Source organism: Duganella aquatilis (assembly GCF_009674565.1).
Classification (GTDB): domain Bacteria; phylum Pseudomonadota; class Gammaproteobacteria; order Burkholderiales; family Burkholderiaceae_D; genus Rugamonas; species Rugamonas aquatilis.
Genome location: NZ_WKJL01000001.1, coordinates 1 through 55797, shown reverse-complemented (window position 1 = coordinate 55797; position 55797 = coordinate 1). Strand labels below are relative to the sequence as shown.

55 protein-coding genes, 2 tRNA genes and 1 pseudogene (1 of these 58 only partly in view) are annotated in these 55797 nt (G+C 63.6%); 24 read left to right on the top strand and 34 right to left on the bottom strand.

Going from position 1 to position 55797, the window contains the following annotated elements:
* The 7 genes from GJ698_RS00290 to GJ698_RS00260 all read right to left on the bottom strand — a co-directional run.
* Positions 1-318 carry the 5' portion of a pilus assembly PilX family protein gene (locus GJ698_RS00290; protein ID WP_229259772.1) on the bottom strand. Its footprint begins 279 nt before the window's first position, so 318 of the gene's 597 nt are visible here — the first part of the coding sequence; it begins with the start codon at positions 316-318; the stop codon falls past the left edge of the window.
* Positions 315-1514 carry a PilW family protein gene (locus GJ698_RS00285; protein WP_154355601.1) on the bottom strand — a complete coding sequence of 400 codons (1200 nt, stop codon included), beginning with the start codon at positions 1512-1514 and terminating at the stop codon, positions 315-317. The genes GJ698_RS00290 and GJ698_RS00285 overlap by 4 nt, the downstream gene beginning before the upstream one ends.
* A gap of 1 nt (position 1515) precedes the next feature.
* The gene (locus GJ698_RS00280; RefSeq protein ID WP_154355600.1) at positions 1516-1935 is read right to left on the bottom strand and encodes a type IV pilus modification PilV family protein; all 420 of its coding nucleotides are present in this window, start codon (positions 1933-1935) and stop codon (positions 1516-1518) included.
* Positions 1932-2567: a prepilin-type N-terminal cleavage/methylation domain-containing protein gene (locus GJ698_RS00275; protein WP_154355599.1), complete on the bottom strand. Its 636-nt coding sequence runs from the start codon at positions 2565-2567 to the stop codon at positions 1932-1934. The genes GJ698_RS00280 and GJ698_RS00275 overlap by 4 nt, the downstream gene beginning before the upstream one ends.
* Complete coding sequence (locus GJ698_RS00270) at positions 2552-2980, bottom strand: type IV pilin protein (RefSeq protein ID WP_154355598.1); 429 nt, start codon at positions 2978-2980, stop codon at positions 2552-2554. The genes GJ698_RS00275 and GJ698_RS00270 overlap by 16 nt, the downstream gene beginning before the upstream one ends.
* A gap of 100 nt (positions 2981-3080) precedes the next feature.
* Positions 3081-4073 (bottom strand): sensor histidine kinase, encoded by a 993-nt coding sequence (locus GJ698_RS00265; RefSeq protein WP_154355597.1) that lies wholly within the window; start codon positions 4071-4073, stop codon positions 3081-3083.
* Entirely contained in the window at positions 4070-4738 is a 669-nt protein-coding gene (locus GJ698_RS00260; protein WP_154355596.1) for a response regulator, read from the bottom strand. The genes GJ698_RS00265 and GJ698_RS00260 overlap by 4 nt, the downstream gene beginning before the upstream one ends.
* A 193-nt stretch (positions 4739-4931) precedes the next feature.
* On the opposite strand from GJ698_RS00260, the gene GJ698_RS00255 reads away from it, so the two are divergent.
* Positions 4932-5735 (top strand): Crp/Fnr family transcriptional regulator, encoded by an 804-nt coding sequence (locus tag GJ698_RS00255; RefSeq protein ID WP_154355595.1) that lies wholly within the window; start codon positions 4932-4934, stop codon positions 5733-5735.
* Here the strand turns inward: GJ698_RS00255 and GJ698_RS00250 are convergent.
* The 12 genes from GJ698_RS00250 to GJ698_RS00195 form a co-directional block, all read right to left on the bottom strand.
* On the bottom strand, positions 5632-7194 hold the full coding sequence (locus GJ698_RS00250; protein ID WP_154355594.1) for a CHASE3 domain-containing protein: 1563 nt from the start codon (positions 7192-7194) through the stop codon (positions 5632-5634). The two genes, GJ698_RS00255 and GJ698_RS00250, sit on opposite strands and share 104 nt — an antisense overlap.
* A 110-nt stretch (positions 7195-7304) precedes the next feature.
* Positions 7305-7937: a response regulator gene (locus GJ698_RS00245; RefSeq protein ID WP_154355593.1), complete on the bottom strand. Its 633-nt coding sequence runs from the start codon at positions 7935-7937 to the stop codon at positions 7305-7307.
* Positions 7938-8075: 138 nt separating this feature from the next.
* Complete coding sequence (locus GJ698_RS00240; RefSeq protein WP_154355592.1) at positions 8076-8492, bottom strand: MerR family transcriptional regulator; 417 nt, start codon at positions 8490-8492, stop codon at positions 8076-8078.
* A gap of 17 nt (positions 8493-8509) precedes the next feature.
* Positions 8510-8857, bottom strand: coding sequence for an integration host factor subunit alpha (locus GJ698_RS00235; protein WP_019919772.1), 348 nt, complete (start codon positions 8855-8857; stop codon positions 8510-8512).
* A gap of 141 nt (positions 8858-8998) precedes the next feature.
* On the bottom strand, positions 8999-11425 hold the full coding sequence (gene pheT / locus GJ698_RS00230; RefSeq protein WP_154355591.1) for a phenylalanine--tRNA ligase subunit beta: 2427 nt from the start codon (positions 11423-11425) through the stop codon (positions 8999-9001).
* Positions 11426-11464: 39 nt separating this feature from the next.
* Positions 11465-12484, bottom strand: coding sequence for a phenylalanine--tRNA ligase subunit alpha (gene pheS / locus GJ698_RS00225; protein WP_154355590.1), 1020 nt, complete (start codon positions 12482-12484; stop codon positions 11465-11467).
* An 82-nt stretch (positions 12485-12566) separates the two neighbouring features.
* Positions 12567-12926, bottom strand: a complete 360-nt coding sequence (gene rplT, locus GJ698_RS00220) for a 50S ribosomal protein L20 (RefSeq protein WP_056156032.1) — start codon at positions 12924-12926, stop codon at positions 12567-12569.
* Between the two features lie 25 nt (positions 12927-12951).
* The gene (gene rpmI, locus GJ698_RS00215) at positions 12952-13149 is read right to left on the bottom strand and encodes a 50S ribosomal protein L35 (RefSeq protein WP_110849662.1); all 198 of its coding nucleotides are present in this window, start codon (positions 13147-13149) and stop codon (positions 12952-12954) included.
* Positions 13150-13345: 196 nt separating this feature from the next.
* The gene (gene infC, locus GJ698_RS00210) at positions 13346-13885 is read right to left on the bottom strand and encodes a translation initiation factor IF-3 (protein WP_371865126.1); all 540 of its coding nucleotides are present in this window, start codon (positions 13883-13885) and stop codon (positions 13346-13348) included.
* A gap of 20 nt (positions 13886-13905) precedes the next feature.
* Positions 13906-15813: a threonine--tRNA ligase gene (gene thrS / locus GJ698_RS00205; RefSeq protein ID WP_154355588.1), complete on the bottom strand. Its 1908-nt coding sequence runs from the start codon at positions 15811-15813 to the stop codon at positions 13906-13908.
* Positions 15814-15998: 185 nt separating this feature from the next.
* Positions 15999-16075, bottom strand: a tRNA-Val gene (locus GJ698_RS00200).
* A gap of 36 nt (positions 16076-16111) precedes the next feature.
* Positions 16112-16188: transfer RNA gene (locus GJ698_RS00195), tRNA-Val, on the bottom strand.
* 139 nt (positions 16189-16327) lie between these two features.
* Here GJ698_RS00195 and GJ698_RS00190 point away from each other — a divergent pair.
* Genes GJ698_RS00190 through GJ698_RS00180 form a run of 3 tightly spaced genes read left to right on the top strand, consistent with a single transcriptional unit; the run spans position 16328 to position 19017 of the window.
* Positions 16328-17251, top strand: a complete 924-nt coding sequence (locus GJ698_RS00190) for a cation diffusion facilitator family transporter (protein ID WP_154355587.1) — start codon at positions 16328-16330, stop codon at positions 17249-17251.
* The gene (locus GJ698_RS00185) at positions 17248-18312 is read left to right on the top strand and encodes a serine hydrolase domain-containing protein (protein WP_154355586.1); all 1065 of its coding nucleotides are present in this window, start codon (positions 17248-17250) and stop codon (positions 18310-18312) included. Before GJ698_RS00190 ends, GJ698_RS00185 begins: the two co-directional genes overlap by 4 nt.
* Positions 18313-18372: 60 nt before the next feature.
* Positions 18373-19017, top strand: coding sequence for a CatA-like O-acetyltransferase (locus tag GJ698_RS00180; protein WP_154355585.1), 645 nt, complete (start codon positions 18373-18375; stop codon positions 19015-19017).
* On the opposite strand, the gene GJ698_RS00175 is transcribed toward GJ698_RS00180, so the two are convergent.
* Positions 19012-19875, bottom strand: coding sequence for a LysR family transcriptional regulator (locus GJ698_RS00175; protein WP_154355584.1), 864 nt, complete (start codon positions 19873-19875; stop codon positions 19012-19014). The genes GJ698_RS00180 and GJ698_RS00175 overlap by 6 nt on opposite strands.
* A 91-nt stretch (positions 19876-19966) precedes the next feature.
* Here GJ698_RS00175 and gstA point away from each other — a divergent pair, with 91 nt between their 5' ends.
* Positions 19967-20566, top strand: a complete 600-nt coding sequence (gene gstA, locus GJ698_RS00170; protein WP_154355583.1) for a glutathione transferase GstA — start codon at positions 19967-19969, stop codon at positions 20564-20566.
* A gap of 71 nt (positions 20567-20637) precedes the next feature.
* Here the strand turns inward: gstA and GJ698_RS00165 are convergent, their stop codons facing one another.
* From GJ698_RS00165 to GJ698_RS00155, 3 genes are read right to left on the bottom strand one after another with little or no spacing between them, the layout of a single operon-like run.
* Positions 20638-22887, bottom strand: a complete 2250-nt coding sequence (locus tag GJ698_RS00165) for a RelA/SpoT family protein (protein ID WP_154355582.1) — start codon at positions 22885-22887, stop codon at positions 20638-20640.
* Positions 22888-22894: 7 nt separating this feature from the next.
* Entirely contained in the window at positions 22895-23245 is a 351-nt protein-coding gene (locus GJ698_RS00160) for a RidA family protein (protein WP_154355581.1), read from the bottom strand.
* Positions 23246-23262: 17 nt separating this feature from the next.
* A complete protein-coding gene (locus tag GJ698_RS00155) occupies positions 23263-24141 on the bottom strand; it encodes an alpha/beta fold hydrolase (protein ID WP_154355580.1) in 879 nt (292 codons plus the stop codon).
* Between the two features lie 129 nt (positions 24142-24270).
* Between GJ698_RS00155 and GJ698_RS00150 the strand changes: the two genes are divergently transcribed.
* The 3 genes from GJ698_RS00150 to GJ698_RS00140 all read left to right on the top strand — a co-directional run bounded on the left by GJ698_RS00150 (position 24271) and on the right by GJ698_RS00140 (position 27755).
* On the top strand, positions 24271-25065 hold the full coding sequence (locus GJ698_RS00150; RefSeq protein WP_154355579.1) for a 3-hydroxybutyrate dehydrogenase: 795 nt from the start codon (positions 24271-24273) through the stop codon (positions 25063-25065).
* A 187-nt stretch (positions 25066-25252) separates the two neighbouring features.
* Positions 25253-26554, top strand: coding sequence for a dicarboxylate/amino acid:cation symporter (locus tag GJ698_RS00145; protein WP_371865076.1), 1302 nt, complete (start codon positions 25253-25255; stop codon positions 26552-26554).
* A gap of 166 nt (positions 26555-26720) precedes the next feature.
* Positions 26721-27755, top strand: coding sequence for an HAF repeat-containing protein (locus tag GJ698_RS00140; protein WP_154355578.1), 1035 nt, complete (start codon positions 26721-26723; stop codon positions 27753-27755).
* On the opposite strand, the gene GJ698_RS00135 is transcribed toward GJ698_RS00140, so the two are convergent.
* The 3 genes from GJ698_RS00135 to GJ698_RS00125 form a co-directional block, all read right to left on the bottom strand.
* Positions 27752-30130 carry a DUF3857 domain-containing transglutaminase family protein gene (locus GJ698_RS00135; RefSeq protein WP_154355577.1) on the bottom strand — a complete coding sequence of 793 codons (2379 nt, stop codon included), beginning with the start codon at positions 30128-30130 and terminating at the stop codon, positions 27752-27754. The genes GJ698_RS00140 and GJ698_RS00135 overlap by 4 nt on opposite strands.
* A 114-nt stretch (positions 30131-30244) precedes the next feature.
* Entirely contained in the window at positions 30245-30895 is a 651-nt protein-coding gene (locus tag GJ698_RS00130) for a CoA transferase subunit B (RefSeq protein WP_154355576.1), read from the bottom strand.
* A gap of 18 nt (positions 30896-30913) precedes the next feature.
* The gene (locus tag GJ698_RS00125) at positions 30914-31615 is read right to left on the bottom strand and encodes a CoA transferase subunit A (protein WP_154355575.1); all 702 of its coding nucleotides are present in this window, start codon (positions 31613-31615) and stop codon (positions 30914-30916) included.
* 122 nt (positions 31616-31737) lie between these two features.
* Here GJ698_RS00125 and GJ698_RS00120 point away from each other — a divergent pair, with 122 nt between their 5' ends.
* Entirely contained in the window at positions 31738-32298 is a 561-nt protein-coding gene (locus GJ698_RS00120) for a LuxR C-terminal-related transcriptional regulator (RefSeq protein WP_154355574.1), read from the top strand.
* A gap of 9 nt (positions 32299-32307) precedes the next feature.
* On the opposite strand, the gene GJ698_RS00115 is transcribed toward GJ698_RS00120, so the two are convergent.
* Positions 32308-33084, bottom strand: coding sequence for an SDR family oxidoreductase (locus GJ698_RS00115; RefSeq protein WP_371865075.1), 777 nt, complete (start codon positions 33082-33084; stop codon positions 32308-32310).
* Positions 33085-33253: 169 nt separating this feature from the next.
* Here GJ698_RS00115 and GJ698_RS00110 point away from each other — a divergent pair, with 169 nt between their 5' ends.
* The 5 genes from GJ698_RS00110 (at position 33254) to GJ698_RS00090 (ending at position 40282) form a co-directional block, all read left to right on the top strand.
* Entirely contained in the window at positions 33254-34930 is a 1677-nt protein-coding gene (locus GJ698_RS00110) for an electron transfer flavoprotein-ubiquinone oxidoreductase (RefSeq protein ID WP_208023741.1), read from the top strand.
* A gap of 246 nt (positions 34931-35176) precedes the next feature.
* Positions 35177-36073, top strand: coding sequence for a flagellin N-terminal helical domain-containing protein (locus GJ698_RS00105; RefSeq protein WP_154355573.1), 897 nt, complete (start codon positions 35177-35179; stop codon positions 36071-36073).
* Between the two features lie 105 nt (positions 36074-36178).
* On the top strand, positions 36179-37123 hold the full coding sequence (locus GJ698_RS00100) for a hypothetical protein (protein WP_154355572.1): 945 nt from the start codon (positions 36179-36181) through the stop codon (positions 37121-37123).
* Positions 37124-37215: 92 nt separating this feature from the next.
* Entirely contained in the window at positions 37216-39441 is a 2226-nt protein-coding gene (locus GJ698_RS00095; RefSeq protein WP_154355571.1) for a tetratricopeptide repeat protein, read from the top strand.
* Between the two features lie 34 nt (positions 39442-39475).
* Positions 39476-40282, top strand: a complete 807-nt coding sequence (locus GJ698_RS00090) for a class I SAM-dependent methyltransferase (RefSeq protein ID WP_154355570.1) — start codon at positions 39476-39478, stop codon at positions 40280-40282.
* Here the strand turns inward: GJ698_RS00090 and GJ698_RS00085 are convergent.
* From GJ698_RS00085 to GJ698_RS00055, 7 genes are read right to left on the bottom strand one after another with little or no spacing between them, the layout of a single operon-like run.
* Positions 40279-42366, bottom strand: a complete 2088-nt coding sequence (locus tag GJ698_RS00085) for a flagellar biosynthesis protein FlhA (RefSeq protein WP_371865074.1) — start codon at positions 42364-42366, stop codon at positions 40279-40281. The two genes, GJ698_RS00090 and GJ698_RS00085, sit on opposite strands and share 4 nt — an antisense overlap.
* Positions 42363-43505: an EscU/YscU/HrcU family type III secretion system export apparatus switch protein gene (locus GJ698_RS00080; protein WP_154355568.1), complete on the bottom strand. Its 1143-nt coding sequence runs from the start codon at positions 43503-43505 to the stop codon at positions 42363-42365. The genes GJ698_RS00085 and GJ698_RS00080 overlap by 4 nt, the downstream gene beginning before the upstream one ends.
* Positions 43498-44292: a flagellar biosynthetic protein FliR gene (locus GJ698_RS00075; RefSeq protein WP_154355567.1), complete on the bottom strand. Its 795-nt coding sequence runs from the start codon at positions 44290-44292 to the stop codon at positions 43498-43500. Before GJ698_RS00075 ends, GJ698_RS00080 begins: the two co-directional genes overlap by 8 nt.
* Before the next feature lie 21 nt (positions 44293-44313).
* Positions 44314-44586, bottom strand: coding sequence for a flagellar biosynthesis protein FliQ (fliQ, locus tag GJ698_RS00070; protein WP_154355566.1), 273 nt, complete (start codon positions 44584-44586; stop codon positions 44314-44316).
* Positions 44587-44597: 11 nt separating this feature from the next.
* Positions 44598-45365: a flagellar type III secretion system pore protein FliP gene (gene fliP, locus GJ698_RS00065; protein ID WP_154355565.1), complete on the bottom strand. Its 768-nt coding sequence runs from the start codon at positions 45363-45365 to the stop codon at positions 44598-44600.
* A complete protein-coding gene (locus GJ698_RS00060) occupies positions 45362-45733 on the bottom strand; it encodes a FliM/FliN family flagellar motor switch protein (protein WP_208023740.1) in 372 nt (123 codons plus the stop codon). Before GJ698_RS00060 ends, fliP begins: the two co-directional genes overlap by 4 nt.
* 2 nt (positions 45734-45735) lie before the next feature.
* The gene (locus GJ698_RS00055) at positions 45736-46599 is read right to left on the bottom strand and encodes a FliM/FliN family flagellar motor switch protein (RefSeq protein WP_154355563.1); all 864 of its coding nucleotides are present in this window, start codon (positions 46597-46599) and stop codon (positions 45736-45738) included.
* A gap of 629 nt (positions 46600-47228) precedes the next feature.
* Here GJ698_RS00055 and fliE point away from each other — a divergent pair.
* The 10 genes and pseudogenes from fliE to GJ698_RS00005 form a co-directional block, all read left to right on the top strand.
* Positions 47229-47573, top strand: coding sequence for a flagellar hook-basal body complex protein FliE (gene fliE / locus GJ698_RS00050; protein WP_154355562.1), 345 nt, complete (start codon positions 47229-47231; stop codon positions 47571-47573).
* Positions 47574-47594: 21 nt separating this feature from the next.
* Positions 47595-49358, top strand: coding sequence for a flagellar basal-body MS-ring/collar protein FliF (fliF, locus tag GJ698_RS00045; protein WP_371865073.1), 1764 nt, complete (start codon positions 47595-47597; stop codon positions 49356-49358).
* Positions 49342-50382 (top strand): flagellar motor switch protein FliG, encoded by a 1041-nt coding sequence (locus GJ698_RS00040; RefSeq protein WP_154355561.1) that lies wholly within the window; start codon positions 49342-49344, stop codon positions 50380-50382. Before fliF ends, GJ698_RS00040 begins: the two co-directional genes overlap by 17 nt.
* Entirely contained in the window at positions 50379-51098 is a 720-nt protein-coding gene (gene fliH / locus GJ698_RS00035) for a flagellar assembly protein FliH (protein ID WP_154355560.1), read from the top strand. Before GJ698_RS00040 ends, fliH begins: the two co-directional genes overlap by 4 nt.
* Positions 51095-52408 (top strand): flagellar protein export ATPase FliI, encoded by a 1314-nt coding sequence (fliI, locus tag GJ698_RS00030; protein WP_371865072.1) that lies wholly within the window; start codon positions 51095-51097, stop codon positions 52406-52408. The genes fliH and fliI overlap by 4 nt, the downstream gene beginning before the upstream one ends.
* Entirely contained in the window at positions 52405-52836 is a 432-nt protein-coding gene (fliJ, locus tag GJ698_RS00025; protein WP_154355558.1) for a flagellar export protein FliJ, read from the top strand. Before fliI ends, fliJ begins: the two co-directional genes overlap by 4 nt.
* Positions 52837-52935: 99 nt before the next feature.
* Entirely contained in the window at positions 52936-54357 is a 1422-nt protein-coding gene (gene fliD, locus GJ698_RS00020; RefSeq protein WP_154355557.1) for a flagellar filament capping protein FliD, read from the top strand.
* 35 nt (positions 54358-54392) lie between these two features.
* Entirely contained in the window at positions 54393-54791 is a 399-nt protein-coding gene (gene fliS / locus GJ698_RS00015; RefSeq protein ID WP_154355556.1) for a flagellar export chaperone FliS, read from the top strand.
* The gene (locus GJ698_RS00010; protein WP_154355555.1) at positions 54784-55083 is read left to right on the top strand and encodes a hypothetical protein; all 300 of its coding nucleotides are present in this window, start codon (positions 54784-54786) and stop codon (positions 55081-55083) included. The genes fliS and GJ698_RS00010 overlap by 8 nt, the downstream gene beginning before the upstream one ends.
* Before the next feature lie 13 nt (positions 55084-55096).
* A pseudogene (locus tag GJ698_RS00005) lies at positions 55097-55797 on the top strand (flagellar hook-length control protein FliK); the annotation flags it as partial.

Genomic DNA, 55797 nt, shown 5'->3' with positions numbered 1-55797 from the left:
GACGACCGAGCCGGCCCAGAACGCCGGAGTGCTGACGGTCCAGGTCGAATTCATGGTGGCGACATAGCCGTTGGCCGCGCTATTGGCCACCAGCAGCGGCTTGGTGGCCGGCTGCGACAACCAGTCGAAGGCCGTGTGCACACCGAGGTCGGCCTCCTTGCTGAGCGCGGCGTCATAGGCCAGGTTGGTCACCGTCAGCGTGGTCGAGGTGCTGGCGCGCAGCAGGTAGATGCTGCCGATCAGCATCACGGTCAGCATGATCAGAATCACCGGCAAGGCGATGCCGCGCTGGCGCGGTGGGCATGGTCGCATCATCATGGCCGCCATTGCGCGTTGCGCACCGGGACTACGGTTTCGAACACCCGGTAGGTGTAGCACTGCCAGGCGACCGGATCGCCGGCGACGGCGACGTTGACGCTCACCGGCACCGCCGCCGCGCCGCCCACCGCCGTGTTGAACAGGCTGGGCTGCGCGTCGGTCGCGTGGCAGGCGCCGTCGCTGCCGGGCCGCGCCGCCGTCTTGCTGCGCGCCACCACCGCCAGCCGCAGCGCCACCACGCGCTGGAAGTCGCCCGGCCCGGCCACGACGCCATCGTTGTCGGCGTCGGTCATGGTGTTGCTCCATTGCGTCAGCTGCACGCCGTTGCCGTCCGGCGGCGGCAGCGGGTTATAGATAGGCACGACGCGCGTGTCCAGTCCATACTGGGCCTTGATCGAGACGATGTTGTCGGTCACCGCCACGCCCTGCGGGCCGGCGCCGGCCAGGTCGGTGGCGCGCAGCAGCAAGTTACCGGCCGACACCGACCAGGTATGGAAGGACAGCAGCGCCGGCGCGCCGAGATTGAAGATGCGGCCGCCACCCTTGGCATAGGAGTGCGCCAGCCCGCTGGCCGGACCGAAGCGGAAACCGCTGCCGCTGGCGAGGGCGATCTTGTCGCTGTTCGAGCCCGACTGCATGCCGCTCATCTGCACGATGGAGCAATCCGTATAGCCGGCCGAGGCCGGTTCGGGCACGACCACCAGCACATCGCCGCCGGTAAAGCCGAACGGCGTCTGGGTGCTGGTCGGCAGCACGGTGGCGCCAGCCGCGAGGTCGCCATTGACGCGCAGCGAACCGACCGCGGCGGCGGACTTGCCGGCGTACAGCGAGATCACGTCCGGCCCGCTGCCGCCGGGCTGGATCACCGCGGCCGCCAGCGGCGTGCGGACCACGCCGCCCACCGTGATCTGCGCCAGCGCATAGCCGCCGCTGTCGGAAAAGCTGGTGTTGCAGCCGGCCACCAGCGTATCGTTGATGCCCCAGCCGGCTTCGGCCGCGTCGTTGCTGATCGAGTACAGCGCCAGCATGCCGTTCTGCATCGAGGCCGAACCGCCGACCGCGCCGTCCTTGGTCTGCTCGCCGCTGACCACCAGCCGCGTGGCGAACAGGATCGCCAGCATGCCGATCACGACGCTGACCATCAGCTCGACCAGCGAGAAACCGGCGGACCGGCGCGGAAGCGGCAGGCGTCGCATGTCAGGATCCTATGTAGGCGGTGAGTTGCTGGCGGATTTCCGCCGCGCCCGCCTTGCGGGTCCAGCGGATGCTGATGTCGACCTGGCTGCGGTGCGGCTGCTGCGTCACCGTCACCGACATGATCGCGCCTGGAATCACGGCGGCGGTTTCCCTGGCCCACGGGCCGATGGTGCTGTTGGGCGTGGCGCCTTCGGCCAGCGCGTAGCTGGCCACGTTGGCGGCGTCGGTGCTGATGGCGCCGACCAGTTTTTCGCAGGCCAGCGTGGCTTCGGCGCGCAGGCCGGCGTCCGACAGCGCAGAATAGGCGCGCGCCTGCATGCCGATCGCGCCCAGCAGGCCGATGCCGAGGATGACCACGGCGATCATCACCTCCAGCAACGCGATGCCGCGCTGCGCCACGCTATGCCGGCGCCGCATCATGGCGGACACGCCCGCGAATCGCCGGCATCCCTGGTGGGGTCGCATTGCGTCGGCATGCCGGCCAGCGACACCGTCACCGCGCTGACCGGCACGTCATGCGCGAAGGCGGTTGACGGGTCCAGCCGCAGCTGGGCCACGCGCGGCTGGATGGTCGGATCGACCCAGCCCAGCGCCGTGTAATAAATGGCGTTGGCGCCTTGCGGCGCGATGGTCGGCGTCAGCACGTCGGTGGTCGACAAGGCGCTGGCGGCGCGGAACACCGAGCGATCGCCGGCTGCCCCCTGCGGATCGCCGCCGGCCGCCGCATCGACGGTGGACCAGGAACCATTGAGGTTGTTGCACGGCGAGCCGGGAATCGGGAAGCAGAGATCGACCTGCCAGTCCATCTGGCCGGTCGTCGGGTTGACGGTGAACGTGATGCGGCTGGCGCTGTTGTGGCTGACCGCCAGCCGGCGCGCCAGCGTGAAGCCTTCCTTGTAGAACTCGGCGGCCGAGCGCGCGCGCGTCGCCATCAGCCAGGCGCTCATGTTCGGGATGGCAATCGCCATCAACACGCCCATGACGACGATGGCGACCATCATCTCGATCAGCGTGAAGCCGGTCGAGCGGCCGCGGCTTAGTTGGACGAACATTTCCCGCCCTTGCGGTCGACCCAGCAATCGGTGTTGGTGCCCCAGCCGGTCGGGCTGCCGGTGGTGGCGCGGTGGCCGTTCTGGTCCAGCGTGTAGACGAAGCCGCTCATCTTGCCGATGCCGGTGGCGGTCAGCGTGTAGCTGGACGGGCCGGCGTTGCTCAGCGCATAGGTGAAGTTCGCGGTGGCGGCCGGGAAGCCGGTGGCGTTATTGAAATTGGCGTAGGTGCGGCCGTTCGGCCAGAACTGCTCGGCGGCCGGCTGCGCCGCGCCCAGCGCGGTGAAGGCTTCGGTCAGGCGGCTGCGGGTGACGTAGTCGCCATACATGGGCAGCGCCACGGCGGTCAGAATGCCGATGATGGCAATGGTGACCAGCAATTCAATCAGGGTAAAGCCTGCACGTGCGCGTTTCATGGTATCCCCGTTTGAGAATGTTGCTCTATGGAGAAAGTATAACGTGCCCGCCTGTCGTTTCCCTGAAGAAATGCTGACAAACTCCTGACAAATGCACACATCAGGGAAATTTCACCTGGAACAAGGCGCCGCAGCCGCCCGCCGCCTCGCCGACCGACAGCCGGGCGCCATGCACCACGGCGATGTCGCGCACGATGGCCAGGCCCAGGCCGCTGCCGTGGGTCTTGTCGTCCAGCCGCACGTAGCGGTTGAAGACCTGCTCGCGCTGCGCCGGCGGAATGCCGGGGCCGTTGTCCTCCACCATCAGCAGGCCGGGACGCACGCTGACCGTCACCGCGCCGTGCGGCGGCGTGTAGCGGATGGCGTTGTCGATCAGGTTGTCGATCAGGTCGCGCAGCAGGAAGCGGTCGCCGCTGACAGTGGCCGGCTGCAGGTCGAAGCCGATGTCGATGTGCTTCAGCGTGGCCTGGTCGACGAAGGCCTGCACCGCGTCGGCCACCAGCGCATCCAGCGCCAGCGGTTCCAGCCGGGCTTTCTCGAACTGGTCGGGCTCGGCGCGGGCCAGGGCCAGCAGCTGGTTGGTCTGCCGTATCATGCGCTCGGTGGCGGACAGCATCAGGCCGACCGAGTGCGCGGTGTCCGGCTCCGCGTGGCGCGCGCCCAGCCATTCCAGCTGGGTCTTGAGCCCGGCCAGCGGCGTGCGCAGCTGGTGCGCGACATTGACCAAGAAATCCTGGCGCGCCTGCGCGCCCTCGCCCACCTTGCCCAGCAGGCCGTTGACGGCGGCCACCACCGGCTCCAGTTCATACGGCACATCGCCGGTGGCGACCGGCGCCAGGTCATTGCCCTCGCGCGCGTTGAGCTCGGAGCGCAGCCGGATCAGCGGGCGCAGGCCGTTGCTGACCGAGAACCAGATCAGCGCCACGCAGGCCAGCGCAAACACGCATTCCACCAGCACCAGCGTGCGCAGCACCGCCTCGCGCAGATGCGGGGCGGCCAGCATGTAGGCCAGCGCGCCGGCGGCCAGGTTCATCAGCAGCACCGGCGGAATCAGCCACTTGAGCAGGCGCAGCCGGATGCTGTGGGCGCTCATGCCACCGGTTCCAGCATGTAGCCGAAGCCGCGGATGGTGCGGATCGAGACGCCGGCGTCGGCGATTTTCAGGCGCAGCCGCGAGATATAGACTTCCACCGCGTTCAGGGTCAGGTCGTCGCCCCACGGCAGGATGGCGTCGATGATCTGCTGCTTGGACACCACGCGCGACGCGTGCTGCAGCAGGTATTCCAGCACCGCCCACTCGCGCACCGACAACTCGATCACCTTGTCGCCGACCCGTGCGCGCTTGGCCGCCACGTCCAGCGACAGGTCGCCCAGCGCCAGCGCGGCGGCCTGGGGCGCGTGGCGGCGCGCCAGCGCCTTCACCCGCGCCACCAGTTCGGCGGTGGCGAAGGGCTTGACCAGGTAGTCGTCGGCGCCCTGCTCCAGGCCGCGCACGCGATCCTCGATGGCGTCGCGCGCCGTCAGCAGCAGCACCGGCACGGCGCTGCCGCGCGCGCGCAGGCGGCGCACCACTTCGAAGCCGTCCATGCCGGGCAGGCCGATGTCCAGCACCACCACCTCGGCGACGGCGGCGCGCTGCAGGACTTGATCCGCCTGGGCGCCATTGCCGATGACCTCGACCGCCATGCCATGGCCGCCAAGCACGCGGCTCAGGCCGTCCGCCAACACCGCATCGTCTTCCACTACCAGTACCTGCATATTCGTGCGCCACCTGTTTGGGATGTGTGCCATTATGCCGCTGCCCATCTCAGAAAGACAGTAGCCTCTGTAGGAGCAGGACTACAACCCTGCATGTCCTATGCCTACATTTGTGCGTCCCCTGCTCTTATGTTCGCCAATTAACAATCCTCATAAAGTTACACCAACACGTAACTAGCTTGTGAGGATCACCATGAACAACACCCAAGTCAACGCCACCACCAAGCCGGCCCGCGCCTTGCCGGTCGCCGCCAAAGCGATCAAGGTTGCGTCCCGGCCTGCGGTCACCTACACCGGCGCCCAGCAGAACGAACTGCTGGCAGCGTTGCCGCGCGAGGTGCTGGAATCCCTGTTCGAGCATCTGGAAATGGTGCAGCTGCCGTTCGGCAAGGAAGTCTTCGAATTCGGCAACGCCATGGAATACGTCCACTTCCCGACCACCGCCATCATCTCGCTGCTGTACGTCATGGAAGACGGCGCCACCACCGAGATCGCCGTGATCGGCCATGAAGGCGTGGCCGGCGTGTCGCTGTTCGAAGGCGAGCGCGCCATGTGCAGCGCCGTGGTGCAGGCGGCCGGCTACGGCTACCGCATGAAGACCGAGCACCTGCGCGCCGCCTTCGCCAGGGGTGGCGCCCTGCCGGCCCTGCTGATGCGCTACAACACCGCGCTGTTCGCGCAGATGGCGCAGAACGCCGTCGGCGGCCGCCACAGCTCGATCGAACAAAAGCTGTGCCGCTGGCTGCTGGACCGCCTGGACCGTTCGCCATCGAACTCGCTGAAGGTCACGCAGGAAATGATTTCCATCATGCTCGGCGTGCGCCGCGAAAGCATCACCGCCGCCGCCGGCAAGCTGCAGGACGAAGGCCTGATCACCTACCGCCGCGGCAACATCACCGTGCTTGATCGCTCAGGCTTGGAGGCGTATGCGGGTGAGTGCTATAAGGTGGCGAAGACGGAGTTTGATCGTCTGCGATTGGATGTAGCACGCTGTTAAGCACGTCGGTGATGGCCGGCGGCAGCGTGGGCATCGGCGTCGGCACGTGGACCGGCGGCGCCGATTCAGCTCCCTGCTGACGCAGCGGTATCGACACCTCAATACAGGTGCCCGTTTCATTGCGGCCGCGGCGGATGTTCAGATTCCCGCCCAGCAGCAAGGCGCGTTCGCGCATGCCCAGCAGGCCGTGCGACATCGGCTTGATGATGGTGTCGGAGGCGATGCCGACGCCGTCGTCGATAATCCGCAGCATCAGCCCTTCGCCGCTGCGGTTCAAGGTCACCGTGACACGGCTGGCCTTGGCGTATTTGCGGATGTTGGTCAGCGATTCCTGCACGATGCGGAATAGCGCGATCGACAGGTCGCCTGAATCGCGCGTCAACCCCTCCATGTCGGCCGCCACATTGCAGTCGCAGCGCACCTGCGCCAGACGGCTGAATTCCTCGCAATAGCTTTCGATGGCCGCGCACAGGCCCAGGTTGTCCAGCAGGCTCGGGCGCAGATTCTCGACGATGCGGCGCTTCATCTCCACGGTTTCCACCAGCGTGGCGCGGGCGCGCTTGAGCTGCTCGGCCAATTCCGGGTGCGTGTTGCGCAACTGCTGGGTGACGGCGGAAATGTCCATGCTGATCGAAGTCAGGTTGGCGCCCAGTTCGTCGTGCAGCTCGCGCGACAAGCGGGCCTTCTCCTCCTCGCTGATGCTGATCAGGTGGCGCGACAGCACCGACAACTGCTCGGTGCGCTGCTGCACCGTCGATTCCAGGTTTTCGTTGGCGCTTTGCAGCGCGTGTTCGACCGCCGCGCGGTGCGCAAAGCTGCGCCGCACCAGCTGGTAGAACATCACCAGCACCAGGATCGCCAGCGCATTGATGCTGACGCCCAGCCATACCGCCTTCTGGTATTCCTTGTAGAACATGGCGCTGCGCGTGGTCAGCGTTTCGTTCTGCTCCTGCTCCATGATCACCACCTGCAGGCGGATCTCGTCCATGCTGGCGCGGTCGTCGCTGAGCTTGGCGATATTGACGATTTCCTGCAGGCCGCCGTCGCGGTAGACGTCGATTGCCTGGCTCATGATGCTCAGGCGGCGGCGCACCAGCGTGTGCAGCTGGGTCAGGTTCTTCAGTTGCGAGGGATTATCGGCCAGCAGTTTTTCCAGCTCGCGGAATTCCGCTTCGCTGTCGGCCAGCGCGGTGCGCGTCGGCCCCAGGTAGGAATCGCGGCCGGACAGGAAATAGCTGCGCATGCTGCTCTCGGCATCCAGCACCAGCACGTTCAGGTATTGCAGGCGGTCGGCGACGCGCGCAGTCTGACTCAGCAGGACTTGCGCACCGCGCAGGGCTTGCAAATTATGGAACAGGCTGAAACCGTTGACGATCAGCAGCAATGCGCACGTCACGCACAAGATGGTCTTGTACAGCGGCATGCGGTGATGCGGCGCCGTTTCGACGGTGAAATACATCCGTTTCCTTCACTAAATTGGGGCACGGCGCAGATACGCCATGCTCTCCAATTATAGACTGGAAGAAAAATTGATGTGTCTGTGCGCACTCCAACAGTGCGCACATATTGCTAATCTAAAAGATTATTCTTCATGGCGTAGTAGGTCAGGTCCGAGTTGGACTGCATGCCCATTTTTTCCATGATGCGGGTGCGGTAGGTGCTGACAGTTTTAATGCTCAACGACAGCGCCACGCCGATGTCGGACACGGTGGCGCCGCGCGCCAGGCGCAGGAATACCTGGAACTCACGGTCCGACAGCTCGGTGTGCAGCGCCGTGTTCGGGTCGCGGTCGAAGCTCTGCGCCAGCAGCTCGCCCACCTGCGAACTGACGTAGCGGCGGCCCTGGTAGACGGTGCGCACCGCGGTGATCAGCTCGTCCGCCTCGCACTCCTTGTTCAGGTAGCCGTTGGCGCCCATCTTGAACAGGTTGAGCGCGTACTGCTGCGCCGGATAGCCGGACAGGATCAGCACCGGCAGATCTGGCTGGCCCTGGCGGATGGTGCGCAAGGTGTCGATACCGCTCTGATCAGGCATGGCAATATCGAGCAACAGCACATCGCAAATTTCGCGGCGGGCGATATCCAGCGCTTCGCGGCCGGTACCGGCTTCCGCCACCACGTCGAAATCATCCGACGATGAAAAAATCTGTTTAAAGCCTGCTCTTACAATTTGATGGTCGTCACAAATGGCAACGCGTATCATTGTTTCCTCTCGTCGTGTCCGGTTCTGGTCCGGACTATCCGCCACCGTGCATCAGCGTCAGCTGATATTAGAATAATATTGAAAGTATAGCAGTAATCAACTGCCTGCCGCGCCTTGCGCCTGCGGTGCGCGGGGTCTTCAGCCTTCCTTAAGCAAGCTGAGAACCGCCAGCAACTCGCTGCGGATCAAGTCGCGGTCCAACGGCGGAACAACGGCTGACGGATGCACGCCGTTGACAGCCGCTCCCGCATCATACTCCGTGGCCGCGCTGTCGGAAGCGCGGCTATCGAGTTTATTGCGCGCGCCGCTGATCGTGAAACCCTGTTCATACAACAGCTCGCGGATGCGGCGTATCAGCAGCACCTCGTGGTGCTGGTAATAGCGGCGGTTGCCGCGGCGCTTGACCGGCTTGAGCTGGGTAAATTCCTGCTCCCAGTAGCGCAGCACGTGCGGCTTCACGCCGCACAGCTCGCTGACTTCACCGATGGTGAAGTAGCGCTTGGCCGGGATCGGCGGCAGGACGACCAGTTCGGACTTGGCGAGACGATCGTTCATTGCAACTCAGCTCCCGTTCAGGCGGCGCGCGCCATCGGATTGCTCTCTTCGACCATGCCCTTGAGTTTCTGGCTGGCGTGGAAAGTCACGACGCGGCGCGCCGTGATCGGGATTTCCTCGCCGGTTTTCGGATTGCGGCCAGGCCGCTGCGGCTTGTCGCGCAGCTGGAAGTTGCCGAAACCGGACAGCTTGACCGCTTCACCGCGCTCCAGCGCGTTGCGAATCTCGTCAAAGAAGGTCTCCACCATGTCCTTGGCCTCGCGCTTGTTCAGGCCGACCTGTTCGAACAGCAGTTCGGCCAGTTCCGCCTTGGTCAGCGTGGGCAAATCCTTTTCCGCATCCTGGCGCACCTTGGCAACCTGCATGGCGCGATGTAAATCGGCAGCCAATGCGGATTGGAGTACGGCGGAATCAACGTCGTTGTTATTAATTTTCCAGCCCTGCCTTATATAGAAATGACTGAGTCCGGCACAAGCCGGACTCCCGATTGGTCAAAAATACAACGCTTACGAACGCAGGCGCGCGCCGTGTTTTTGCTTGGCGGCGTCGCCGGCAGCGGCCATGATAGCCTCCACCACGTCGTCTTGCAGCGTGTTTTGAGTATCTTGCAAGCTAAAGCGGAAAGCAAGTGATTTTTCGTCGGCTTCCAAACCTTTGCCACGATATTCATCAAACAAAACAATGGCTTGCAAAATCTTGCCCTGTGGACTCTGTTGCACGGCAGCATTAAATGCATCCAACAAATCCTGCGCCGGCACATCTTGCTTGACTACCACGGCCAGGTCGCGGGTGGCGCCTGGGAACTTGGAAATCTCATCATATTTTGGCACAGGTCGTTGCTGCAAGGCAATCGCCTCAACCTCGAATACCACAGGGGCATGCGGCAGCTCGTATTTTTGCAGCCAGCGCGGGTGCAGCTCGCCGATGAAGCCGATGACTTTGCCATCCAGCAACACATGCGCCGAGCGGCCCGGGTGCAGCGCCGGGTGTTCCGCCTTGACGAAACGCAGCGACAGCGGCGCGAACAGGTGCTCCAGGTCGGCCTTGACGTCGAAGAAGTCGACCGCGCGATTGTCCTGGCCCCACTGCTCGTCCGCCACGCCGCCGTAGGCGATGCCGGCCACGCGTTTCGGCTGGTGGTAGCCGCCCACGGTCAGCGGACCGTCGGCCACGCTGGCGTCGCGCTGGTAGATGGCGCCGATTTCAAACGCGCGCACGCGGTTGGTCTTGCGGTTCAGGTTGTAGCGCACGTTGGCGACCAGGCTGCCGATCAGCGTCGAACGCATCACGCTCAGCTGGCTGGCGATCGGGTTCTGCAGCTTGATCGGATTGCTGTTGCCGCCGAAGTCCTGCTCCCACTGGGCTTCCACGAAGCTCATGTTGACCACTTCCTGGTAACCCAGGTCGGCCAGCTGGTGGCGCACCGCGAACAGCGAGCGGGTGTTTTCCGGCGCGATGATCATGGTGTTGGCAGCCACCGGCGCCACGGTCGGGATGTTCTCGAAGCCGTAGACGCGCGCCACTTCCTCGATCAGGTCTTCCTCGATTTCGATGTCGAAGCGGTACGACGGCGAGGTCACCGAGAACACGCCGTCTTCCAGCGTGAACGGCAGCGCCAGGCGGGTGAAGATGTCGGCGATGACCTGGTCGTCCAGCGCCACGCCGATGACCTTCTGCGCGCGCGCGGTGCGCAGCTTGACCGGCTGGCGCTGCGGCAGGTTGACGATCTGGTCGTCCACCGGGCCCACCTGGGTGGTGGCGGTGCCGCAGATTTCGATCAGCAACGAGGTGATGCGCTCGATGTGCTCGACGGTGGTGGCGTAGTCGACGCCGCGCTCGAAGCGGTGCGCCGCATCGGTCGAGAAGTTGTACTTGCGGGCCCGGCCCTGGATGGCGTTCGGCCACCAGAATGCGGCTTCCAGGTAGATGTTTTCGGTTTCCAGAGAGACCGCGGTGGCGTCGCCGCCCATGATGCCGGCCAGCGATTCGATTTCCTGGTCGTCGGCGATCACGCCCACCCATTCGTCGACCGCCACGGTGCTGCCGTTCAGCAGTTTCAGCGATTCGCCCTTGCGGCCCCAGCGCACGTCGAGGCCGCCGTTTATCTTGTTCAGGTCGAACACGTGGGTCGGACGGCCCAGCTCCAGCATCACGTAATTGGAGATGTCCACCAGCGCCGACACCGAGCGCTGGCCGCTGCGCTCCAGGCGCTGCTTCATCCAGTCCGGGGTGGCCGCCTTGGCGTTCAGGTTGCGGATCACGCGGCCCGAGAAACGGCCGCACAGGTCCGGCGCCGAGATTTTCACCGGCAGCTTTTCGTCGCTGTTGACGGCCACCGCGCGGTAGGCCGGCACGGTCAGCGCCACGCCGGTCAGCGCCGACACTTCGCGCGCCACGCCCAGCACCGACAGGCAGTCCGCCTTGTTCGGGGTCAGCTTGATGGTGAACTTCAGGTCGTTCAGCGCGTAGTAGTCGCGGAAGTTCTGGCCGATCGGCGCGTCGTCCGGCAGTTCCAGCAGGCCGCTGCCCTCTTCCGACAGCTTCAGTTCCTTGGCCGAGCACAGCATGCCTTGCGACTCGACGCCGCGCAGCTGGCCCACCTTGATTTCAAACGGCTTGCCGTCGGCGCCAGGCGGCAGCACGGCGCCGGCCATGGCGCACACGACTTTCAGGCCCGGGCGCACGTTCGGCGCGCCGCAGACGATGTTCAGCAGGGTGCCGGTGCCGACGTCGACCTGGCAGACGTTCAGGCGGTCGGCGTTCGGGTGCTTGGCCATCTCGCGTACGTGGCCGACGACCACGTTGGAGAACGGCGGCGCGACAGGTTCCACTTCTTCCACTTCCAGGCCGGACATCGTCAACAGATGGGCCAGTTCGTCCGAAGTCATCTTCGGATCGACCATGGTACGGAGCCAGTTTTCGGAGAATTGCATATTCGTTGAACTTTCTTGTGATCTGGGTCGAGGGCCGGATTAGTTGAACTGCTTCAGGAAACGCAGGTCGCCTTCGTAGAACAGGCGCAGGTCGTTGATCCCGTAACGCAGCATGGTCAGGCGCTCCAGGCCGGAGCCGAACGCGAAACCGATGTACTTCTCAGGGTCCAGGCCGAAATTGCGCACCACCGACGGGTGCACCTGGCCCGAGCCGGACACTTCCAGCCAGCGGCCCTTCAAGGGACCGGAACCAAACGCGATGTCGATCTCGGCCGACGGTTCGGTAAACGGGAAATACGACGGACGGAAACGCACCTGCAGGTCGTCGGTCTCGAAGAAGGCCTTGACGAAGTTCAGGTACACGCCCTTCAGGTCGGCAAAGCTGATGTTCTCGGCGATCCACAGGCCTTCGACCTGGTGGAACATCGGCGAGTGCGTGGCGTCGCTGTCGACGCGGTAGGTGCGGCCCGGCGCGATCACCTTGATCGGCGGCGTGTGGCTGCGGGCGTAGCGCACCTGCATCGGCGAGGTGTGCGTGCGCAGCAGCAGCGGCTTGCCTTCGCTGTCGTTGCCTTCGATGTAGAAGGTGTCCTGCATCGAGCGCGCAGGATGGTTTTCCGGGCTGTTCAGCGCCGTGAAGTTGGTCCAGTCGTTTTCGATTTCGGGGCCGTCGGCCACATCGAAACCGATCGAGCGGAAGATCTCTTCCACCCGCTCCCAGGTGCGCATCACCGGGTGGATGCCGCCGCCGGCGCGGCCGCGGCCTGGCAGCGAGACGTCGATCGCCTCGGCATTCAAACGGGCTTGCAGCTGGGCTTCGGCCAGCGCATCACGGCGCGCGGTCAGCGCGGCTTCGATCTGCTGCTTGGCTGCGTTGATCAGCGCGCCCTGCGCCTTCTTGGCGTCAGGATCGAGCTTGCCCAGGCCCTTCATCAATTCGGTAATCTGGCCGGTCTTGCCCAGGTATTTGGCTTTGGCGTTTTCCAGTGCGGCGGCATCATCTTTGGCCGCGTCGAAATCCTGCACTGCTGAGGCGACGAGTTGTTCCAGGGAGTCCATGCGTTTTTCTTATCCTTGAATCAAAAAACGGGGCACAGGTATGACCCTTGCCCCGTTCTCTTGCGTAAATCAGCGCTTGAAATTAAGCAGCGATTTTAGCTTTAACGACGTTAACAATCGCAGCGAACGCTGGTTTGTCCATCACTGCCATATCGGCCAGGACTTTACGGTCCAGTTCGATTGCAGCTTTCTTCAGACCGTTCATGAACACGCTGTAGGTAACGCCATGCTCACGGGAAGCAGCGTTGATACGAGCGATCCACAGGCGGCGGAAGACGCGCTTCTTGTTACGACGGTCGCGGTATGCGTACTGGCCAGCGCGCATTACTGCTTGCTTGGCAATACGGTATACCTTGCTACGACGACCGCGGTAGCCTTTGGCAAGATTCAGTACTTTTTTATGACGGGCACGCGCAGTAACCCCACGTTTTACTCGAGGCATATTAGCTCCTTAAATGAGTGTGAGATTAAGCGGATGGCATCATCGCGTAGACGCGCTGGACGTCGGACGCATTGATGTTACGGGTGCCGCGCAGTTGACGCTTGTTCTTCGTCGTCTTCTTGGTCAGGATGTGGCGTTTGAAAGCCATACCCGATTTAACGGTACCACCTGGACGCACGCGAAAACGTTTTTTCGCGGAGCTCTTGGTTTTCATTTTTGGCATAGATATTCTGCCCTCTCGGACAGCTCCTATTAAACAGGATTACAGGTGGCAACACTACGTCGCTCTTAGATGCCTGCTCTCACTTGTTTGTGCAGCGGATGCGAGTCCACTACATTTACTACAGCCGACAATTATAGCCTAGAAAATGAAAAAGGGCACTACCCGTGCCCTTTTTTTCCCTGCCATGACAGCAAGCTTACTTCTTTTTCTTCGGTGCCAGGACCATGATCATCTGGCGGCCTTCCATTTTCGGGAACTGCTCGACCTGGCCATGCGGCTCCAGATCGGCTTTCAGGCGTTCCAGCATACGGAAACCAATATCCTGGTGCGCCATCTCGCGGCCACGGAAGCGCAGGGTGATTTTGGTCTTGTCACCGTCTTCCAGGAACTTGATCAGGTTACGCAGCTTGATATTGTAGTCGCCATCATCGGTGCCCGGACGGAATTTGACTTCCTTCACGGCGATGATTTTCTGCTTCAATTTCGCTTCGTGAGCCTTTTTCTGCTCCGAATACTTGAATTTGCCGTAGTCCATCAAACGGCAGACCGGCGGGACCGCGGTTGGCGCGATCTCGACCAGGTCGACGTTTGCCTCTTCCGCCAGGCGGAAGGCTTCGGCCAAAGTCACGATACCGAGCGGCTCGTTATCGACCCCACTTAAACGCATTTCAGGGGCAGTGATTTCGCCATTGATGCGATGCGACTTGTCAGTAGCTATGGTGATTCCTTTTAAAATCTAATGAATTGCCAGTGCGATCAGGCCTTGGTGGCGACATCATGCTGAAGTCGCTCTATCAGGGCATCGACGGACATGACGCCCAGATCGACATTGCCCCGTGCCCGCACGGCGACGGTGTTGGCATCCCGTTCTTTGTCGCCCACCACGAGGATGTACGGCAGTTTTTGGACGGAATGTTCACGTATTTTATAGTTTATTTTCTCGTTGCGCAAATCGGTCTGTACGCGGAAGCCGCTGCGGCGCAGCTTTTCGGCGACTTGCTGCACGTATTCAGCCTGCGCATCCGAGATATTCAGCACCGAAACTTGCACAGGAGCAAGCCACGCCGGCAGCGCGCCGGCGTAGTTTTCGATCAGGATGCCGATGAAACGCTCCATCGAACCGACGATCGCGCGGTGCAGCATGACCGGCACCTGGCGGCTGTTGTCGGCCGCCACGTACTCGGCGCCCAGGCGCTCCGGCATGAAGAAGTCGACCTGCATGGTGCCGACCTGCCATGGGCGGCCCAGCGAATCCTTCAGGTGGTACTCGATCTTCGGACCGTAGAACGCGCCCTCGCCCGGCAGCTCGGTCCAGGTCACGCCGCAGGCGCGCAGGCCCGAACGCAGCGCTTCTTCGGCTTCGTCCCAGATCTCATCGGAACCGATGCGGTTATCCGGACGCAGCGCCAGCTTGACGTCGATATTGTGGAAGTGGAAATCCGAATACACTTCCATCGCTTGCGTATGGAAAGACACCACCTCCGGCTCGATCTGCTCGTGGGTGCAGAAGATGTGGCCGTCGTCCTGGGTAAAGCCGCGCACGCGCATGATGCCGTGCAGCGCGCCGGACGGCTCGTTGCGGTGGCACTGGCCGAACTCGCCGTAGCGCAGCGGCAGGTCGCGGTACGAACGCATATTGCTGTTGAAGATCTGCACGTGGCCCGGGCAGTTCATCGGCTTCAGCGCGTACGAGCGGTTTTCCGACTCGGTGACGAACATGTTTTCGCGGTAGTTGTCCCAGTGGCCGGTCTTGCCCCACAGGCTGGCGTCCAGAATCTGCGGCGCCTTCACTTCCTGGTAGCCGTTGACCTGATACTTGTTGCGCATGTACTGCTCCACCTGTTGCCAGATGGTCCAGCCTTTCGGATGCCAGAACACCAGGCCCGGCGCCTCATCCTGGAAGTGGAAGAAGTCCAGCTGCTTGCCCAGCTTGCGGTGGTCGCGCTTTTCCGCCTCTTCCAGCTGGAACAGGTACTGCTCCTGATCTTCCTTCTTGGCCCAGGCGGTGCCGTAGACACGCTGCAGCATTTCGTTCTTGCTGTCGCCGCGCCAGTAGGCGCCGGCCAGCTTCATCAGCTTGAAGACTTTCAGCTTGCCGGTCGACGGCACGTGCGGGCCGCGGCACAGGTCGGTGAAGTTGCCTTCGCTGTACAGCGAGACATCCTGGTCGGCAGGAATCGATTCGATGATCTCGGCCTTGTAGGCTTCGCCGATCGACTTGAAGTAGGCCACGGCTTCATCGCGCGGCAGCACCTTGCGGGTGACCGGCTCGTCTTTCTTGGCCAGCTCGGCCATTTTCTTTTCGATCGCGACCAGATCGTCCGGCGTGAACGGACGCTTGTACGAGAAGTCGTAGTAGAAGCCGTTTTCGATGACCGGACCGATGGTGACCTGCGCGTCCGGGAACAGCTCCTTGACGGCGTAGGCCAGCAAGTGGGCGGTCGAGTGACGGATCACATCCAGACCCTCTGGATCCTTATCGGTGACGATGGCCAGATCGACATTTTTATCGATCAGGTACGAGGTATCCACCACTTTGCCGTCGACCTTGCCGGCCAGCGCGGCTTTGCCGAGGCTGGTAGCAATACTGGACGCCACTTGTGCAACGGTGACTGGGCCGTCGAATTCACGGGCAGAACCATCAGGAAGGCGAACTGAAATCATTGTGATCTCCAATGTCGGCGCGCAGGCCGGTGTTAAAAAATACAGACGAAAAAAAAACGCGGGCTAGCCGCGTTTTCTCTTTTTTTTCAAGCAAAAGAATCCCGTTGACTAGCGTCACTCCCAAAGCTTGGTAGTAGTTCGCGGTGTCATAACCGTGATTGCCTTTCTCGCTCTTACATATATTCTGGTGGGCGGTGAGGAATTCGAATCCCCGACCCCTTGGATGTCGACCAAGTATTCTAACCAGCTGAACTAACCGCCCGTTGGCACTGCCATTTTACTGCTTTACTACGAAATCTGGTGGGCGGTGAGGAATTCGAATCCCCGACCCCTTGGATGTCGACCAAGTATTCTAACCAGCTGAACTAACCGCCCGAAGACCAGCATTATAGAGAGCGATCCGAAGAAAAACAAGGGCCATCATAGGAAACATTTCTCTTTTCCCTATGAAGCCCAAAGGCACTGATGTCCGGCTTACATTAAACTGTGGTGATTGATAGCCTACAACAAGCCCATGCAAGCTGACACCACGCCCTCCTCGCCTTCCGCCCACCTGCACGAACACCGTGACGGCGACGCCCACTATCAACACTACACCGTGCAGCGCAGCCAGTCGGTGCTGGCCTGGTCGCTGGTGCTGACGCTGGGCTTCGCGGTGGTCGAGGTGGTGACCGGCTTCATGTCCAACTCGCTGGCCCTGATTTCCGACGCCGGCCACATGGTGACCGACGCCGCCGCGCTGGGCCTGGCGCTGCTGGCGCAGCTGATCGCCAAGCGGCCGCCGTCGGCGCGCCATTCGTTCGGCTTCGGCCGCGCCGAGGCGCTGGCGGCCTTCGTCAACAGCCTGGTGCTGATGGTGCTGGTGCTGTGGATCGGCTATGAAGCCATAAGCCGCTTCTCGCATCCGGAGGAAGTGCATGGCGCCACCGTCTTCATCGTCGCCGGCATCGGCCTGGTGATCAACCTGCTGCTGGCGTGGATGCTGTCGCGCGGCGACAGTAATATGAATACCCGCGCGGCGCTGGTGAACGTGCTGGGCGACCTGCTTGGCTCGGTGGCCGCGCTGGTCTCCGGCGCGGTGATCTATTACACCGGCTGGATGCAGATCGACCCGCTGCTGTCCCTGTTCGTGGCGCTGCTGATCCTGCGCTCCACGGTTGGCGTGCTGCGCGAGTCGTACCACTTCCTGATGGGCGGCGTGCCGGAGCAGATCGACTACGTCAAAGTCGGCGCCGACATGGAACAGCTGGACGGCATCTGCTCGGTGCACGACCTGCACGTGTGGGATATGTCGCCCGGCCAGCCGGCGCTGATCGGCCACGTCGAAATCACCGACCTGGAACGCTGGCCGGAAATCCTGCACGCCATCAAAGCCATGCTGCTGGAAAAGCACGGCATCGATCACATTACCTTGCAGGCGGAAGTGACATCGCAATGAACTATTGGACGCGTCGCGACTTCATCGGCGGCGGCGCTGCCACCTTGCTGAGCGCCAGCGTCTTCGCCAACAACCCGGTAGCCGACGCCTTTGCTGCGGCCCAGCCTTTTTATGGCGTGGTGATGCTAGCCAAGCAGGGCAAGCCGGTGTACGTGCGCACCTTCGGCATGGCGAATATCGAAGAGAACAAGGCGGTGCGCAGCGACACGCCGTTCGCGGTCGGTTCGATCTCCAAGTGGCTGACATCGGCGACCGTGCTGCGGCTGGTCGAAGACGGCAAGCTGGAACTGGATGCCACCATCGGCAAGCTGCTGCCGTGGTATCGCGCCGACGGCGCCGACAAAGTGACGCTGCGCCATCTGCTATCGAATGCCAGCGGCATTCCGAACCAGTTCACGCCGGCACTCAGGGCGGATCCGTCGATTCGCGATCTGCCATTCACGACGCGCCAGGCCATCGAACGCTTCTGCTCGGGCGAGCTGATTTTCACGCCCGGCAGCCGCTTCGACTACGTCAGCACCAACTGGTACATCGTCATCGGCATCATCGAACAGATCACCGGCGTGCCGTACCAGCAGGCGATGCGCGCGATCACGCTCGATCCGCTGAAGCTGCCGGCCACGCGCGCCGACCGCGCTTACATTGAAGCGCCCGCCACCGCCGCGGCCTACGCCACCATCACACCACCGGCGCGCAAGATGGATATCCACCAGCACTACATGGTCGCCTCCGGCGGCTACTACAGCACCGCCGACGATCTGCTGCGCGCCGCAAGCGCCATCTTCAACGAAGGCTTCCTCAAGCGCAGTGCGGTGGAAGCGCTGACGCACATCGAAGTTCCGAGCGAAAACTACACCTTGGGCGGCCGCGTCAAAACGCTCAATGTGAACGGCCAGCCGCACGTCTTCGCCTGGGAAACCGGCCGCACCGCCGGCTTCCGCTCCGTCCTCGGCCACCGCCTCGACGGCGAAGACACGGTGATCATCCTGAACAACACCGACATGTCGCAAAAGACCCTGGACGAATTCGCCTACAGCCTGCTGGGCGCCAACAACGTTTAACAGCGGTGAAAATGGCGGGAGGGCTATAATGCTGGCGCCTCTTTAGCGAATCTACTTTTTATGCAGAATTTTGAAAAACGCCGCGACCGATACAATGCTTTTGCGTCGTTCGAAAACCCGCTCGTCAACCTGAGCTTTCAGCTGGAAGTGCCGGATTTCCGGCCTTTCTGCAAACAGAACGGCCTGCCGACCTTCCATTTCTTCCTGTACCACGTGCTACATGCGATCAAGGGGGTCGAAAACTTCATGTACCGCGTCCATAAAGGCGAAGTGATCCGGATCGAGGATTTCTGGGCCTCGTACACCGTGCTCAATCGGGACAAGAATCTGAACTTTGCGCGCTTCGTGATGACGGAGGATTTGAAGGAATTCGTCGCCCGCAGCGTCGCCGCATCGCAGGAAGCCGAGGCCAGCACCAAGCTGATCAACACCTCCGAAGCGCTCAGCGAATATGACCAGCGCCGCAACGTCCACATCACCTGCATGCCGTGGCTGAATTTGTCGGCGATTGAACATCCGATCTACGAGCACAAGAGCTACGACATCCCGTCGCTGGCCTGGGGCCGCTACAGCGCGCCGCGCGACGATGGCAAGCTCACCATGACGATGGCGGTGCAAGCGCACCATGGCTTTGTCGACGGCTACCACGTGCATCTGCTGGCCGAATCGATCGGCGCACGCATCGCGCAAACAATGGCGTCATAACTCGCGCAGGAAGGCCTGCACCGCCGCCGATTCACGCCCGGCCTGGGAACACACCAGGCCGAACTCGCGATAGGCGCGCGGCTGCAACTGCATCACGCGCAAGCCGCGCTGGTCCGACGGCAGCGCGGATTCCGGCACCACCGACACCCCCAGACCTTCACGCACCAGCACCGCCGCGCTGGCCAGATCGCGCACCGTCACGCGGACATCGGACAACGTCACGCCAGCCTGCATCGCCAGGCTTTGGGCATGGACGTTGCAGCCGCCGGTGGCCAGCACGAACGGTTCGTCAGCCAGTTCGCACAACGCCACGCCCTGCTCGCTCGACCGCCGCCCCAGCGGATGCTGCGCCGGCAGCAAAGCCACCCACGCATCGCGGCCGATGATCACCGCCTGCCGCTGCGGCGCAGGATTCAGCACCACGCCCAGCTCGATCGTATCTTCGGCCAACCAGGCCTCCACTTCCTCATCCGAACCTTCCAGCGCCACCACGTCAATGCCAGGATGACGTCGCTTGAAGGCCGACAACAAGCCCGGCAACACGGTCGCCAGCACGGACGGGAAAGTCGCCAGGCGGATGCGGCCAGCGTTCAAGCCCTGCGCCGCATCGCCCAGCGCGCGGATCGCATCAAACTGCGCCAGCATGGCGCGGGCGTGCTGCATGACCTGTTCGCCCAGCGCGGTGACGGCCACCTCGCGCCGCTCGCGCACAAACAGCTTGGCGCCAAGCGCCGCTTCAATCTGCGCAATCGCCTGGCTGGCGCCGGACTGCGAAATGCCAACCTGCTGCGCCGCACGCGAAATATGACGCATGTCGGCCACCGCAAGCAGCAAGCGCCAATGGGACAAATTCATCATTAGAAAAACTGATAGCGCGTTTCTGGAGCATTAATTTTACAGCGATACAAGGCGACGCATACAGTGGCGACTCATCTTTAAGGAGTCTGCCATGAAGCTGTACTACGCCCCGCATACCTGCTCGCTGTCGCCGCTGATCGTGCTGAACGAACTGGGCTTGCCACATGAACTGATCAAGGTCGACAATCAGACCAAGCGCACCGCCGACGGCCGCGATTTCCGCGCCATCAATCCGAAAGGCTACGTCGCCGCGCTGGAACTGGACAATGGAGAAGTGCTGACTGAGGGCCCGGCCATCATCCAATACCTGGCCGACCTCAAGCCGGAAGCGAAGCTGGCGCCGCCGCCCGGCACCTGGCCGCGCGTGCGGCTGCAGGAAATGCTGAATTTCATCACCAGCGAAATCCACGCCGGCATTGCGCCCCTCTTCAATCCGGAGTTGCCGGATGCAGCGCAGACCATCTTCCGCGAACGCCTGTTCCGCCGCATGGCCGTACTGGAGCAGACCTTAAGCCAAAGCAGCCACCTGACCGGCGACACTTTCACCGTCGCGGACGCCTATCTGTACACGATAGCAGGATGGTTCAAATTCTTCGCCATCGAACTGAGCCAATGGCCGGCCGTTGCAGCCTATGAAAAACGCATCGCGGCCCGCCCCTCGGTGCAGGCCGCGCTACAAGCGCACACCTAAACCGGGAAACCGGGGTCAGTTCTGCCATTGGTACATGAGCTTGTGTGCGATTGGCAGAACTGACCCCGGATTCAGGCGCGGCGGGCTTCCTGGACGCCGCTTACTTCGGTGATGGCGCTCAGGGCTTTCTGCAGTTGCGCCGTGGCGCCGATTTCGGCCGTGAAGGTCATGCGCGCAAAGCCTTTGGCGCTTTGCGTGTTGACGCCGATAACGTTGATCTTCTCGCGCGAGAAGATCTCCGAGATATCGCGCAACAGGCCCTGGCGGTCGTTTGCCAGGATGAAGATGTCGACCGGGTAGACGGTGTCCGAACCGGCACGCCCCCACTCCGTCACAATCACCCGCTCCGGCGCCTTGGCGCGCATCTCGGCGAAGTTCTTGCATGTGGCGCGGTGGATCGATACGCCCTTGCCGCGCGTGACGAAGCCGACGATGCCGTCCGGCGGCGCCGGCTTGCAGCACTTGGCCAGCTGCGTCATCAGGCCGTCCGTGCCGACCACCAGCACGCCCGACTTGGCGCCCTGCTCCACGCTGGACGCCTTGCTCTTGCCGAGGAAGACTTCGTCCACCGGTTCGGCCGGTTCGCCGCTGTCGTGCAGCGCCTGCTCGATGTGGCGCAGGCTGAATTCATCCTTGCCCACCGACAGGAACAGGTCGTCCACCTTGGCGAAGCCCAGCTTGTTGGCCAAGGCTTCCAGATTGACCGCCGTCTTGCCTTCGCGCTGCAGCGTTTTCTCGACCATGGCGCGGCCGTGCGACAGCGTTTCCTGCATGTCGATGGCGTGGAACCAGGCGCGGATCTTGGAACGCGTGCGGGTGGCAACGGTGTACTCGTCGCTGAGCCAGTCGCGCGACGGGCCAGCCGTGCCCGGCGCGCCCTTGGCGGTGATGATTTCGCACGTCTGGCCATTTTTCAGCGGCGTGTTCAGCGGCACCATGACGCCGTCCACGCGCGCGCCGCGGCAGCGGTGGCCCACATCGCTGTGCAGGTGGTACGCAAAGTCCACCGGCGTGGCGCCGACCGGCAATTCGATCACGCGCGCCTGCGGCGTCAGCACGAAGATGCGGTCGTCCAGGGCTGCGGCCTTGAGTTTTTCCACCCATTCGCGCTGCTGTTCTTCCTGGCCGACCACGGCGTCCGCGACGTCGGTTTTCCACGCCAGCAGCTGGCGCAGCCAGGCGATTTTCTCGTCGTACTTCTGGCCCGAGAAATTCGAGCCGCCCGATTCCTTGTAGCGCCAGTGCGCCGCCACGCCGTATTCGGCGAAGCTGTGCATTTCCTGGGTGCGGATCTGCACTTCCAGCGGCCGGCCGTCTTCCGCCGTCACCACCGTGTGCAGCGACTGGTAGCCGTTCGGCTTCGGCCGCGAGATGTAGTCGTCGAATTCTTTCGGGATCGGCGTCCAGATGTTGTGCACCACGCCCAGCACGGTGTAGCAGGTTTTCACATCGGCGACGATCACGCGGAAGGCGCGCACGTCGTACAGGTCGGTGAAGTCCAGCTCCTTGCCCTTCATCTTGCTCCAGATGGAGTAGATGTGCTTGGGTCGCCCGAACACTTCGGCCTGGATGCCGGCCGCCGCCATTTCCGATTGCAGCCGCGCAATCGCGTTGGTGACGAAGCCTTCGCGCATCATGCGCTTTTCTTCCAGCATCTTGGCGATGCGCTTGTAGGTTTCCGGCTCGATGAAGCGGAACGACAGATCCTCCAGTTCCCACTTCAATTGCCAGATCCCGAGACGGTTGGCCAGCGGTGCGTACAGGTCCAGCGTTTCGCGCCCGTAGGCGCAGGTCATGTCGTTGAATAGCTTGATGTCGGCGAAATAGCGCAACGTGGTGACGCACGACGCCAGCCGCACCAGCACCACGCGCATGTCGGACGCCATCGCCAGCAGCATCTTGCGCAGCGTTTCAACCTGCGCCACCGCCTGTTGCGCGGCGTTGCGGCCACGGCCGATGCCGCCGGTGTTCTGGTTTTGCGTCAGTTCGCGCAGGCGGATCAGCTGGCGCACGCCGGACACCAGTTCATTGGTCTCCTGGCCGAAGCGCGGTTCGATGATGGCGGCCTGCTCGGTGTCGAGCAGGGTCAGTTCGAACAGCAGGCCGGCGATGCGGGTTTCGATGTCGGTGCTGAGAAAAGCCAGCGTGCCGGCCACGCCGACCGCGAAGTCGATCGCCGGCTGGCCGCTGCTGCACAGCTTGTCGCCGTAGGCGGCGCCGGCGAATTCCAGCGCCGCCCGCATGCGGACGCTTTCGTCCGGCGTCAGCCCCTGGACCAGCTGCTCCGACGTGGCGCTGTTAAGCGCAGTGGTGGAAACCATGGTGCTCCTAGCGCTGTGCGGCGATGACGATGATTTCGACCAGCACTTTCGGATCGGCCAGCTTGGCTTCGACGGTGGCGCGCGGCGGCGTGTGGCCTTGCGGCACCCAGGCGTCCCACTCCTCGTTCATGCCGGGGAAGTCGGCCATGTCGCGGATGTAGATCTGGCAGCTGAGAATGCAGGTCTTGTCGCTGCCGGATTCGCCCAGCAGGCGGTCGATATGCCCCAGCACTTCGCGGGTCTGGCCCTGGATGTCGGCCGAGGTGTCTTCCGCGATCTGCCCCGCCAGGTAGACGGTGCTGTTGTGGATCGCTACTTCGGACAGGCGTTTGCCTACATGCAGTCGTTTGATTTCCATAATACGTTTAACCTAACTTAGCCTAACAGGAATTTCTTTGCTATTTGAATCTGATCGTCGTGGATGAAGGTCGGCGCGTGGCCGACGTTCGGAATTTCCACCAGTTGCGCTTTCGGACCGCGCTCGGTCATCAGCTTGGCCGTTTCCGGCGACAGCAGGTCGGAATCGGCGCCGCGCACCAGCAGCGTCGGGCAGGTGATGGCGTCATAGGCGGCCCACAGCATGGCCTGGTCGGCTTCGGCCGATTCCGGCGTGGCCGAACGGAACGGCAATGCCAGCCCCATATCGTAATGGCGCACCCACTTGCCATCTTTGTCCTGACGCAAGACATCGGTCGCCAGCTTCAGCCATTCTTCCTCGCTGTGCTCGCCGAAGGACAGCGAGACGTCGCGCACGAACTTGGCGCCGGCCTCAAAGCTGTCAAAGCGCAAGTCCTGGCCGACGTAGTCGCCGATGCGCTGCAGGGCCATCGGCGCAAGCACCGGGCCGATGTCGTTGAGCACCAGCTTGCGGATCGGATTGCCCGGCAGCGAGGCCAGGCCCATGCCGATCAGGCCGCCCATCGAGGTGCCGAACCAGTCGACGCTCTGCCTTTCGCCATCTGGCAGCACGCGCGCCAGCAGGGTTACGATGTCGCTGACATATTGCGGGATGACGTAAAGCTGCGGATTCTTCAGCCAGTCGGAGCGGCCGCGGCCGGCGATATCCGGGCAGATCACGCGATAATCACTGGCCAGCGCGCGCGCCATGTAATCGAAGTCGTCGCCGACGCGGGTCACGCCGTGAACGCACAGCAGCACGTTAGGGTTAGTCTCATCGCCCCACTCTTTATAGGACATGCGATGCAGGCCGGCCAGCGACAGGCATTGAACAGACTTTATTTTTGCTTCGAGCATGCGGATTCCTTCAGGGACCTTTAAATTATTATTTATATGGTGAGAAACACCATTTTACCGCGTTGTGGTTAAAATCTTAGCGAAGTGTAGCGCAGCGCGCCTTCAACCACCAACCCTATCGAGGACAGTATGGCAAACAAGACTTTAAGCGGCAAAACGGCATTGGTTACAGGCTCCACTTCCGGCATCGGCCTGGGCATCGCACGCTCGCTGGCGGCCGAGGGCGCCAATGTGCTGCTCAACGGTTTCGGCGACGCCAAGGAGATCGACCAATTGCAGGCCGATCTGGCCAAGGAATTCGATGTGCAGGTCGCTTATCACAACGCCGACATGACCAAGCCGGCCGAAATCGAGGCCATGATCAAGTTTGCCGGCGATAAGTTCGGCGGCGTCGATGTGCTGGTGAATAACGCCGGCATCCAGTTTGTCGCCAATGTCGAGGATTTCCCGGTCGAGAAATGGGACGCCATCATCGCCATCAACCTGACCTCGGCCTTCCACACCTCGCGCCTGGTGCTGCCGCGCATGCGCGAGCAGAACTGGGGCCGCATCATCAACCTGGCCTCGACCCATGGCCTGGTGGCCTCGGCCGGCAAGTCGGCTTACGTGGCGGCCAAGCACGGCCTGATCGGCCTGACCAAGGCCAATGCGCTGGAGACCGCCGCCACCGGCGTGACCGTCAACGCCATCTGCCCCGGCTTCGTGCTGACGCCGCTGGTGCAGAAACAGGTGGACGACCGCGCGGCCAAGGATGGCATCAGCAACGATGCGGCCAAAAAGGCGCTGCTGGCGGATAAACAGCCGTCGGGCGAGTTCGTCACGCCGGAAGAGCTGGGCGCGCTGGCGGTGTTCCTGTGCTCCGACGCCGCCAAACAGGTGCGTGGCGTGGCATGGAATATGGACGGCGGCTGGGTCGCCCAATAGGAGGTCGCTTAAAAAAGGCCACAGCTTCGTTGCGACGCCTCGCTGCGGCCATTTTGAAGCAACCTCCTAAGTACTATCCCTTACCAAAGACAGATATCACTGGCGCCTATTTGCGGGTTTCCACAATAGTGATATCTGTCGCGCTGGGCCATCATGCACTCCTTACAGAAACACACGAGGAGACCCCGTGAAAAAACCATTCTATAAAGTGCTGTACGTACAGGTACTTTTCGCCATTGCCTGCGGTATCCTGTTAGGCGCCTTCTATCCAGACAGCGGCGTTGCCATGAAGCCTTTCGGCGATGGCTTCATCAAGCTGATCAAAATGATCATTGCCCCGGTGATCTTCTGCACCGTGGTGTCCGGCATCGCCGGCATGCAGGACGTTAAGAAAATCGGCCGCGTCGGCGGCAAAGCCCTGCTGTACTTCGAAGTGATCTCGACCTTCGCGCTGGTGATCGGCCTGTTCGTGGCCAATATCGTCAAGCCAGGCGCCGGCTTCAACGCCACCGCCGCCACGCTGGACGCCAAGTCGATCGAGCAGTACACCTCCAAGGCGCATCCGCTGACCACCACCGACTTCCTGATGAACATCATCCCGAACACGGTGGTTGATGCCTTCGCCAAGGGCGACATCCTGCAAGTGCTGCTGATCGCCATCCTGTTCGGCTTCTCGATCTCGCTGCTGGGCGAGCGCGGCAAACCGCTGGTCAAGCTGATTGACGAAGCCTCGCACGCCATCTTCGGCGTCGTTAACATCATCATGAAAGTCGCTCCAATCGGCGCGTTCGGCGCGATGGCCTTCACCATCGGCAAATACGGCATCAAATCGCTGCTGCCGCTGGCGACCCTGATGGGCTGCTTCTACGCCACCTGCGCGATCTTCGTGATCGTGGTGCTGGGCACCGTGGCGCGCCTGACCGGTTTCTCGATCGGCCGCTTCATCCTGTACATCAAGGAAGAACTGCTGATCGTGCTGGGCACCAGCTCGTCGGAATCGGCGCTGCCTTCGCTGATGGTCAAGCTGGAACGCCTGGGCTGCCCTAAATCGGTGGTGGGCCTGGTGGTTCCAACCGGCTACTCGTTCAACCTGGACGGCACCAACATCTACATGACCATGGCCGCCCTGTTCGTTGCGCAAGCCACCAACACCGAGCTGACCCTGCTGCAGGAACTGACCATCCTGGGCGTGGCGATGCTGACCTCGAAAGGCGCGTCGGGCATCACCGGCGCCGGCTTCATCACGCTGGCGGCAACGCTGCACGTGGTGCCGGATATTCCGGTGGCCGGCATGGCGCTGATCCTGGGCATCGACCGCTTCATGAGCGAATGCCGCGCGCTGACCAACTTCGTCGGCAACGGCGTGGCGGCCCTGGTGGTGTCGAACTGGGAAAAAGAACTGAACCACGACACGCTGAAAGCCGAACTGGCCCATCCAGGTTCGACCGTCAAGGAACCTGAACTGCTGGAGCCGGTCCCAGGCCACTAAGCCCGACTGATTCCGCCCAAAGCGCCGCGCAGCAATGCCCGGCGCTTTTTGTTCGTTTACGAACACTTCCACTGTCCATTTCTGTACACTGGAGCGCAATGCCAGCCGCATCACCGCATGGCACGGGAGTTGCTGAGATTGTTGTAATGACAAACCAGGAGACACCATGCACGAACTGACACTGGGCGCGCGCGGCAAGGAGGCCAGCATCGCCGTCGACATCAACGCCCACGGCCAGATGGCCGGCATCATCGAGGAAGAAGACGGCCGCCAGCGTGCCATCCTGTACGACCGGCGCCCCATCGAACTGGGCACGCTGGGCGGCAGCGACAGCTACACGCGCGGCCTCAATGCCAGCGGCGACGTGGTGGGCACCGCGCAGAACGGCGCCGGCTACTGGCGCGCTTTCGTCGTTCCCCACGGCGAGGCCATGCGCGATATCGGCACGCTGGGCGGCAACAGCAGCTACGGCGCAGCCATCAACAACAAGGGCCAGGTGGCCGGCTTTGCCGACACCAGCGACGGCTATTACCGCGCCTTCGTCAGCGACGCCGACGGCGAACCGATCGACCTCGGCACGCTGGGTGGACGCATCAGCTACGCGGCCGGCATCAACAACCACGGCGCGGTGGTCGGCACCGCCGCCCTGCCCGACGGCTACCGTCATGCCTTCCTCACGCAACCGGGCGGCGCCATGCAGGATCTTGGCACGCTGGGCGGCCGCTCCAGCAGCGCCAGCGCCGTCAACGACAACAATGTGGTGGTCGGCGCATCGGAAACGCCGGGCCGGCGCTGGCATGCGTTCATGTGGGACAAGGGCCGCATGGTCGACCTCGGCGCGCTGATCGGCTACGGCGACAGCTTCGCCACCGCCGTCAACCAGGCCGGCCACGTGGTCGGCAGCATCCGCATCGGCGACGAGCGCCGCTCCTTCGTGTACCGCGACGGCAAGATGACCGTGCATCCGGGCGGCTATGGCCTGTACCTGGTGAACGCCATCAACAACCAGGAACTGGTGATCGGCGCCACCTACGTCGGCAAGAAATTCACCGCCTCGACCATGGTGTCCAGCCAGCCGGCGGTGGTCACGCACGGCGCCCAGGATTTCATGGGCGCCATCGCCGTCGTATTGATCGTGGCGACCGGGCTGATGCTGTACCGCCGCCGCTACCGGGGCATCGCCCTGCGCTCGGCGGTCTAGGCGGCCAGCGACAGCAGCTTGGCCAGCGCGGCGCCGACCGCGCACCAGCCCAGCAAGGGCAGCAGGCGGCGCTGGAAGTAGCGCAGCGCTTTCGGTACGGCATGGCCGCGCGCGCGGTACAGGCGCAGCGCCAGCGGATAAGCCATATGGGTGGCCGGCACCCGCGGCACGGTGCGCAGCAGATAGCCGGTCACCGCTGCCACCAGCACCATGGCGATCTCCGGCAGCACTTTCGGCAGCGCCGGCGCCATCCAGCACAGCGTGGCGAAGCCGCTGATGACCACCAGCGCCAGCAGCAGCCGGCGGTTGACTTCGGCATGCGCCGGCGGCGCGCGCTGCATGCGCTGCGCCAGCATCACCAGCGCCGCCAGCAGCGCCACCACCACGATCGACAGCAACCAGCCGCGATCGCGCACCGGTTTTTCCTCCTCAGCCGCCAGCGAGGCATCCGGTGTGCTGTACAGGTTGTAGCCGATGGCGTCGCGCGCCTGCTTCAGGTTCGCCGCGTAATTGCCCATGTCGCCCGGCTCGATGTGGTCGCGCAGCGCCTTGTAGTGCGCAGTGATGAGCACGCTCTTGCCGTCGGCGCCTTTGGCCACCTTGTAGGAAAACGCGAAGGCCGGATTGTTCACCCTGGTATCGCTGGTCTTGATGTTCCATGACTCCGGCAGGCGCACTTCGGTCACTTCGATAATCTCGCGCGGAAAGTCCAGGCGCAGCGGCGCGTTGCGGCCGACGGCCTCGGGCGCCTTGAGCGGATCTTCGATCTCCGACGCTTCCACGTGCGCCTCGTCGCGGCCGCGCTTGTCGTTGCGGACCCAGAAGCTGGGCACACGGTAAGACTCCATCGTGGTCAGCTCGTTGCGGGCCTCGTTGTCCTCGATTTTCATCGCGCCGTTGCTGTGCGTGCCTTCATAGTTGCGGGCGTAAAAATTCTGGTACTGCGTCTCCAGCTCGGCACGGTTGTAGCGCAGCTGGCGGCGCAGGTTGTCGGCGCGCTCGCCGCGCATCGTGGTGTTGATGGTGTAGTCGACCGGCTTGCCGACGCCGGCCGTGGAATCGAACACGGCGCGGATCGTCTTCAGGCTGCCGGCGCTCGGCTCCATGCGCGTCAGCGCGGTGCTGACCGGGTCCAGCACCAGCGCATAGCCGTAGTCCGCCTGCGCCATGTGCGCCAGGTCGCCCTGCTGCATGCTGCGGGTGGGATCGAGCCAGTAGGTCTTGCCTTCCAGCAGCACGCGCACCAGCACGTGATTGAAGGCCAGCGGCGTTGGCGCCCAGTGTTCGACATCCCTGGTGAATTCAGTGTTGACCAGCGCCGGCGCGGCGTCGATGCCCAGCGCGCGCAGCAAGGTGACGGTCAGCAATGTCTTGTCCTTGCAGTCGCCGAAGCGGCGCAGCCAGACCTGGTCCGGCGCGCTGGGCGCATGCGAGCCGGGGCCGACTTCGATGCCCATGTAGCGGACGTCGCGCTGCACCAGGCGCAGCACGGCGGCCGTGCGGCTCTCGGCGTCGCCGTTGTCGTGCGCGATGCGGTCCAGCTCCGCGCGCAGCGCCGGCCCCAGTTTGGCCGGCGGCTGGTACAGCGGCAGCGACCAGCCGACCACCGAGGCCCAGTCGGCAAACTCGGTCCACTGCACGGCGGCATACGGGTTGAACCACTCCGGCGCGTTCTTGTCGACCTTGACGGCGGCGATCTTGCGCTGGTCCCAGCGGTAATCGCGGTAGCCGTCGGCCTCGCTGACCGCCGGCTGCAGCTTGCTGTTGTGGGTAAGCACGCGCAGCGGCCGGTTGAGCGGCATCAGCAGGCGCACGAAGGAACGGTCCATCGGCACCGCCCATTCGATGTCGACGCGGCTGGAGACCTTGCCCTTGAATACCGGATTGGCGCCGTCCAGGCTGAACGAATAATCGACGATGTCGCCGATGCGGATATCGTCCAGCAGCACGCTGGCGGTCTGGCTGCCGTCGTAGATCAGGTAATCGAGTTCCGTCTCGCGCTGCAGCAGCTTGATGCGGGCGCCGGCCAGCCGCGGAATCAGCTTGCCGTCGCGGATCACGTTAATCGTGTGAATGGTCAGGCGCTGGTAGGTGGGATCGAAATTGATGCTGAGATTGGCGGCCTTCTCCACCCCGCTGCCGTCCAGCGCCTTGGTAGCCAGGTGCATGAAGGTGACCTTGCCGCGCGCATCGACCCGGGTCTGCGTATCGCGCAGCAGATAGGCGACGCTGCCGCGCTGCGGCTGCCATGCCGGATCGGCCGCCGCCTCGGCCGCCACCGGCAGCACCCAGGCCGGCGCCGCGCCGGTTTTATATGCCTGCGCGCCAGCGGCGCACGCCCACATCCATCCCAGCACCAACAGCACACCACGCATGTCTGACCCGTTAAGAAATTAAGTAGCAAATATATCAACAGTGTAGACCGACAGTTTCTGTTAAGCAAACAAAAACGGCACGCCGCAGCGTGCCGTTGTGTTCGCGGCTAAAGTTTACAGCGCCGAGAAGTCCAGCTTGACGCCGGTGGCGGCCTGGATCTGGTCCTTGCTGACGCCGGGCGCCAGTTCGGTCACTTTCAGGCCGCTGTCCGTCACTTCCAGCACACCGAGGTCGGTGATGACCAGGTCCACCACGCCGACGCCGGTCAGCGGCAGGTCGCATTTCGGCAGCAGCTTGTGCGAGGTCGAGCCGTCCTTGGCGGTGGCCACGTGCTCCATCAGCACCACCACCTTCTTGACGCCGGCCACCAGGTCCATCGCGCCGCCCATGCCCTTGACCATTTTGCCCGGAATCATCCAGTTGGCCAGGTCGCCGTGTTCCGACACCTGCATGGCGCCGAGGATGGCCAGGTTGATCTTGCCGCCGCGGATCATGCCGAAGGAATCGGCCGAGCTGAAGTAGGCCGAACCCGGCAGCGCCGTCACGGTCTGCTTGCCGGCGTTGATCAGGTCGGCGTCGATTTCCTCTTCGGTCGGGAACGGGCCGATGCCGAGCAGGCCGTTTTCCGACTGCAGGAACACTTCGATGCCGGTCGGCACATAGTTAGCCACCAGGGTCGGCAAACCGATGCCGAGGTTGACGTAGAAACCGTCCTGCAGTTCCTTGGCCGCGCGCGCGGCCATTTCATCACGAGTCCATGCCATAATAAATCTCCGATTCTTTTAGTTGGCGGCGCGTACGGTGCGCTGCTCGATGCGTTTTTCCGGCGTGGCGTTGACCACGATGCGGTTCACATAGATGCTCGGCAGGTGCACCTGGTCCGGATCGATCTCGCCGGTTTCCACCAGCTGTTCGACCTCGACGATGCAGACCTTGCCGGCCATGGCCGCGTTCGGGTTGAAGTTGCGCGCGGTCTTGCGGAACACCAGGTTGCCGGCCTTGTCGGCCTTCCAGGCCTTGACCAGCGCCACGTCGGCCACCAGGCTGCGTTCCATCACGTACTGTTCGCCGTCGAACTCGCGGATTTCCTTGCCGTCGGCGACGATGGTGCCGACGCCGGTCTTGGTGAAGAAGGCTGGAATGCCGGCGCCGCCGGCGCGCAGCTTCTCGGCCAGCGTGCCCTGCGGCGTGAATTCCAGCTCCAGCTCGCCGGCCAGGTACTGGCGCGCGAACTCCTTGTTTTCACCCACGTAGGAGGCGATCATTTTCTTGATCTGGCGGGTTTCCAGCAACTGGCCGAGGCCGAAGCCGTCGACGCCGGCGTTGTTGGAAATGGCCGTCAGGCCGGTGACGCCGGAATCGCGCAGCGCACCGATCAGCGCCTCCGGGATGCCGCACAGGCCGAAGCCGCCGACCGCAATGGTTTGCCCGTTCTGCACCACGCCTGCCAGGGCGGAAGCGGCGTCCGGATAGATCTTGTTCATATATGTCCCTTATGATTTATGTTGCGTGTGCCTTGCCAACGTTGTTAAATACCTTAGCGATGCGGCGATCCAGCATAGAATACGCACATTAAAAGCACAATACCGTAGAACTACCTGTACCCATGCACGCTCAGCCGATCATTGATTACGAATCGATTTTCCTCCATGCGCCGGTAGGCATGTGCATCTCGGAAAACCGCACCATCCAGACCTGCAACGAGGCGCTGGCCGCCATGTTCGGCTATACGCGCCAGCAGCTCGAAGGCCTGTCCTTTCTGGCGCTGTATCCCACCATGGACGAATTCCTGCGCACCGGCGACCGCATCATCCCCATCATGAACGCCAAGGGCCGCTATTCCGACGAGCGCATCATGCGCCGCGCCGATGGCGAGCTGTTCTGGTGTCACGTCACCGGCCATGCCATGCAGTCCAGCGTACCGCTGGGCCCCGGCATCTGGACCTTCGAGGATGTCAGCGAAAAGCGCCCGGTCACGGCCGAACTGACGCCGCGCGAGCGGGAAATCGCCGCCCTGCTGGTCGAAGGCAAGACCAGCAAGACCATCGCCCGCCAGGTCGACCTCAGCCCGCGCACGGTGGAAATGCACCGCGCCAAGCTGATGCGCAAATTCTCCGCCGCCACGTCCTCCGAGCTGGTGCACAAGCTGATCGGCGTCCAGCTTTAATAACGGCTGTCAGGTTGCCGTCATGCCGTCGTCGGCCGAGATAATGGCGCCGTTGATGAAGTTGGAATCCTCGCCGGCCAGCAGCAACAGCAGGCCGTCCAGGTCTTCCGGCTTGCCCGGACGCTTGCGTGGCAGCATGTCGATCAGCCTCTGGCCCTGCTCGCTGGCGAAATAATCCTCGTTGATCTCGGTCGAAATATAGCCGGGGCAGATGGCGTTGGTGTTGATGCCATACTTGCCCCACTCCACCGCCATGGCCTTGGTCATCTGCACCACGCCGGCCTTGCTCATGCAGTACACGCCTATCTGCGGCAGCACCCGCAGGCCGGCCACCGAGGCGATATTGATGATGCGGTGCTTCTTGCTCGGATCGCCCTTGGCGCGCGCGATCATGCGCTTGGCCGTCTCCTGCGCCACGAAAAAGCCGCCGCGCAGATTGGTGTCCATCACGAAGGCGTAGTCCTCGGGCGTCACGTCGACCAGCCGCTGGGTGGTCGACACGCCCGAGTTGTTGACCAGGATGTCGATCGGGCCGGCCTCGGTTTCGGCGTGGGCGATGGCCGACTTGATGCTGGCGTAATCGGTGACGTCCAGGCTGACCACGTGGGCGGCGCCGCCGTCGGCCTCGATCTCGGCGCGCAACTCCTTCAGGCGCTCGGTGCGGCGCGAAGCCAGCACCACCTGCGCCCCCGCCTGGGCCAGCACTTTGGCAAACCGGGCTCCCAGACCGCTGGAGGCGCCGGTGATCAGCGCAATTTTTCCCTCAAAGTTAACTTCTATGCCCACGGTTGCTCCTCTATGGTTGGCGAATGTCTAAGCAATATCATTACACAAAACGCCAGTATTAGATTGCGGTGTCTAATAATGTCGCGGAAAATGGCAGCAATCCAACGAAAAAAGAAGCACACTCGTGCTAAAATTTTTACATTCATCAAAACCACTATAACAACAGATCATGACACAGCCTCAAAATCTTGTAGAACAGTACGGCCCGCGCGATGCGATGGAGTATGACGTCGTGATCGTCGGCGGCGGCCCCGCAGGCTTGTCGGCAGCAATCAAAATCAAACAGCTGGCCGCTGAAAAAGGCCAGGAAGTGTCGGTCGTCGTGCTGGAAAAAGGCGGCGAGCTGGGCGCCCACATCCTGTCCGGCGCCGTGATGGACCCGAAGGCGCTGACCGAACTGATCCCTGACTGGAAGGAAAAAGGCGCGCCGCTGAACACCGCCGTCACCGAGGACCGCGTGCTGTTCCTGACCGAGACCAAGGCTTACAAGACCCCGAACATGCTGCTGCCGGCCTGCTTCGAGAACCACGGCAACTACGTGATCTCGCTGGGCAACGTGGTGCGCTGGCTGGGCCAGCAGGCCGAGGCGCTGGGCGTGGAAATCTTCCCCGGCTTTGCCGCCGCCGAAGTGCTGTACAACGACGACGGCTCGGTCAAGGGCATCGCCACCGGCAATATGGGCGTCAAGCGCGACGGCGAAGCCGGTCCGGAATTCCAGCTGGGCATGGAGTTGCACGGCAAATACACGCTGTTTGCCGAAGGCGCGCGCGGCCACCTGGGCAAGCAGCTGATGGCCAAGTACGACCTGAACAAGGGCAAGGATCCGCAATCCTACGGCATCGGCATCAAGGAACTGTGGGAAATCGATCCGGCCAAACATCAGCCAGGCCTGGTGATCCACACCACCGGCTGGCCGCTGGACAGCAAGACCTATGGCGGCTCCTTCCTCTACCACCTGGAAAACAACCAGGTGATGATCGGCTACGTGGTCGGCCTGAACTATGAGAATCCCTACCTGTCGCCGTACGAGGAATTCCAGCGCTACAAGACCCACCCGGAAATCCGCACCTTCCTGGAAGGCGGCAAGCGCATTTCCTATGGCGCCCGCGCGATCACCGCCGGCGGCCTGCAATCGCTGCCGAAGCTGGTGTTCCCGGGCGGCGCGCTGATCGGCTGCGACGCCGGTTTCCTCAACATGAGCCGCATCAAGGGCAGCCACGCGGCGATCAAGTCCGGCATGCTGGCGGCCGAATCGGTGTTCGAGGCGCTGGGCGCCGGCCGCCAGGCCGACGAACTGGCCAGCTACCCGGCCGCCTTCGAGAAATCGTGGCTGCACGAGGAACTGCACGTGGCGCGCAACGTCAAGCCATGGCTGAACAAGGGCCTGTACCTCGGCTCGCTGATGACCGGCATCGACCAGATCGTGTTCCGCGGCAAGGCGCCATGGACCTTGCGCCACTCGCACGCCGACCATGAATGCCTGAAGCCGGCCGCGCAGTTCCAGCCCATCGTCTACCCGAAACCGGACGGCAAGCTGACCTTCGACCGCCTGTCGTCGGTATTCATCTCGAATACCAACCACGCGGAAGACCAGCCCATCCACCTGACGCTGAAAAACCCGAGCGTGCCGGTGGACGTCAACCTGGCCCGGTTTGCCGGGCCGGAGGCGCGCTACTGCCCGGCCGGCGTGTATGAATTCGTCAAGACCGACGACGGCGCCGACCGCCTGCAGATCAACGCCCAGAACTGCGTGCACTGCAAAACCTGCGATATCAAGGATCCGACCCAGAACATCGTCTGGGTGACGCCGGAAGGCGGCGGTGGGCCGAACTATCCAAATATGTAAAAAAGCAACACTTTAATCACAGCGCGGCCAGCCAGCCGCGCTGTTTTTCATTGATCCAAGCCAACAATCGGCACATAATCGGCAGGTGGAAACGACGGTAAACAGCGGCTTTCAGCGCGGTTACAAATTATTTTCAAGAAATTTCCATGCAGCATTTAATGTCCTTCCATCTACGGTCGTCTTGTACTTGGGAGAGCGCAAAAGATTCGTTGCTCCGAACTGAATCCACCTACCAGGAGTTATTTCATGCTGAGCCTTCACACCAACGCTGCGGCCCTTTCCGCACAGAACTCGATCTCCCGCACCCAGTCGGCGCTGTCGACCTCGCAGACCCGCCTGAGCACCGGCTTCCGTGTCAATTCCGCAATGGATGACGCTGCAGGCCTGCAAATCGCCACCCGTCTGAAATACCAGACCAGCGGCATGACCGTTGCAATGCGCAACACCCAGAACTCGATCTCGCTGATGCAGACCGCCGAAGGCGCGCTGGACGAGACCACCACCATTCTGGTCCGCATGAAAGATCTGGCCACCCAGGCTGCCGACGGCTCGTCGAACGACGCCGACCGCACCTCGATGCAAGCTGAATTCGATGCACTGACCAACGAACTGACCAACATCGTCGGCAACACCACCTTCGGCGGCCAGAAACTGTTCAACACCGACAGCACCACCACCACCTCGACCTTCCAGAACGCTTCGCTGACCTTCCAGATCGGCGCGTCGACCGGCGAGACCCTGAAGTTCGACCTGACCACCCAGGTCAGCGCCATGCAGAGCGCCATCGGCGCCGCTGCCACCAACTTCACCACCACCGGTGTCGCCGGCACCGTACCAGGCAGCGAACTGTCGACTTCGGCTGACTCCGCTAACTCCTTCATCGACCTGCTGGCCAGCGCGATTGACTCGGTGTCGGTGGTACGTTCGAACCTGGGTGCGACCTCGAACCGCCTGGAACACGTGTACAACAATCTGGCCAACGTGTCGACCAACACCAAGGCTGCGGAAGGCCGCATCATGGACACCGACTTCGCAGCGGAATCGTCCAACATGACCTCGGCACAGATGCTGCTGCAGGCCGGCACCGCGATGCTGAAGCAGTCGAACAGCACCTCGTCGCTGGTTATGTCCCTGCTGCAGTAATAATCGTAGTAGTATCCGGATACGAAGGTATCCGGATGACCAAGGGCCAACCGCGTACATTCCGGTTGGCTTTTTTTATACCCGCAAGACTGGACTCTCCGCCTGATGGCTTTAGACCGCATCGGACCTACCCTACGCCCGCTGGGCGTCCCGGACCGGCAGCCCGCACAGCCAGGCCCGGCCGCGCGCGCGCCGGCGCAGGCCCCAGTCGATCCCGAATTCCCGCTTGCCCCGCCGCCACCGCTGCTGCCGTCCGGCGCCGCGCCGGTCGGCGCCATCCCGGACGCCCAGGAAGCCCACGTCCTGCCGCCGGGCGGCCTGGAAGCGCTGGCCGATGCGCTGGCCGACGTCCCCAGCGCCACCGACCCGGCCGCGATGCGCCCGAACCAGGTATTCCTGTCGCGCCAGCTGGTGTGGCAACCGCCCGACACCGCCATGATGGCCGCCTCCTGGCAGGTCATGGTGCGCACCTACAGCGAGCAGCGCGCCGCCTGGCTGGAACAAACCACCGGCCAGCACATTCCCGCCAGCCTGTTCCTCAGCGACCAGATTCCCGCCGGCAGCCGCGACGGCCGCCCGGGCTTGCCGATGCTGACCGAAATGGAACCGTGGCGCTTTGCCGTCTATGCCTGGGGCGACCGGCGGCTGGTGCTGCGGGTGGTGGTGATAGACGATGACGAATACGAACGCCAGCGGCGCAAGCGCGCCCGCGCCGCGCTGCGGCTGGAACTGACGCTGCCCGAGGTCGGGCGCGTGGTGATCCAGCTGGAACCGTCCAGCGGCGCCGGCGTGGTAATGGAGGTCGGCGCGGCCCAGACCTCGGCCATGCAGCACATGCGCGAAATCCTGCCGCAGCTGGCCGCCACGGTCGGCCGCCTCGGCCTGACCATCCTGCGTTGCCGCCTGCGGCGCGAATTGCCGCCCTCCAGCGGCGAACATCCCTACCCCAGCCGCATGCAGACGGCCGGCCTGACGCCGGCCATCTTCCATGCCATGGCAGCGGTGGCAACACTGCTGTCACAGCCGGCGATTCCCGATGAAGTGCAATGATTGCCGGGTTTCGTGCCGTACATGCTAGCCAGACAGAAAGCCGCTCGGTTATGATCGCCTGAGCCTGATCCACTCCTCACTTTTTCCTATCCATGGCAAATACATCCCACGTCGAACAGCTGTTCCGGCAAGCTATCCAGTACCATAGCGACGGCAATTTGGCCCAAGCCCTGCAAGCATACGAGCAGGTGCTGCGGCTGGACCCCAACCATTTCGACGCGCTGCACAACACCGGCATCGCCGCCTTCCAGAGCGGCAATTTCGACGCCGCGGCCAGCTTCATCCGCTCGGCCCTGAAGGTCGATGCCGACCATGCCGGCGCGCACAGCAACCTCGGCAACGCGCTGCGCGAGCTGCAGTTCATGGATGATGCGCTGCAAAGCTATGACCGCGCGCTGGCGCTGACCGGCGACGACGCCAACACCCTGTTCAACCGCGCCGTCACGCTGCAGTCGCTGATGCGCAACGACGAGGCGCTGCAAGCCTACGACCAGGTGCTGGCCCTGGCCGCGGATGACGACCAGGCCTGGAACAACCGCGCGCTGCTGCTGTGGCAGGCCCGCCAATACGATCTGGCGCTGCTCAACGCCGACCAGGCGCTGCAGCTCAATCCGCAGGCGCCTGACGCCCACCTCAACCGCGGCAATATCCTGCGCGACACCGGCAACCCGGACAGCGCCGAGCACAGCTATCGCCAGGCGCTGGCGCTGGCGCCGGAGTACCCCGACGCCCATTACAACCTCGGCCGGCTGCTGCTGGCGCAGGGCCGCGCCGACGAGGCGCTGCAGGCGCACGACGAGGCCTTGCGCCTGCAGCCGCAGCTGGTCCAGGCGCAGCGCCAGCGCGCCCTGGCGCTGCAGCAATTACAGCGCACCGAGGACGCCCAGCAGGCCGAGCAGGCCGCGCTGGCATTGCAGGGGCAACTGCTGGCGGCCTACCGCCAGCAAGCCCACCGGCTGGGGCAGCTGGCCCAGCACGGCTCGGCCGCCGCACTGTATGCGGCGGCGCTGGAACTGGACAGCAGCGACACCGAACTGCAGCAACTGCATGCGGCCGCGCTCGACAACAGCAAGCAGCACGACGCGGTGCTGACCAGCCTGCGCCATGCGCTGGCGCTGAAGATGGAACGCGCCGCCCGCCATGGAGCGGCCGAGCTGGTTGCGGATACCGATCAGGAAAAGGATTACGAAAAAGCCCGCGTCGCGCTGGAAAAGCTGATCAAGATGGCGCCGAATAATCCGCTCGCCTACATCAACCTGGGCAGCATCCTGAACAAGCTGGGCTTCAACGATCAGGCGCTGGCCAGCTACGACCGCGCGCTGGCGATGGATGCGAACCTGCCGCTGGCCATGTGGAACCGTTCCTTGCTGCTGCTGGCGCGCGGCGATTACGAGCGCGGCTGGCAAGGCTATGAGTACCGCTGGGTGGCCAAGGACCTGGCGCTGTCGAAAGCCAAGCGCCACTTCCTGAAGCCGCAATGGACCGGGCGCGAATCGCTCAAGGGCAAGACCATCCTGCTGCATGCCGAACAGGGTCTGGGCGACGCCATCCAGTTCAGCCGCTTCGCCAAGACCATCCAGCAGCGCGGCGCCCGCGTGGTGCTCGAAGTGTGGGCGCCGCTGATACCGCTGATGCGGACGCTGGAGGGGGTCGACCAGCTGATCGAGTCCGGCACCGACCGGCCGCCGGCGTTCGATTATCACATCCCGCTGCTCAGCCTGCCGCATGCGCTGAACACCCGGATCGACACCATCCCGTCCGCGCCGTTTTATCTGCGCAGCGATCCCGCCAAGCGCGAGCAATGGAGCGCCGAACTCGGCTTCTCGACCAAGCTGCGCGTCGGCGTCGTGTGGAGCGGCAGCGCCACCCACGGCAATGACCATAACCGCACCCTGCCGCTGTCGGCGCTGGCGCCGCTGTTCAACGAGGACTACGAATTCATCTGCCTGCAAAAGGAAATCCGGCCGGCCGACAAGGAACTGCTGGACACGCTGCCGGTGCGCCAGGTCAGCCACTTGCTGAACAACTTCGGCGACACCGCCGCGTTGTGCGACCTGATGGACGTGGTGATCACGGTCGACACCAGCGTGGCCCACCTGGCGGGCGCGCTCGGCAAGCCGTTCTGGGTCATGCTGCCCACCCCGTTCGAATGGCGCTGGCTGGAACACGGCAGCACCAATCCGTGGTATCCGAGCGCCACCCTGTTCCGCCAGCGCCAGATCGGCGACTGGGCGCCGGTGGTGAACGACGTCATCGCCGCCCTGAACGCCCTGCCGCCGCCGGCCGCGCCCACCACCTTCCAGCTGCACACCAGCTGATGCGCCCCGAGACCTGAACCGCCAACCACAGATCATGACCAGTCATCAACCACAAGCATCCCACCACATCAGCGCGCCGGCCAGTCCGGCCGCCGTCGCCTGCCCGGTCTGCAGCATCGAGACCGTGCCGCACGACGTTGTCGATTTCAGCAAGAATTGCGAGGAGGCGCGCCAGCGTTTCCTGCCGCTGGCGGGCTGGCCGATTTACTACCACCGCTGCCCGGATTGCGGCTTTGTATTGGCGCCCGAGTTCCGCCAGTGGTCGGACCAGGATTTCCAGCAGCATATCTATAACGAGCGCTACGCCGAGATCGACCCCGACGCCCTCAGCAAGCGGCCGGCGGCCAACGCCGACCTGCTGCGGCAGCTGTTCGGCGGCTCGCACAAGGAAATCCGCCACCTGGACTACGGCGGCCACGGCGCGCTGTCGGGCGCGCTCGCCGAACAAGGCTGGGACTCGGCCGCCTATCAGCCTGTTCCGCACGACCCACAGCGCCTTGCCGACCTGGGAAAATTCAATCTGATCAGCGCGTTCGAGGTATTCCAGCGCGCGCCCGATGTCAATCAGCTGATGCAAAACCTCGCCGCCCTGATGGAAGACGAGTGCATGGTGCTGTTCTCGACGCTGCTGACGGATGGGACGGTCAAGCCGAACACCCGCCTGACCTGGTGGTATGCGGCGCCGCGCAACGGCCATGTCAGCCTGTATTCGCGGCAAAGCCTGACGCTGCTGGCCGAGCAGCACCATCTGCAATTCGGCAGCTTCAATAACGGCCTGCACTGCCTGTTCAACCAGCTGCCGGCCTGGGCGGCCCGCCTGCTGACTCCCAAGCAGACTTAGCCGACCGTGCCGATGATGCTGACTTCGCGGTTTTCCGGAATCTCGTTATAGGACAGCACATGCAGGCCGGGCGCGAACAGGCGCGCATAGCGCGCCAGCAGCGGCCGGATCTGCGGCAGCACCAGCAGCAGCGGCGGCGTCGCCTGCTGCCGCATCTGTTCGCGCGCCACCGGCATGTTGACCTGCAGCTGCGCCAGCAGGTGCGGGTCGATCGGATAGTTGTCCAGCACCACCTTGCCGCTCTGGCGCGCCTGATTCAACGATCCCAGCAGCATGTTCTCCAGGTCGCCGCCAAGGTTGAAGGCCTGCATCTCGGTCTTCTGGCCGAACAGGCCGGTGACGATCTGGCGCCGCAGCGCGCAGCGCACCTCGGCCGCCAGCAGGATCGGATCCTTGGTGGTTTCCGAGCTGTCGACCAGCGTGGTGGCGATCGGCACGATATCCTTCAACGAGACGTTTTCCGCCAGCAGCACGCGAAACACGCGCAGCATCTGGGTCGGCGTCAGCGCCTTGTCGAGCGTCGCCGACAGCTTGGGCGACACCGCGCTCAGGCGCTCCATCATGGCCGGCACGTCCTCGTGGCGGAACAGCTCCGGCAGGTATTCGCGGATCAGCTTGGACAGATGGGTGGCGATCGCGCTTGGCGTTTCCACCACCTGGTAGCCCAGCCCCAGCGCGTTGGCCTTCTCGCTGGTCTCGATCCAGGTCACCGGCATGCCGTAGGCCGGCTCGATGCCGGGGATGCCGTCGATCTGGCCGTACACATTGGGCGACGGGATCGCCATCAGGCGGTCGGCAAACACCTCGGCCTGGGCCACCACGCTGCCCGACAGGATCACCGAATACTGGGTCGGCTTCAGGCCGAGGTCGTCGCGCACGCCGATCGGCGGCAGCAGCAGGCCCATGGCTTCCGAAATGCTCTGGCGCACGCCGCGGATGCGCTTGGTCAGCGGCTCGCCGTGCGCCTTGTCGATCAGGCCCACCAGCTTGTAGCCCACCGCCAGCTGCAGCGGCTGCACCGCCGGCAGGTTGGCCCAGTCCAGCTCGGGCACGCGGTCGTCGCGCAGCGCCGCCTCGATCGCATCGATATGGCTGGTGTCGGGCGCCTTGACCCGGTTCAGCAGCTTCCAGCCGACATACGCCAGCACCAGCGCGAACGGACCGAACATCTGCCATGGCATGCCCGGCACCAGCGCCAGGATCAGCATCATGCCGGCCGCGCTCAGCATCACCTGTGGCGAGGTCAGCACCTGGCTGCTGACCTGCTGCTCGAAGTCGCCGGAGTCGGAGATACGGGTCACAAGGATGGCGGCCGCGGCCGACAGCAGCAGCGCCGGGATCTGCGCCACCAGGCCGTCACCGATGGTCAGCAGCGCGTATTGCTTGAAGGCGTCGCCGAACGACATGTCCTGCATCAGCGCGCCGATCGCCACGCCGCCGACCATGTTGATGATCAGGATCAGGATCGAGGCCACGGCGTCGCCGCGCACGAACTTGGAGGCGCCGTCCATGGCGCCGTAGAAGTCGGCTTCCGAAGCGACGTCCATGCGGCGCTGCTGGGCTTTTTCCTGGTTGATCAGGCCGGCGTTCAGGTCGGCGTCGATCGCCATCTGCTTGCCCGGCAGCGCGTCCAGCGTGAAACGCGCCGACACTTCCGAGATCCGCTCGGCGCCCTTGGTCACCACCATGAAGTTGATGATCATCAGGATCACGAACACCACGATGCCGACCACGTAGTTACCGCCCACCACCACGTTGCCGAAGGCCTCGATCACGTGGCCGGCGGCGGCCGTGCCTTCATGGCCGTGCAGCAGCACCACCCGGGTCGACGCCACGTTCAGCGTCAGCCGCAGCATGGTGGTGGCCAGGATCACCGTCGGGAACACCGAGAAGTCCAGCGGCCGGCGCGCCGACACCGACACCAGGATCACAATCAGCGCCAGCACGATATTGAACGTGAACATCACGTCCAGCAATACCGGCGGCAGCGGCAGGATGATCATCGCCAGTATCATCAGCAGGAATGCCGGGGTGGCAAACTTGTGGCGACGTGCCTCCGCAATCAGCGTCTTCAAAAAATTCACTGCTTAACCTCGCTCATGGATGTGGGCACAACAACTTCATGTTCATTTGGACGCACCGGCTCGGCGTTACGCCGTCCGGCACGGAAAGCCTGCAACTGCAGCACATAGTTCAGCACCTGCGACACCGCCTGGTACAGCTGCACCGGGATCTGCTGGTTGACCTGGCTGGTGTTGTAGATGGCGCGCGCCAGCGGCGGCAGCTCCATCACTTCGATCTGGAATTCGGCCGCCAGCTGGCGCAGGTACAGCGCCATCTCGTCGACGCCCTTGGCCACCACGAACGGCGCCTCGGCCTTGCCGAGGTCGTATTTCAGCGCCACCGCATAGTGCTCCGGGTTGACGATCACCACGTCGGCGGTCGGCACCGTCTTGCGCGCGCTGCGGCGCGCCATGGCGCGCTGCAGCTGGCGGATGCGGCCCTTGACCTCGGGCCGGCCCTCGGTCGACTTGTGTTCTTCCTTCAGGTCCTGCTTGCTCATGCGCTGGTTCTTGGCGAAGAAGAAGGCCTGCGCCGGCACGTCGATCAGGGCGAAGATGATGAACACCGCCACCATCGACATCAGGCCGTCGAGCATCAGGTTGGAGCCGGACATCATGGCCTGCCCCATCGGCATCATCTGCAGCTGGGTGTACTGCGGCACGGTCGAGCGCGCCACGTGGACGAGCACGGCGATCAGCACCGCCGCCTTGCCGATCGAGATCAGCAGCTCGAACGCGTGCTTGCCGGAGAACAGGCGGCCGATATTGCCGATCGGGCTCATACGCGACAGCTTGGGCTCCCAGTTCTTCATCGAGATCACCCAGCCGCCCGGCACCATGGCGCCCAGCACGATGAACAGCGGCACCACGAACAGCGGCAGCAGCATCTTGATCAGCAGCCACATCGAGTTGCTGAACACGATGGACATGGCGTTGTCGATGGCGCCGTCGCTGTCGAGCGGGGCAAAGCTCTGGTGGAACAGCTCGTTGAATTCGGCCATATAGGACGGCAGCAGGTAGACAAACAGTTTCAGGCTGACCAGGATGCCGATCGCGGTCGACAGGTCGCGCGAACGCACCACCTGCCCTTCCTGGCGCGACTTCTTCAGCTTCTGCTGTGAAGCCTTTTCTGTTTTATCGCCGGTGCTGTCGTCAGCCATGGATGGCCACCTGCATCTGCTGGCGTATCATCTCCAGCACCATATTGGTCATGCGCACATAGTGCTCGGGAATGAAGCGCACCATCTGCGCCAGCATCAGCAGGCCGAAGATGGTGATCACCGAAAAGCCCAGCGCGAACAGGTTGAGCGCCGGCGCCACGCGGTTCAGGAAGCCGAAGCCGATCTGCACCACCATGGTGGAAAACACCACCGGCAGCGCCAGCAGCATGGCGGCCGAAAAGATCCAGGCCACGTTGTAGGCCACCGTCTGCATCAGCAGCGGGCCGAAGCCGTGGCCCAGCGGCCAGGCGCGGAAGCTCTGGCCGATCACGTTGGCGATCACCAGGTGGCCGTCGATCGAGAAGAAAACGATGATGGCCAGGGTCGACAGCAGCGCCGAGGTGACGTCCGACGACTGGCCGTTCATCGGGTCGTTCATCACCGCCATCGACATGCCCATCTGCGACGACACCATGAAACCGAGCACGCCGATGACCGACATCGCGAAGTGGAAGGCCAGGCCCAGCACGAAGCCGATCAGGCCCTGCTCGATGGTGGCCACCACGCCGTGCATGGAGAAGGGATTGATCGCCGCCGCCCCCCAGTCGACGCCGCTGGTCAGCGGCATCATGATGATGGCCAGCACCAGCGCGATCAGGATGCGCACCGTGGTCGGCGTCACCGCCTCGCCCAGCACCGGGGCGCCGAGGAACATCGCCAGGATGCGGCAGAACGGCCACCACAGGGCGGTCAGCATCGGCAGCAGCTGGGCGAAGATGGCTTCCATGGCGGCGTCGTGAACTTCGGGCTAGCCGACCAGGGTGGCGGCGCGGGTAAAGATGGACACGCAGAAATCCATCAGCAGGGTCGACATCCAGCGCCCGGCCAGGATCACCGCCAGCAGCGTGATGAGCAGCCTGGGCAGGAAACTCAGCGTCTGCTCGTTGATCTGGGTGGCGGCCTGGAACAGCGCCACCAGCAGGCCGGTGATCAGTCCCGGCACCACCAGGATCACCACCAGCAGCATGACGATGTGCAGCGACTCCACCACCAGGTCGACGGCAATTTCGGGTGTCAGCATGGGGCGTCCTATCAGTAAGCCTGGATGCTCGTCACGAGCGTGTTGACGGTCAGGGTCCAGCCGTCCACCAGCACGAACAGCAGCAGCTTGAACGGCAGCGAAATCACCAGCGGCGACAGCATCATCATGCCCATCGCCATCAGCACCGACGACACCACCAGGTCGATCACCAGGAACGGGATGAACAGCATGCAGCCGATCTGGAACGCGGTCTTCAGCTCGGACAGCACGAAGGCGGCCAGCTTGACGGTGAACGCGTGCTGCGCCGGCTCGGTGATCTTGTCCTCGCCGGCCAGGTGGGCGATCTGCTGCAGCGCCGCCTTGCTGGTCTGCGCCAGCATGAAGCGCGCCACCGGCTTTTCAGCGATCTGCAGCGCGGTCTCCAGGCCGATCTTGTCCTGGTCGTAGGGCACGAAGGCCTCGGTCCAGATCTGGTCGCCGATCGGCCGCATCACCAGCAGGGTCAGGATCAGCGCCACGCCGGTGATGATGCGGTTGGGCAGGCCCTGCTGCAGGCCCAGGGCCTGGCGCAGCAGCGACAGCACGATCACGAAGCGGGTAAAGCTGGTCATCATCATGACCATCACCGGGAGCAAGCCCAGCAAGGTCATGATGATCAGGATCTGCATCTTGACCGTCAGTTCGGTCTTGGCGCCCGGCACCACATTGGCCAGCAGATCGACCGCCTGGGCCGGCGCACAGGCCAGGCCCAGCAAGGCGGCAGCCGGCGCGGCCAGAAGCAGGCGGCGGCGCCACTGCGCGTTCAAGCCCCAGGTCATGGGGTCATCATGTCCAGATTCAGGCCGTCGAGGTCGATCACTTTGAGGCCGTAGTTTTCGCCCGCCACCACCACTTCGGCGCGGCCGATGGCGGTGCCGTTCACCTTGATGACCAGCGGCTCGCCGGCCAGCACGTCGAGTTCCACCACGCTGTCGGCGCCGATGTTCATCAGCTCTTCCAGCGAGATGCGGGCCGAGCCCACTTCCAGCGTCAGCGTCACCGGGATCTTGCGCATCATGGCCGGCAGGTCGCGGCGCGGCGCGGCCGGCGCGATGTCAGTCAGCTCGTTGCCGGGCTGATCGATGATCATCTCTTCCGACAGGTCTTCCAGCAGGGCGTCGCTAGGGTTGGCTACGTTCATGTTCATCATTATTCTGCGTCTTCAAAAGAGGTTAAACAGAGTTTGCCTTTGTGCTCGGTGACGGCGGCCGTAAACAGGCGCGACTCTTCGAGCAGCACGTCCGCTCTGGCCAGGCTGATCGGGATCACGTCGCCCACCTGCAAGTCGTACAGGGCGCCCAGCGACACTTCCTTGCTGGCCAGGCGGCCGATCAGGCCGACCTGCAGGCGCTGCGCCAGCGGCGCCGCGACCTTGGCTTTCTTGCCGGCGTCGCGGTCGCGCAGCAGGCCGCGCAGCACGCTGGCCATCAGCTGCTTGTCGAGCGCAAACCAGAACTGCCCGGTGGCGCCGCTGGTGACGTCGGCCACGGTGACGGTAATCACCCAGCTGCCCTTGGGCGGATGCGAGCCAGGACCGGGCTTGAATTCATTGTCGGCGGCCTCGCCGGCGGGCTTGTCGCCGGCCGGCAGGTTGAGCTCGATGCGGCCGGCCAGCGTGCCGGCCAACTGTTGCCCCAGCACCACAGCGAGCCGCTCCTCGGTGGCGGTGACGCGCACCATGTTCTCGTCAACGGCGGCGGTGTCGGCCTTGGCGCCGCTGCCGTAGCGGAAATTGAGCACGCTGAGCAGCACCTTGCGCTCCAGCGAAAACGCGATCTGCCCGGCCGGCGCGGCAAAACTCAGCCAGCGACTGCGGATCTCGTTGCCCTCCAGGCGGGTGAAGGCGACGTCGTCCACCTGGAAGCCGCCCCAGTAGCGGCGGTTCATGTTCAGGCGCATGGACTGCGTCAGATCGTCGCGCAACTGGGCCGCAAAGATATGCAGCAAATGCACCGGACGGCCCAGCAGGCTGGGGTCCAGTACTTGATGTTGCGTCTGTTTTGTCGTTGTCATGTATTGTCCATGGCAGTTAATTCTTTCCTACTCCACCATCATCGCACTATCCAGCTAAAAACTGGTTACTTCCCGCGCACTATTTTGGCTTAGTTCCTAATCGTAACTTAAAGTAGGACGATCTCGGTAGCAGCATACATCATAATTCACATTATTGCTAATATACAATATTTGGTCGAAAAATTATCTTGCAGGCAAATATCCCTTTACAAGGAAGTTGCCAGCCGGTAAGCTTACTTCAGCTTGTCAGCCTTTACGCTGCTCTGCAACAAACATGAACAAATGGCGCTTAGTGAATGATTTATAACGGTATTTGCATTCTCGGAACTGTTTCAGCCGCTACAAAATGTTACAGTTCGGAAAATTTAATTTCAGTTCGTCAGCAGCAGTGACCAACCTGGCCACCCATCCGCGACGCCGAGCATCTGCTCACCTGCGGCGTCCGAGTTTGACTGACATGGCTACACTATCTTTCTTACAAGACTGTGACATGCGCAACGGATGTGTAGCGCCTTTGGTATAGGACACGAGAATATCTGTCACATGGGCTTGCTGCTTAGCGGCAATCTCGATAAGGTAGTCATCTGGATACAACGCGGTAAAAACGCTGCAAAAACGGGGGTAGCAAGATGAGTAATTTTTCCAGCCTGATACAGGCCGATCTGGCGTCGCTGACCAATGCGGCGCACAACCTGGCCAGCAGCACCAGCATCGCAGCCGCCAGCCAATTCGGCGCGCCTGACGCCCAGCACACTTCCTCCTTCGCCCAGTCGATGCAGGGCGCCATCGACTCGGTCAACCAGCAGGATGTCGACGCCGGCCAGAAAATGGCCGACGTCGATTCCGGCAAGAGCGATGACCTGGTCGGCGCCATGCTGTCCAGCCAGGACGCCAGCCTGTCCTTCTCGATGTTGATGCAGGTGCGCAACAAAGTCATGGGCGGCCTCGACGAACTGATCAAATTACCGCTGTAAGCCTCCGCGAAAGCAATCAACGTGATTAACACCATCAAGTCCGCCTTCGACCGCTGGCGCGCGAACCCGACGGCGCCATCGCTGTCCCCTGCCCTGCTGAAAACCCTGTACCCGCTGCTGATCCTGGCCATCGGCCTGACCGCGCTGGCCATGATGTATATGTGGAGCAGCCAGTCCAGCTACAAGCCGGTGTTTGGCGCGCGCGAGAAGGTCTCGGCGCCGGACATGATGACCGTGCTCGACACCGACCACATCCCCTACCGCATCCACCCGGAAAGCGGCCAGGTGCTGGTGCCGGAATCGATGCTGGGCAAGGTGCGCATGCTGCTGGCCGCCAAGGGCGTGACCGCGCAGCTGCCGGCCGGCCTGGAACTGATGGACAAGAACGACCCGCTGGGCGTGTCGCAGTTCGTGCAGGACGTGCGCTTCCGCCGCGGCCTGGAAGGCGAGCTGGCGCAATCGATCATGACGCTGGACGCGATCTCGCACGCGCGCGTGCACCTGTCGATCGCCAAGTCGACCTCGTTTGTTTCCTCGGACGGCGACAAGTCGTCGGCGTCGGTGGTGGTGGCGCTGAAACCGGGCGCCACGCTGCAGCCTGAAGCGATCGCCGCCGTCGTCAACATGGTGGCCGGCAGCGTCGCCAGCCTGTCGCCGTCGCGCGTCAGCCTGGTCGACCAGAGCGGCAACCTGCTGTCGGCCCACATCGACCTGGCCGACGGCTTCGACGCCGGCACCAGCGGCAACGACGCCGCCAAGCGCTACCAGGACGAAGTCAAGAACAACATCAAGGGCCTGATCGGCCCGGTCATCGGCGACGACAACTACCGCATGTCGGTGGCGGCCGCGGTCGACAACGACCGCGTCGAGGAAACCGTCGAGAAATACGGCGCCGATCCGAAAGTCACCAGCGAAGCCATGCGCGAAGAGCAGGACCGCAACCGCATGGTGATGGGCGTGCCGGGCACGCTGTCGAACCGGCCGCCGCCGGCCGCCGCCAATCCGGCCGCCGCCGCCCAGCAGACCGCCGGCGGCGCCGCCGATCCGAACGCCGCCCCGGCCGACGGCACCGCGCGCAAGAACGCCACCACCCGCCAGTACGCCTACGACCGCAGCATCGTCCAGACCAAGCGCAGCCGTGGCCGCCTGGAGAAACTCAGCGTCGCCGTGGTGCTGGCCCAGGCCGCCGCGCCGACGCCGAAAACCGGCTGGAGCGCCGCTGAAATCGCCAACATCGACAAGATCCTGCGCAACGGCCTGGGCATCAACGCCGAGCGCGGCGACCAGCTGGTGGTGTCGGCCATGAACTTCCCGCCGAAAGCGGCGCCGGTCGCATGGTGGGAAGAGCGCGACAACATCGTCGACGTCAGCAAGTACGCGATCTACGCGGTCGGCGCCCTGCTCGGCTATTTGTTGCTGCTGCGCCCGATCATGCGCCTGGTCACCGTGCGCTTCACGCCGGACCCGAAAGAAACCGCGCGCATCAACGCCGAACGCCGCGCCGCCGAACAGGCCGCCGTGGCCGCCGCCAAGGAAGCCAAGGAAGCCGCCGCCAAGGAACAGGCGGTGCTGGCCGACGGCGCCGCGACGGGCGCTCCGGCCCTGGGTGGCACGGTCCAGACCGGCATGCCGGTGGTGCCGCTGCTGGAAAATTACGATCTGCCGCCGCCAGGCTCGGCCGTCGACGTCATGGTCGACCACCTGAAAGTGCTGGCCGCGAAAGAACCGGAACGCGTAGCCGAAGTCGTCAAACAATGGATGCAGAAAAATGGCCGAACTCAATAACATGGATGATGATGGCGGCGAATACGCCATGCCGACCAAGCTGACGCCGGTGGAGCAGGCAGCCATCGTGCTGCTGAGCATCGGTGAGGAGCCGGCCGCGGCCGTGCTGCGCTGCCTGTCGCGCGAGGAACTGCTGGAAGTCACGCAGGTGATGTCGCGCATGAGCGGCATCAAGGTCGAATCGGTGAAGAACGCGATGCAGAAGTTCTTCGACGACTACCGCGAACAGTCGGGCGTGCACGGCGCCTCGCGCAGCTACCTGAAGCGCTCGCTGGACCTGGCGCTGGGCGGCGACCTCGCCAACACCGTCTTGAACAACATCTACGGCGACGAACTGCGGCCGAAGATGGCGCGCCTGCAATGGGCCTCGCCGAAATGGCTGGCCGAATACATCTCCAACGAACACGTGCAGATGCAGGCGGTGTTCCTGGCCTTCCTGCCGGCCGCGCTGGCCGGCCAGATCATCGACGGCCTGCCGCAGGACACGCGCGACCTGGTGCTGCTGAACCTGGCGCGCATGGAAGAAGTCGACGCCGACCTGCTGCAGGAGCTTGACGAGCTGGTGGACCGCTGCCTGAGCTCCTTCGATTCGCAGGGCACCAGCGTCGAAGGCATCCGCCAGACCGCCGAGATCCTCAACCGTTTGCCAAGCAACCGCGCGCAGATGGTCGAACTGCTGCGCGCCCACGATCCGGACGTGGTGTCCAAGATCGAGCTGTCGATGTACGACTTCTTCATCCTCGGCAACCAGACCGAACAGGCCATCACCCGCATCCTGGAAGACGTGCCGCTGGAGCAATGGGCGATCGCGCTCAAGGGCGCCGACATCGCGGTGCGCGACGCCGTGCTGAAAACCATGCCGAAACGCCAGGCTCAGGCCTTCGAGGACATGATGCGCCGCGCCGGTCCGGTGCCGATGTCGCGTATCGAACAGACGCGCCAGGAAATCATGGCCACCGTCAAGGCGCTGGCCGACGCCGGCGAAGTCGAGATCCAGCTGTTTGCTGAACAGGTGGTGGAATGAAGCAGTTCCGCCCTTACCGCTTCCCGCCGCTGGCACAGTTCACCACCCAGCGCGCCGCCGCGGCGGCCGCGCACGGTCACAGCCACAACGGCCATGGCGGCGACGGCGGCGCCCAGTGGGCCGCCTCGGTCAGCGAAGGCTTTGAACAGGGCCAGCGCGACGGCTACGAGATCGGTCTCGCGCGCGGCCAGGAAGACGGCTTTGAAGCCGGCCGCCAGTCCGGCCAGGAACAGGGCCGCGAAGAAGGCCGCCACGAAACCCTGGTGGCCTACGACCAGATGGCGCGCCCGGTCGACGCCATGCTGAAAAGCCTGAAGAAACTGCGTTCCGACTACCGCGCCGCCCAGCGCAAGGAAGTGGTCGACCTGGTGGCGAAAGTCGCACGCCAGGTGATCCGCGCCGAACTGGCCTTGCAGCCGGTGCAGCTGATGGCGCTGGTGGAGGAAACCCTGGCGTCGATGCCGCCGACCCGCGATGAAATCGATGTCTTCCTGAATCCGGAAGAACTGAAGCGCATTGCCGAACTCGATCCGAAACGTTCCAAGCGCTGGAATCTGATCCCCGATGCCCGTCTTGAGGTAGGGGAATGCCGCATCAAAGCAGGCGATAATGAAGTCGATGCCGGTTGCCATCAACGTCTTGCGGCGGTCATGGAACAGGTCGATAATCAACTGCAGATCGCCGACAGCGGCGATGAACCGGAGGTCGAAGAGTGATCGCTGATGCCTTACGCAATCTCGAACTGGGTTCGGTACCCATGGCGACCCCGACGGGCCGCCTGGTGGGCGCGTCCGGTTTGTTGCTTGAGGCCGTGGGTTGCCCTTTGCATACGGGTCAGCGTTGCCAGATTGAGACAGTCGGCGGCGAATGGCTGGACGCGCAGGTGGTCGGTTTTCGCGAGAAGCTGTCCTTCCTGATGCCGTTCAAGAAAGCCGTGGGCCTGACCACCGGCGCGCGCGTGCTGCCCTCCCCTGAAAAAGTCAGCCTGCAGATCGGCTCCAGCTGGCTGGGCCGCATGGTCAACGGCCTCGGCGAACCGATCGACGGCCTCGGCAAGCTGGGCGGCGACTTTCCGCTGGAGACCCAGCCGCCGCGCATCCATCCGCTGAAGAAAAAACCGGTCACCGAACCGCTCGACGTCGGCGTGCGTGCCATCAACGCCATGCTGACCCTGGGCAAGGGCCAGCGCGTCGGCCTGATGGCCGGCTCCGGCGTCGGCAAATCCGTGCTGCTGGGCCTGATGACGCGCCAGACCGTGGCCGACGTCGTCGTGGTCGGCCTGATCGGCGAACGTTCGCGCGAGGTGCGCGAGTTTGTCGACATGTCGCTGGGCAAGGAAGGCTTGCAGAAAGCCGTGCTGGTGATCGCGCCGGCCGACGAAAGCCCGCTGATGCGCGTCATGGCCACCGAACTGTGCCACTCGATCGCCGCCCACTACCGCGACCAGGGCAAGAATGTGCTGCTGCTGGTCGACTCGCTGACCCGCTATGCGATGGCGCTGCGCGAAGTGGCGCTGGCGCTGGGCGAGCCGCCGGCCACCAAGGGTTATCCGCCGTCGGTGTTCTCCAACCTGCCGCAGCTGGTGGAATCGGCCGGCAACGGCGAAAACCAGAACGGCAGCATGAGCGCCATCTACACCGTGCTGGCGGAGGGCGACGACCAGCAGGACCCGGTGGTCGACACCGCCCGCGCGATTCTCGACGGCCACATCGTCATGACCCGCGAGCTGGCCGAGCGCGGCCACTACCCGGCGATCGACATCGCCGCCTCGATCAGCCGCTGCATGGCGCAGGTGATCGACCACGAGCACATGATGGCGGCGCGCGCGCTGAAGGCCAGCATGGCGCGGCACGACCGCGTGCGCGACCTGATTCCGCTGGGCGCCTACGTGCCCGGCGCCGACCCGGTGACCGACAAGGCGGTGCAGTTGCACCCCAAGGTCGAGGATTTCCTGTGCCAGGGCACCAAGGAAGAAGCGCCTTTCGGCCCCTGCATTGCGCAACTTGAAAAGCTGATGACACCATGAGCCAACAAAAAATCCGTAACCTGACCACCCTGGTGGCGCTGCGCAACACGGAAGTGGAGCGCCTGCAGACCGAGATGGCGGAAAAGACCAGTGTGCGCGACCGCTACCAGAAGAACCTGGAGCGCCTCACCAGCCTGTACACCAACAGCGGCGCCAGCGGCAATCTGCACCCTGCCCTGGCCGGCAACTGCGGCGACTACAAGCAGGCGGTGATGGCGATGGCCGACAGCCACCGGCTCGACCTGCACATGCACGAGGCCGATATGGCGGTTTCGCAACAGGCGCTGAATGCCGCCTGGGCCCGGCGCGAAGTCATGGGCAAGGTGCTGGACAAGACGCAAAAGGTGGTGAATGCGCAGCAAAACGCCAAAGAACGCAAACAACATGACGAACTGGCAACACAATTGTGGCTGCGCGGCCAAAAGTAAGCGCCGTTACAAAAAAAAGTTCGGAATATTTTCATACGGAAACGATTAAGGTCGCCCTATATCGGGGTACACTTGATTATCCTTTCCAGGAGCAAAACCATGGCAGTCATCAGTAGCCCAACTTACGATCCGACCACCACCGCGACCAATCTGGCCAACGCCTATGTGGCGCCGACCAAGGCTATCTTGGACAAGCAGACCACTCAGGCCACGGCCGTGGGCACCGGCTTGACCACGCTGAGCGCGGCGTTGAGCGCATTCCAGGGCACGCTGCAGGGCCTGGCCAGCAGCACCTCGTCGGTGAGCGCCACCAAGGCCGCCTTCAGCAACACCAGCGTCGCCACCGCCACCGCCAAGCCGACCGCCGCCGCCGGCACCTATTCGTTCTACGTCCAGCAGTTGGCCACGGCCGGCCAGATGGCTTACAACATTCCCGCCGTCACCAACGCCGGCGGCAGCATGTCGATCGCGCTGAACGCCGGCGCCCCGATCGGGGTCGACCTGACCGCTGCCGACAGCAACAACGACGGCTTCCTGAGCGCCAAGGAACTGGCGGCCGCCATCAACGCCTCGCCCGACAACAAGTCGCGCATCACCGCCTCGACCATCACCGTCAACAATGTCCAGCAGCTGGTGCTGACCTCCAACCTGACCGGCAAGGACAACGCCGTGGCGGCGATCACCACCGCAGGCGGCGCTGACGGCGGCCTGACCAGCGCCGTGGGCGCCGGCAACACGTTGACCGACGCCACCAACGCCATCGTCTGGGCCGGCGGCAAGAACGGCACCAAGGTCGAACAGGCGTCCAACACCTTCAACATCGTTGACGATGTTTCGTTCACCGTGACCCAGGCGCAAGGCGTCAACGACGCTGCGGTTTCGCTGACGGTGGGCCCGGACAACTCGACCACCGCCAGCAATGTGCAGAAGTTTGTCGACGCCTACAACACCCTGCTGGCCGCGCTCAACAAGCTGACCGCGCCCGGCGACCACACCGTGGTCGAGTCCACCGACCCCAACGGCACGCCGACCGCGACCGCGGAAGACGCCGCCTTCTACAACGACGCCGGCGTCACCAATCTGCGCGACCGCCTGGGCAGCATCCTGCGTTCCGTGACCGGCGGCCAGTCGCTGATCAGCTTCGGCATCACCGCCACCAAGGACGGCTCGCTGACCCTGGATTCGAACCGCCTGAACAAGGCCATCGCCGCCAATCCAACCGGCCTGGACACGCTGTTCGGCCGCGCCGGCATCGGCGTCGACTCGGGCGCGCTGGGCGCGATGAACAAGCTGGTCACCTCGTGGACCACCAGCGCCGGCGGCTTCATTTCCCAGCGCACCACCCAGAACGACAAGCTGCAAAGCGACCTGGCCGACCGCCAGGCCACGGTCAAGGACCAGTTCACCAACGCCTACAAGCGTTACCTGGCGCAGTTCACCGCCTTGCAGCAATTGCAATCGTCGATGACCAGCACCTCGAATATGTTCACGGCGATGTTCTCGTCGGACAGCAGCAGCTAATAAACAAGCAACTTTGACACAATGCGGTGCATACCATGATGAACCAGGAAGCCTACAGCAGTTACCACTCCACCAATCTCGACACCCAGGTCGCACGGGCGTCGCCGATTGAACTGGTGCTGGTGCTCACCGACGGCTTGCTCGAAGAGCTGGCGCGCGCGCGCGGCCATATCGTCGGCAAGCGCTACGAGCTCAAGGCCAACAGCCTGAACAAGTGCACCGACATCATCAACGGTCTGTCCAGCTCGCTGGACTTCGACAACGGCGGCGAGGTGGTGCAAAACCTCGGCCGCCTGTATGAATACTGCGCCGGCCGGCTGTACACGGCCGGCGTCAGCCTGGACCCGACCATCATCGACGAGGTCACCACCCTGCTGACGACGATCAAGAAAGGCTGGCTCGGCGTCCAGGAAATCCAGGCGAAAAATGGATAGACAGCGCACCCTGCTGCAACTGACGCAGAAAATGAGCGCCGCCATCGCTGCCCAGGACTGGCAGGCGCTGACGGCGATTAACACTTTATTGGGCACCGCGCTGCCGCAGATGGCGGCGCAGGGCAAGTGGAACAGCGCGGAATGGGCCGCCCTGGCGGCGCTGCGCCAGATGCACGAAGAAGCCGTCAAGCGCTGCAATCTCGCCACCGATGAACTGGCGCAGAAACTGCAGCAAATGCAGGCAAACCAAGAGGGCTGGCTGGCTTACGCCCTCGAAAGCGAATACGCATAAACGGAATCCAAGCATGACCATGACACTCTCCAGCGCTACGGCCGCGGCCAAAGCCGCGCAAGCCGAACTCACCGCACCGGTGGCCGCCAACAATGCGGCGTCCGTCGCCGCCAACGGCGGCAAGAGCACGGCCACGTCCGCCAAATCGGCGAACGGCAGCGGCAGCAACAACGACAGCGCCAACAGTGCCAGGAACAGCAACGCCGGCGGCAAGAGCAGCGGCACGACCGCCCAGGCCAGCCAGAAGCCGGCGCCGACCGCCACGCCGCAGCCTGAACGCAGCAACACGGCCGATGCCGCCGCACAGTCGGCCCAGGCTGCCGCTGCCGCCGCCAGCGCCGCCGCCCCGGTGGCCGCCCCGCTGTTCTCCCAGCTGCTGAACCTGGCCGACGTGGCCAATGCCGCCAAGACCGACGACAGCGGCACCGGCGAGGACACCGCCAAGACCGCCGATGAGGCTGCCACCGGTTCCGGCAGCGCCGCTGCCGGCGACGTGCTGCCGGCCATGATCAGCTCGCTGCTGAATGTGGCGCTGCCAGTGTCAAGCGCGCCGGTCGCCAGCGATGCCGCCGGCCGCAGCGACGCCGTCAGTGCCGTCTCGACCCTGAGCGCCAACGCCACCCGCCTCAACCTGGCCGCCGCCAGCGTTGCCGTCACGCCAGCTACGCCGGCAGCCGATGACGCCGCCGCCGCAGCGGCCGCCGCCAAGGCCGC

Bases quoted from the DNA above. Each gene is read 5' to 3' on its own strand.
- GJ698_RS00100 (WP_154355572.1), top strand. From the start codon at position 36,179: ATGGCTTTAGACCGCATCGGACCTACCCTACGCCCGCTGGGCGTCCCG.
- GJ698_RS00265 (WP_154355597.1), bottom strand. From the start codon at position 4,073: ATGAGCGCCCACAGCATCCGGCTGCGCCTGCTCAAGTGGCTGATTCCG.
- GJ698_RS00120 (WP_154355574.1), top strand. From the start codon at position 31,738: ATGCACGCTCAGCCGATCATTGATTACGAATCGATTTTCCTCCATGCG.
- GJ698_RS00150 (WP_154355579.1), top strand. From the start codon at position 24,271: ATGGCAAACAAGACTTTAAGCGGCAAAACGGCATTGGTTACAGGCTCC.
- gstA (WP_154355583.1), top strand. From the start codon at position 19,967: ATGAAGCTGTACTACGCCCCGCATACCTGCTCGCTGTCGCCGCTGATC.
- fliS (WP_154355556.1), top strand. From the start codon at position 54,393: ATGATGAACCAGGAAGCCTACAGCAGTTACCACTCCACCAATCTCGAC.
- fliJ (WP_154355558.1), top strand. From the start codon at position 52,405: ATGAGCCAACAAAAAATCCGTAACCTGACCACCCTGGTGGCGCTGCGC.
- GJ698_RS00040 (WP_154355561.1), top strand. From the start codon at position 49,342: ATGGCCGAACTCAATAACATGGATGATGATGGCGGCGAATACGCCATG.
- GJ698_RS00250 (WP_154355594.1), bottom strand. From the start codon at position 7,194: ATGTATTTCACCGTCGAAACGGCGCCGCATCACCGCATGCCGCTGTAC.
- GJ698_RS00105 (WP_154355573.1), top strand. From the start codon at position 35,177: ATGCTGAGCCTTCACACCAACGCTGCGGCCCTTTCCGCACAGAACTCG.
- pheS (WP_154355590.1), bottom strand. From the start codon at position 12,484: ATGGACTCCCTGGAACAACTCGTCGCCTCAGCAGTGCAGGATTTCGAC.
- GJ698_RS00075 (WP_154355567.1), bottom strand. From the start codon at position 44,292: ATGGAAGCCATCTTCGCCCAGCTGCTGCCGATGCTGACCGCCCTGTGG.
- GJ698_RS00155 (WP_154355580.1), bottom strand. From the start codon at position 24,141: ATGCTCGAAGCAAAAATAAAGTCTGTTCAATGCCTGTCGCTGGCCGGC.
- fliD (WP_154355557.1), top strand. From the start codon at position 52,936: ATGGCAGTCATCAGTAGCCCAACTTACGATCCGACCACCACCGCGACC.
- GJ698_RS00055 (WP_154355563.1), bottom strand. From the start codon at position 46,599: ATGACAACGACAAAACAGACGCAACATCAAGTACTGGACCCCAGCCTG.
- GJ698_RS00245 (WP_154355593.1), bottom strand. From the start codon at position 7,937: ATGATACGCGTTGCCATTTGTGACGACCATCAAATTGTAAGAGCAGGC.
- GJ698_RS00270 (WP_154355598.1), bottom strand. From the start codon at position 2,980: ATGAAACGCGCACGTGCAGGCTTTACCCTGATTGAATTGCTGGTCACC.
- fliH (WP_154355560.1), top strand. From the start codon at position 50,379: ATGAAGCAGTTCCGCCCTTACCGCTTCCCGCCGCTGGCACAGTTCACC.
- thrS (WP_154355588.1), bottom strand. From the start codon at position 15,813: ATGATTTCAGTTCGCCTTCCTGATGGTTCTGCCCGTGAATTCGACGGC.
- GJ698_RS00275 (WP_154355599.1), bottom strand. From the start codon at position 2,567: ATGTTCGTCCAACTAAGCCGCGGCCGCTCGACCGGCTTCACGCTGATC.
- GJ698_RS00190 (WP_154355587.1), top strand. From the start codon at position 16,328: ATGCAAGCTGACACCACGCCCTCCTCGCCTTCCGCCCACCTGCACGAA.
- rplT (WP_056156032.1), bottom strand. From the start codon at position 12,926: ATGCCTCGAGTAAAACGTGGGGTTACTGCGCGTGCCCGTCATAAAAAA.
- GJ698_RS00090 (WP_154355570.1), top strand. From the start codon at position 39,476: ATGACCAGTCATCAACCACAAGCATCCCACCACATCAGCGCGCCGGCC.
- GJ698_RS00135 (WP_154355577.1), bottom strand. From the start codon at position 30,130: ATGCGTGGTGTGCTGTTGGTGCTGGGATGGATGTGGGCGTGCGCCGCT.
- GJ698_RS00280 (WP_154355600.1), bottom strand. From the start codon at position 1,935: ATGATGCGGCGCCGGCATAGCGTGGCGCAGCGCGGCATCGCGTTGCTG.
- GJ698_RS00010 (WP_154355555.1), top strand. From the start codon at position 54,784: ATGGATAGACAGCGCACCCTGCTGCAACTGACGCAGAAAATGAGCGCC.
- GJ698_RS00130 (WP_154355576.1), bottom strand. From the start codon at position 30,895: ATGGCATGGACTCGTGATGAAATGGCCGCGCGCGCGGCCAAGGAACTG.
- GJ698_RS00080 (WP_154355568.1), bottom strand. From the start codon at position 43,505: ATGGCTGACGACAGCACCGGCGATAAAACAGAAAAGGCTTCACAGCAG.
- GJ698_RS00285 (WP_154355601.1), bottom strand. From the start codon at position 1,514: ATGCGACGCCTGCCGCTTCCGCGCCGGTCCGCCGGTTTCTCGCTGGTC.
- fliP (WP_154355565.1), bottom strand. From the start codon at position 45,365: ATGACCTGGGGCTTGAACGCGCAGTGGCGCCGCCGCCTGCTTCTGGCC.
- fliQ (WP_154355566.1), bottom strand. From the start codon at position 44,586: ATGCTGACACCCGAAATTGCCGTCGACCTGGTGGTGGAGTCGCTGCAC.
- GJ698_RS00185 (WP_154355586.1), top strand. From the start codon at position 17,248: ATGAACTATTGGACGCGTCGCGACTTCATCGGCGGCGGCGCTGCCACC.
- GJ698_RS00125 (WP_154355575.1), bottom strand. From the start codon at position 31,615: ATGAACAAGATCTATCCGGACGCCGCTTCCGCCCTGGCAGGCGTGGTG.
- GJ698_RS00095 (WP_154355571.1), top strand. From the start codon at position 37,216: ATGGCAAATACATCCCACGTCGAACAGCTGTTCCGGCAAGCTATCCAG.
- GJ698_RS00165 (WP_154355582.1), bottom strand. From the start codon at position 22,887: ATGGTTTCCACCACTGCGCTTAACAGCGCCACGTCGGAGCAGCTGGTC.
- GJ698_RS00255 (WP_154355595.1), top strand. From the start codon at position 4,932: ATGAACAACACCCAAGTCAACGCCACCACCAAGCCGGCCCGCGCCTTG.
- GJ698_RS00160 (WP_154355581.1), bottom strand. From the start codon at position 23,245: ATGGAAATCAAACGACTGCATGTAGGCAAACGCCTGTCCGAAGTAGCG.
- GJ698_RS00260 (WP_154355596.1), bottom strand. From the start codon at position 4,738: ATGCAGGTACTGGTAGTGGAAGACGATGCGGTGTTGGCGGACGGCCTG.
- GJ698_RS00235 (WP_019919772.1), bottom strand. From the start codon at position 8,857: ATGCAGGTTGCCAAGGTGCGCCAGGATGCGGAAAAGGATTTGCCCACG.
- pheT (WP_154355591.1), bottom strand. From the start codon at position 11,425: ATGCAATTCTCCGAAAACTGGCTCCGTACCATGGTCGATCCGAAGATG.
- fliE (WP_154355562.1), top strand. From the start codon at position 47,229: ATGAGTAATTTTTCCAGCCTGATACAGGCCGATCTGGCGTCGCTGACC.
- GJ698_RS00110 (WP_208023741.1), top strand. From the start codon at position 33,254: ATGACACAGCCTCAAAATCTTGTAGAACAGTACGGCCCGCGCGATGCG.
- GJ698_RS00240 (WP_154355592.1), bottom strand. From the start codon at position 8,492: ATGAACGATCGTCTCGCCAAGTCCGAACTGGTCGTCCTGCCGCCGATC.
- GJ698_RS00140 (WP_154355578.1), top strand. From the start codon at position 26,721: ATGCACGAACTGACACTGGGCGCGCGCGGCAAGGAGGCCAGCATCGCC.
- GJ698_RS00060 (WP_208023740.1), bottom strand. From the start codon at position 45,733: ATGAACATGAACGTAGCCAACCCTAGCGACGCCCTGCTGGAAGACCTG.
- rpmI (WP_110849662.1), bottom strand. From the start codon at position 13,149: ATGCCAAAAATGAAAACCAAGAGCTCCGCGAAAAAACGTTTTCGCGTG.
- GJ698_RS00180 (WP_154355585.1), top strand. From the start codon at position 18,373: ATGCAGAATTTTGAAAAACGCCGCGACCGATACAATGCTTTTGCGTCG.
- GJ698_RS00175 (WP_154355584.1), bottom strand. From the start codon at position 19,875: ATGATGAATTTGTCCCATTGGCGCTTGCTGCTTGCGGTGGCCGACATG.